This is a genomic window from Streptomyces sp. NPDC033174, assembly GCF_055577795.1.
The window spans coordinates 1-55,159 of sequence record NZ_JBVIPQ010000003.1; the positions used below are offsets into that span (position 1 = coordinate 1).

56 protein-coding genes and 1 riboswitch (1 of these 57 cut by a window edge) are annotated in these 55,159 nt (G+C 71.0%); of the genes, 35 read left to right on the forward strand and 21 right to left on the reverse strand.

All coding sequences use genetic code 11. The features are described 5' to 3' along the window. The first annotated feature begins 188 nt into the window (after positions 1 to 188). The 10 genes from ACZ5VC_RS10075 to ACZ5VC_RS10120 all read left to right on the forward strand — a co-directional run bounded on the left by ACZ5VC_RS10075 (position 189) and on the right by ACZ5VC_RS10120 (position 10,345). Positions 189 to 797, forward strand: coding sequence for a CDP-alcohol phosphatidyltransferase family protein (locus tag ACZ5VC_RS10075; RefSeq protein WP_469119603.1), 609 nt, complete (start codon positions 189 to 191; stop codon positions 795 to 797). Between the two features lie 113 nt (positions 798 to 910). After that, complete coding sequence (locus ACZ5VC_RS10080; RefSeq protein ID WP_469119604.1) at positions 911 to 3,406, forward strand: sugar phosphate nucleotidyltransferase; 2,496 nt, start codon at positions 911 to 913, stop codon at positions 3,404 to 3,406. Between the two features lie 97 nt (positions 3,407 to 3,503). Further along, positions 3,504 to 4,433 (forward strand): DUF881 domain-containing protein, encoded by a 930-nt coding sequence (locus ACZ5VC_RS10085; RefSeq protein WP_469119605.1) that lies wholly within the window; start codon positions 3,504 to 3,506, stop codon positions 4,431 to 4,433. Continuing rightward, complete coding sequence (locus ACZ5VC_RS10090; protein ID WP_003970459.1) at positions 4,430 to 4,762, forward strand: small basic family protein; 333 nt, start codon at positions 4,430 to 4,432, stop codon at positions 4,760 to 4,762. Before ACZ5VC_RS10085 ends, ACZ5VC_RS10090 begins: the two co-directional genes overlap by 4 nt. Positions 4,763 to 4,767: 5 nt before the next feature. Further along, entirely contained in the window at positions 4,768 to 5,553 is a 786-nt protein-coding gene (locus ACZ5VC_RS10095) for a DUF881 domain-containing protein (protein ID WP_469119606.1), read from the forward strand. A gap of 82 nt (positions 5,554 to 5,635) precedes the next feature. Beyond that, positions 5,636 to 6,577 (forward strand): FHA domain-containing protein, encoded by a 942-nt coding sequence (locus tag ACZ5VC_RS10100; RefSeq protein WP_469120197.1) that lies wholly within the window; start codon positions 5,636 to 5,638, stop codon positions 6,575 to 6,577. A 17-nt stretch (positions 6,578 to 6,594) separates the two neighbouring features. After that, on the forward strand, positions 6,595 to 7,341 hold the full coding sequence (gene ftsR / locus ACZ5VC_RS10105; RefSeq protein WP_469119607.1) for a transcriptional regulator FtsR: 747 nt from the start codon (positions 6,595 to 6,597) through the stop codon (positions 7,339 to 7,341). A gap of 53 nt (positions 7,342 to 7,394) precedes the next feature. Continuing rightward, a complete protein-coding gene (locus ACZ5VC_RS10110; RefSeq protein WP_468707455.1) occupies positions 7,395 to 7,868 on the forward strand; it encodes a bifunctional nuclease family protein in 474 nt (157 codons plus the stop codon). A 189-nt stretch (positions 7,869 to 8,057) separates the two neighbouring features. Then, positions 8,058 to 8,657 (forward strand): MerR family transcriptional regulator, encoded by a 600-nt coding sequence (locus ACZ5VC_RS10115; protein WP_469119608.1) that lies wholly within the window; start codon positions 8,058 to 8,060, stop codon positions 8,655 to 8,657. 140 nt (positions 8,658 to 8,797) lie between these two features. After that, entirely contained in the window at positions 8,798 to 10,345 is a 1,548-nt protein-coding gene (locus ACZ5VC_RS10120) for a DNA polymerase IV (RefSeq protein WP_469119609.1), read from the forward strand. Here the strand turns inward: ACZ5VC_RS10120 and ACZ5VC_RS10125 are convergent. Continuing rightward, entirely contained in the window at positions 10,237 to 10,638 is a 402-nt protein-coding gene (locus tag ACZ5VC_RS10125) for a PRC-barrel domain-containing protein (protein ID WP_469119610.1), read from the reverse strand. The genes ACZ5VC_RS10120 and ACZ5VC_RS10125 overlap by 109 nt on opposite strands. A gap of 112 nt (positions 10,639 to 10,750) precedes the next feature. After that, positions 10,751 to 10,849, forward strand: a riboswitch (glycine riboswitch). Positions 10,850 to 11,030: 181 nt separating this feature from the next. Here ACZ5VC_RS10125 and gcvP point away from each other — a divergent pair. Beyond that, positions 11,031 to 13,916 carry an aminomethyl-transferring glycine dehydrogenase gene (gcvP, locus tag ACZ5VC_RS10130; protein ID WP_469119611.1) on the forward strand — a complete coding sequence of 962 codons (2,886 nt, stop codon included), beginning with the start codon at positions 11,031 to 11,033 and terminating at the stop codon, positions 13,914 to 13,916. Positions 13,917 to 13,998: 82 nt separating this feature from the next. On the opposite strand, the gene ACZ5VC_RS10135 is transcribed toward gcvP, so the two are convergent. Continuing rightward, on the reverse strand, positions 13,999 to 14,205 hold the full coding sequence (locus tag ACZ5VC_RS10135) for a DUF5999 family protein (protein WP_468707460.1): 207 nt from the start codon (positions 14,203 to 14,205) through the stop codon (positions 13,999 to 14,001). A gap of 351 nt (positions 14,206 to 14,556) precedes the next feature. Further along, positions 14,557 to 15,153 carry a hypothetical protein gene (locus ACZ5VC_RS10140; protein WP_469119612.1) on the reverse strand — a complete coding sequence of 199 codons (597 nt, stop codon included), beginning with the start codon at positions 15,151 to 15,153 and terminating at the stop codon, positions 14,557 to 14,559. Positions 15,154 to 15,633: 480 nt separating this feature from the next. Between ACZ5VC_RS10140 and ACZ5VC_RS10145 the strand changes: the two genes are divergently transcribed. Beyond that, a complete protein-coding gene (locus ACZ5VC_RS10145) occupies positions 15,634 to 17,154 on the forward strand; it encodes a glutamate-cysteine ligase family protein (protein WP_469119613.1) in 1,521 nt (506 codons plus the stop codon). 183 nt (positions 17,155 to 17,337) lie between these two features. After that, positions 17,338 to 18,153, forward strand: coding sequence for a CPBP family intramembrane glutamic endopeptidase (locus tag ACZ5VC_RS10150; RefSeq protein ID WP_469119614.1), 816 nt, complete (start codon positions 17,338 to 17,340; stop codon positions 18,151 to 18,153). A gap of 132 nt (positions 18,154 to 18,285) precedes the next feature. Here the strand turns inward: ACZ5VC_RS10150 and ACZ5VC_RS10155 are convergent, their stop codons facing one another. Beyond that, positions 18,286 to 19,095 carry a PhzF family phenazine biosynthesis protein gene (locus ACZ5VC_RS10155; RefSeq protein ID WP_469119615.1) on the reverse strand — a complete coding sequence of 270 codons (810 nt, stop codon included), beginning with the start codon at positions 19,093 to 19,095 and terminating at the stop codon, positions 18,286 to 18,288. 139 nt (positions 19,096 to 19,234) lie between these two features. On the opposite strand from ACZ5VC_RS10155, the gene ACZ5VC_RS10160 reads away from it, so the two are divergent. Then, positions 19,235 to 19,858: a PadR family transcriptional regulator gene (locus ACZ5VC_RS10160; RefSeq protein ID WP_469119616.1), complete on the forward strand. Its 624-nt coding sequence runs from the start codon at positions 19,235 to 19,237 to the stop codon at positions 19,856 to 19,858. 126 nt (positions 19,859 to 19,984) lie between these two features. Here the strand turns inward: ACZ5VC_RS10160 and ACZ5VC_RS10165 are convergent, their stop codons facing one another. Continuing rightward, on the reverse strand, positions 19,985 to 20,413 hold the full coding sequence (locus ACZ5VC_RS10165) for a type II toxin-antitoxin system Rv0910 family toxin (protein ID WP_469119617.1): 429 nt from the start codon (positions 20,411 to 20,413) through the stop codon (positions 19,985 to 19,987). Between the two features lie 282 nt (positions 20,414 to 20,695). On the opposite strand from ACZ5VC_RS10165, the gene ACZ5VC_RS10170 reads away from it, so the two are divergent. The 3 genes from ACZ5VC_RS10170 (at position 20,696) to ACZ5VC_RS10180 (ending at position 23,403) form a co-directional block, all read left to right on the forward strand. Then, entirely contained in the window at positions 20,696 to 21,250 is a 555-nt protein-coding gene (locus ACZ5VC_RS10170; protein ID WP_469119618.1) for a Clp protease N-terminal domain-containing protein, read from the forward strand. A gap of 41 nt (positions 21,251 to 21,291) precedes the next feature. Further along, a complete protein-coding gene (locus ACZ5VC_RS10175; protein WP_469119619.1) occupies positions 21,292 to 22,284 on the forward strand; it encodes an EamA family transporter in 993 nt (330 codons plus the stop codon). 183 nt (positions 22,285 to 22,467) lie between these two features. Then, positions 22,468 to 23,403, forward strand: coding sequence for a DMT family transporter (locus ACZ5VC_RS10180; RefSeq protein WP_469120198.1), 936 nt, complete (start codon positions 22,468 to 22,470; stop codon positions 23,401 to 23,403). Positions 23,404 to 23,663: 260 nt separating this feature from the next. Here ACZ5VC_RS10180 and ACZ5VC_RS10185 read toward each other — a convergent pair whose 3' ends face one another. After that, on the reverse strand, positions 23,664 to 24,413 hold the full coding sequence (locus ACZ5VC_RS10185) for a pyridoxamine 5'-phosphate oxidase family protein (RefSeq protein WP_469119620.1): 750 nt from the start codon (positions 24,411 to 24,413) through the stop codon (positions 23,664 to 23,666). Positions 24,414 to 24,449: 36 nt separating this feature from the next. On the opposite strand from ACZ5VC_RS10185, the gene ACZ5VC_RS10190 reads away from it, so the two are divergent. Next, positions 24,450 to 25,781, forward strand: coding sequence for an aminotransferase class I/II-fold pyridoxal phosphate-dependent enzyme (locus ACZ5VC_RS10190; RefSeq protein WP_469119621.1), 1,332 nt, complete (start codon positions 24,450 to 24,452; stop codon positions 25,779 to 25,781). On the opposite strand, the gene ACZ5VC_RS10195 is transcribed toward ACZ5VC_RS10190, so the two are convergent. Continuing rightward, the gene (locus tag ACZ5VC_RS10195; protein WP_469119622.1) at positions 25,772 to 26,740 is read right to left on the reverse strand and encodes a DMT family transporter; all 969 of its coding nucleotides are present in this window, start codon (positions 26,738 to 26,740) and stop codon (positions 25,772 to 25,774) included. The two genes, ACZ5VC_RS10190 and ACZ5VC_RS10195, sit on opposite strands and share 10 nt — an antisense overlap. A 74-nt stretch (positions 26,741 to 26,814) precedes the next feature. Here ACZ5VC_RS10195 and ACZ5VC_RS10200 point away from each other — a divergent pair, with 74 nt between their 5' ends. Next, positions 26,815 to 27,759, forward strand: a complete 945-nt coding sequence (locus tag ACZ5VC_RS10200; RefSeq protein WP_469119623.1) for a LysR family transcriptional regulator — start codon at positions 26,815 to 26,817, stop codon at positions 27,757 to 27,759. A 348-nt stretch (positions 27,760 to 28,107) separates the two neighbouring features. Here the strand turns inward: ACZ5VC_RS10200 and ACZ5VC_RS10205 are convergent, their stop codons facing one another. Continuing rightward, on the reverse strand, positions 28,108 to 28,575 hold the full coding sequence (locus ACZ5VC_RS10205; protein ID WP_469119624.1) for a pyridoxamine 5'-phosphate oxidase family protein: 468 nt from the start codon (positions 28,573 to 28,575) through the stop codon (positions 28,108 to 28,110). A 135-nt stretch (positions 28,576 to 28,710) separates the two neighbouring features. Here ACZ5VC_RS10205 and ACZ5VC_RS10210 point away from each other — a divergent pair, with 135 nt between their 5' ends. After that, positions 28,711 to 29,361, forward strand: a complete 651-nt coding sequence (locus ACZ5VC_RS10210) for a cysteine hydrolase family protein (protein WP_469119625.1) — start codon at positions 28,711 to 28,713, stop codon at positions 29,359 to 29,361. On the opposite strand, the gene ACZ5VC_RS10215 is transcribed toward ACZ5VC_RS10210, so the two are convergent. After that, on the reverse strand, positions 29,348 to 29,830 hold the full coding sequence (locus ACZ5VC_RS10215; protein WP_469119626.1) for a Rieske (2Fe-2S) protein: 483 nt from the start codon (positions 29,828 to 29,830) through the stop codon (positions 29,348 to 29,350). The genes ACZ5VC_RS10210 and ACZ5VC_RS10215 overlap by 14 nt on opposite strands. Before the next feature lie 104 nt (positions 29,831 to 29,934). Between ACZ5VC_RS10215 and ACZ5VC_RS10220 the strand changes: the two genes are divergently transcribed. From ACZ5VC_RS10220 to ACZ5VC_RS10250, 7 genes are all read left to right on the forward strand, one after another. Then, positions 29,935 to 30,786, forward strand: coding sequence for a HipA family kinase (locus ACZ5VC_RS10220; protein WP_469119627.1), 852 nt, complete (start codon positions 29,935 to 29,937; stop codon positions 30,784 to 30,786). Next, entirely contained in the window at positions 30,783 to 31,166 is a 384-nt protein-coding gene (locus tag ACZ5VC_RS10225; protein ID WP_469119628.1) for a DUF3037 domain-containing protein, read from the forward strand. The genes ACZ5VC_RS10220 and ACZ5VC_RS10225 overlap by 4 nt, the downstream gene beginning before the upstream one ends. Before the next feature lie 166 nt (positions 31,167 to 31,332). Next, positions 31,333 to 32,094 carry a 3-oxoacyl-ACP reductase FabG gene (gene fabG / locus ACZ5VC_RS10230; protein ID WP_469119629.1) on the forward strand — a complete coding sequence of 254 codons (762 nt, stop codon included), beginning with the start codon at positions 31,333 to 31,335 and terminating at the stop codon, positions 32,092 to 32,094. A 17-nt stretch (positions 32,095 to 32,111) separates the two neighbouring features. Next, positions 32,112 to 32,879, forward strand: coding sequence for an SDR family oxidoreductase (locus ACZ5VC_RS10235; protein WP_469119630.1), 768 nt, complete (start codon positions 32,112 to 32,114; stop codon positions 32,877 to 32,879). Positions 32,880 to 32,998: 119 nt separating this feature from the next. After that, on the forward strand, positions 32,999 to 34,576 hold the full coding sequence (locus ACZ5VC_RS10240) for an ABC transporter substrate-binding protein (protein WP_469119631.1): 1,578 nt from the start codon (positions 32,999 to 33,001) through the stop codon (positions 34,574 to 34,576). 66 nt (positions 34,577 to 34,642) lie between these two features. Further along, complete coding sequence (locus ACZ5VC_RS10245) at positions 34,643 to 35,335, forward strand: uracil-DNA glycosylase (RefSeq protein ID WP_468707491.1); 693 nt, start codon at positions 34,643 to 34,645, stop codon at positions 35,333 to 35,335. A gap of 251 nt (positions 35,336 to 35,586) precedes the next feature. Continuing rightward, on the forward strand, positions 35,587 to 36,063 hold the full coding sequence (locus tag ACZ5VC_RS10250; protein ID WP_469119632.1) for a hypothetical protein: 477 nt from the start codon (positions 35,587 to 35,589) through the stop codon (positions 36,061 to 36,063). A gap of 58 nt (positions 36,064 to 36,121) precedes the next feature. Here the strand turns inward: ACZ5VC_RS10250 and ACZ5VC_RS10255 are convergent, their stop codons facing one another. The 3 genes from ACZ5VC_RS10255 to ACZ5VC_RS10265 form a co-directional block, all read right to left on the reverse strand. Continuing rightward, complete coding sequence (locus tag ACZ5VC_RS10255; RefSeq protein ID WP_469119633.1) at positions 36,122 to 36,592, reverse strand: hypothetical protein; 471 nt, start codon at positions 36,590 to 36,592, stop codon at positions 36,122 to 36,124. Positions 36,593 to 36,823: 231 nt separating this feature from the next. Next, positions 36,824 to 38,251, reverse strand: a complete 1,428-nt coding sequence (gene rox, locus ACZ5VC_RS10260) for a rifampin monooxygenase (protein ID WP_469119634.1) — start codon at positions 38,249 to 38,251, stop codon at positions 36,824 to 36,826. A 154-nt stretch (positions 38,252 to 38,405) separates the two neighbouring features. Further along, positions 38,406 to 39,014: a TetR/AcrR family transcriptional regulator gene (locus ACZ5VC_RS10265; protein ID WP_469119635.1), complete on the reverse strand. Its 609-nt coding sequence runs from the start codon at positions 39,012 to 39,014 to the stop codon at positions 38,406 to 38,408. A 78-nt stretch (positions 39,015 to 39,092) separates the two neighbouring features. Here ACZ5VC_RS10265 and ACZ5VC_RS10270 point away from each other — a divergent pair, with 78 nt between their 5' ends. Together ACZ5VC_RS10270 and ACZ5VC_RS10275 are read left to right on the forward strand one after the other, a co-directional pair. Next, positions 39,093 to 40,301: an FAD-dependent monooxygenase gene (locus ACZ5VC_RS10270; RefSeq protein ID WP_469119636.1), complete on the forward strand. Its 1,209-nt coding sequence runs from the start codon at positions 39,093 to 39,095 to the stop codon at positions 40,299 to 40,301. Between the two features lie 79 nt (positions 40,302 to 40,380). Next, positions 40,381 to 41,286 carry a Gfo/Idh/MocA family protein gene (locus tag ACZ5VC_RS10275; protein WP_469119637.1) on the forward strand — a complete coding sequence of 302 codons (906 nt, stop codon included), beginning with the start codon at positions 40,381 to 40,383 and terminating at the stop codon, positions 41,284 to 41,286. Here ACZ5VC_RS10275 and lnt read toward each other — a convergent pair. From lnt to ACZ5VC_RS10305, 6 genes are all read right to left on the reverse strand, one after another. Next, on the reverse strand, positions 41,210 to 42,808 hold the full coding sequence (gene lnt, locus ACZ5VC_RS10280) for an apolipoprotein N-acyltransferase (RefSeq protein ID WP_469119638.1): 1,599 nt from the start codon (positions 42,806 to 42,808) through the stop codon (positions 41,210 to 41,212). The genes ACZ5VC_RS10275 and lnt overlap by 77 nt on opposite strands. Positions 42,809 to 43,160: 352 nt before the next feature. After that, entirely contained in the window at positions 43,161 to 43,619 is a 459-nt protein-coding gene (locus tag ACZ5VC_RS10285; RefSeq protein WP_469119639.1) for a nuclear transport factor 2 family protein, read from the reverse strand. 4 nt (positions 43,620 to 43,623) lie between these two features. Continuing rightward, positions 43,624 to 44,115 carry a nuclear transport factor 2 family protein gene (locus tag ACZ5VC_RS10290; RefSeq protein WP_469119640.1) on the reverse strand — a complete coding sequence of 164 codons (492 nt, stop codon included), beginning with the start codon at positions 44,113 to 44,115 and terminating at the stop codon, positions 43,624 to 43,626. Between the two features lie 103 nt (positions 44,116 to 44,218). Next, on the reverse strand, positions 44,219 to 44,434 hold the full coding sequence (locus ACZ5VC_RS10295) for a hypothetical protein (protein WP_468707500.1): 216 nt from the start codon (positions 44,432 to 44,434) through the stop codon (positions 44,219 to 44,221). A gap of 354 nt (positions 44,435 to 44,788) precedes the next feature. Continuing rightward, on the reverse strand, positions 44,789 to 45,679 hold the full coding sequence (locus tag ACZ5VC_RS10300; protein ID WP_469119641.1) for an undecaprenyl-diphosphate phosphatase: 891 nt from the start codon (positions 45,677 to 45,679) through the stop codon (positions 44,789 to 44,791). 137 nt (positions 45,680 to 45,816) lie between these two features. Next, positions 45,817 to 46,284 (reverse strand): winged helix-turn-helix transcriptional regulator, encoded by a 468-nt coding sequence (locus ACZ5VC_RS10305; RefSeq protein WP_469119642.1) that lies wholly within the window; start codon positions 46,282 to 46,284, stop codon positions 45,817 to 45,819. A gap of 117 nt (positions 46,285 to 46,401) precedes the next feature. Between ACZ5VC_RS10305 and ACZ5VC_RS10310 the strand changes: the two genes are divergently transcribed. After that, complete coding sequence (locus tag ACZ5VC_RS10310) at positions 46,402 to 47,571, forward strand: thiolase family protein (protein ID WP_469119643.1); 1,170 nt, start codon at positions 46,402 to 46,404, stop codon at positions 47,569 to 47,571. Positions 47,572 to 47,941: 370 nt separating this feature from the next. On the opposite strand, the gene ACZ5VC_RS10315 is transcribed toward ACZ5VC_RS10310, so the two are convergent. Then, positions 47,942 to 48,742, reverse strand: a complete 801-nt coding sequence (locus ACZ5VC_RS10315) for a TVP38/TMEM64 family protein (protein ID WP_469119644.1) — start codon at positions 48,740 to 48,742, stop codon at positions 47,942 to 47,944. 197 nt (positions 48,743 to 48,939) lie between these two features. Between ACZ5VC_RS10315 and ACZ5VC_RS10320 the strand changes: the two genes are divergently transcribed. The 4 genes from ACZ5VC_RS10320 (at position 48,940) to ACZ5VC_RS10335 (ending at position 52,532) form a co-directional block, all read left to right on the forward strand. Then, positions 48,940 to 49,146: a hypothetical protein gene (locus ACZ5VC_RS10320; RefSeq protein WP_469119645.1), complete on the forward strand. Its 207-nt coding sequence runs from the start codon at positions 48,940 to 48,942 to the stop codon at positions 49,144 to 49,146. A 90-nt stretch (positions 49,147 to 49,236) separates the two neighbouring features. Further along, on the forward strand, positions 49,237 to 50,406 hold the full coding sequence (gene tuf / locus ACZ5VC_RS10325) for an elongation factor Tu (protein ID WP_469119646.1): 1,170 nt from the start codon (positions 49,237 to 49,239) through the stop codon (positions 50,404 to 50,406). 90 nt (positions 50,407 to 50,496) lie between these two features. Then, the gene (locus ACZ5VC_RS10330; protein ID WP_469119647.1) at positions 50,497 to 51,345 is read left to right on the forward strand and encodes a patatin-like phospholipase family protein; all 849 of its coding nucleotides are present in this window, start codon (positions 50,497 to 50,499) and stop codon (positions 51,343 to 51,345) included. A gap of 341 nt (positions 51,346 to 51,686) precedes the next feature. Continuing rightward, positions 51,687 to 52,532 carry a spermidine synthase gene (locus ACZ5VC_RS10335; RefSeq protein WP_469119648.1) on the forward strand — a complete coding sequence of 282 codons (846 nt, stop codon included), beginning with the start codon at positions 51,687 to 51,689 and terminating at the stop codon, positions 52,530 to 52,532. On the opposite strand, the gene ACZ5VC_RS10340 is transcribed toward ACZ5VC_RS10335, so the two are convergent. Next, positions 52,494 to 53,801: an MFS transporter gene (locus tag ACZ5VC_RS10340; RefSeq protein ID WP_469119649.1), complete on the reverse strand. Its 1,308-nt coding sequence runs from the start codon at positions 53,799 to 53,801 to the stop codon at positions 52,494 to 52,496. The genes ACZ5VC_RS10335 and ACZ5VC_RS10340 overlap by 39 nt on opposite strands. 89 nt (positions 53,802 to 53,890) lie before the next feature. Next, a complete protein-coding gene (locus ACZ5VC_RS10345) occupies positions 53,891 to 54,970 on the reverse strand; it encodes a DUF8017 domain-containing protein (RefSeq protein ID WP_469119650.1) in 1,080 nt (359 codons plus the stop codon). Positions 54,971 to 55,092: 122 nt separating this feature from the next. Here ACZ5VC_RS10345 and ACZ5VC_RS10350 point away from each other — a divergent pair, with 122 nt between their 5' ends. Further along, a protein-coding gene (locus ACZ5VC_RS10350) for a DUF4442 domain-containing protein (RefSeq protein ID WP_469120199.1) crosses the window boundary here: on the forward strand, positions 55,093 to 55,159 show its 5' end (the start). 371 nt of this gene lie beyond the right edge of the window; the window shows 67 of its 438 coding nt (coding positions 1-67); it begins with the start codon at positions 55,093 to 55,095; its stop codon lies beyond the right edge, outside the window.

Sequence of the window (55,159 nt, forward strand, 5' to 3'; positions counted from 1 at the left end):
TACTGCAGGGGGGACCCTGTGGGAGAGTAGGACGCCGCCGAACAATCATTGTGGGAAAGCCCCGCACCTTATGGTGCGGGGCTTTTCTGCGTTCATCGGTCGCTTCTCTCACCCCTGTGCATCCGCCGGCCGAGGCTGACGGTAAGGTCAGGGGCATCATTGGCACGTTCCCCACAGGAGGCCCCCGGGTGGAGGTCCAGGAGACTCGAGTTCAGACGGACCGGGTCCTCACCATCCCCAACATCCTCAGCATGGCCCGGCTGGTGGGTGTGCCGCTCTTCCTGTGGCTGATTCTCCGCCCCGAGTTCGGCGGTCCCAAGAGTGATGGCTGGGCGCTGCTGGTTCTGATGCTGAGCGGTGTCAGTGACTATCTCGACGGCAAGCTCGCCCGCCGCTGGAACCAGATCAGCAGCCTGGGGCGCCTCCTCGACCCGGCCGCCGACCGGCTCTACATCCTTTCCACCCTCGTCGGACTCACCTGGCGCGAGATCCTTCCGCTCTGGCTCACCGCTGCCCTATTGGCCCGTGAGCTCATGCTGCTGATCATGGTGGGAATCCTTCGCCGGCACGGCTATCCGCCGCCCCAGGTCAACTTCCTGGGTAAAGCTGCCACGTTCAACTTGATGTATGCCTTCCCGCTGCTGCTTCTCAGTGACGACACAGGATGGCTTTCGTCACTTGCGAAAGTTTTCGGGTGGGCGTTCGCTGGATGGGGTACAAGTCTGTATTGGTGGGCAGGGATCCTCTACGTGGTCCAGGTCCGCCGACTCGTCAAGGCGGATACCGCGGCCGATTGAGCCCGTCTGCTCGTGCTGCGCAACGGGGCCAGCACGAGCAGGTTGTATGAGGGCCCACTGCGCAAGGGTGAAGTCGGCCGGACCGTCGTCTCTTCAAGGAGGACGCTTCCGACATGAAGGCCGTTGTAATGGCTGGCGGCGAAGGCACGCGGCTTCGCCCTATGACCTCGAGCATGCCCAAGCCACTTCTTCCGGTGGCGAATCGGCCGATCATGGAGCATGTGCTACGGCTGCTCAAGCGGCACGGTCTCAGCGAGACCGTGGTCACGGTGCAGTTTCTCGCTTCTCTCGTCAAGAACTACTTCGGTGACGGGGAAGAGCTCGGCATGCAGCTCACCTACGCCGACGAGGAGAAACCGCTCGGCACCGCGGGGAGCGTGAAGAATGCCGAGGAGGCGCTGAAGGATGATGCGTTCCTCGTCATCTCGGGCGACGCCCTCACCGACTTCGACCTGACCGATCTGATCGCCTTCCACAAGGAAAAGGGCGCCCTCGTCACGGTCTGCTTGACGCGGGTGCCGAATCCATTGGAATTTGGCATCACGATTGTCGACGAAGAGGGGAAGGTCGAGCGCTTCCTCGAGAAGCCCACCTGGGGCCAGGTGTTCTCGGACACCGTCAATACCGGTATTTACGTGATGGAGCCCGAGGTATTCCGGTATGTAGAAGCGGACGTTCCGGTCGACTGGTCCGGCGATGTCTTTCCGCAGCTCATGAAGGAAGGCAAGCCGATCTACGGCTATGTCGCCGAGGGCTACTGGGAGGACGTGGGCACGCACGAGAGCTATGTGAAGGCCCAGGCCGACGTGCTCGAAGGGAAGGTCGACGTCGATCTCGACGGCTTTGAGATCTCTCCCGGAGTCTGGGTGGCCGAAGGGGCCGAGGTGCATCCCGACGCGGTCCTTCGCGGTCCGCTCTACATCGGTGATTACGCCAAGGTTGAAGCAGGCGCCGAGATCCGCGAGCACACCATCGTGGGATCGAACGTCGTCGTGAAGAGCGGGGCGTTTCTCCACCGGGCCGTCGTGCACGACAACGTCTACATCGGTGAGCACAGCAACCTGCGGGGCTGTGTCATCGGCAAGAACACGGACATCATGCGCGCGGCCCGCATCGAGGACGGCGCCGTCATCGGTGATGAGTGCCTGATCGGTGAAGAATCGATCGTTCAGGGCAATGTTCGCGTCTACCCGTTCAAGACGATCGAGGCCGGCGCCTTCGTCAACACCTCGGTGATCTGGGAGTCGCGCGGACACGCGAATCTGTTCGGCGCCCGAGGTGTCTCGGGAATCCTCAACGTGGAGATCACGCCCGAGCTGGCCGTCCGGCTGGCGGGTGCCTATGCGACCACACTCAAGAAGGGCGCCACGGTCACCACGGCCCGCGACCACTCCCGGGGCGCGCGTGCGCTGAAGCGCGCGGTGATCTCGGCTCTGCAGGCCAGCGCCATCGACGTACGGGACCTCGAGAATGTGCCGCTGCCTGTCGCACGGCAGCAGACGGCCCGTGGCAGCGCCGGCGGAATCATGGTCAGAACCTCGCCCGGTGTGCCCGACTCGGTCGACATCATGTTCTTCGACGAGCGGGGAGCGGACCTCTCGCAGGCCGGCCAGCGGAAGCTGGACCGCGTCTATGCGCGTCAGGAGTACCGGCGCGCGTTCCCCGGCGAGATCGGCGACCTGCACTTCCCGTCCAGCGTCTTCGACTCGTACACGGGGTCGCTGCTGCGGAACGTGGACACCTCGGGCGTCGCGGATGCCGGGCTGAAGGTCGTCGTGGACGCCTCCAACGGCAGTGCCGGGCTCGTTCTGCCCAGCCTCCTGGGTCGGCTCCAGGTCGACTCGCTGACGATCAACCCGGGTCTCGACGAGTCCCGGCCGACGGAGACGCCCGAGACCCGCCGCGCGGGCCTGGTGCGGCTCGGTGAGATCGTCGCGTCGGCGCGGGCGGCGTTCGGGGTGCGGTTCGACCCGGTCGGTGAGCGCATCTCCCTCGTCGACGAGCGTGGAAAGATCATCGAGGACGACCGGTCGTTGCTGGTCCTGCTGGATCTGGTGGCGGCGGAGCGGCGCAGTGGGCGGGTGGCCCTGCCGGTGACGACCACCAGGATCGCCGAGCAGGTCGCGGCCTATCACGGTACGCAGGTGGAGTGGACGACCACGTCGCCGGACGACCTGACCCGGGTCGGCCGTGAGGAGACGACGATCTTCGGCGGCGACGGCCGCGGCGGGTTCATCGTCCCGGAGTTCAGCAGTGTCTTCGACGGGGCCGCCGCGTTCGTACGGCTCATCGGGCTTGTGGCGCGGACCCAGCTCACCCTCAGCCAGATCGACGCGCGGATCCCGCGTGCCCATGTGCTGCGCAGGGATCTGGCCACGCCGTGGGCCGTCAAGGGCCTGGTGATGCGCCGCGTCGTGGAGGCCGCGGGTGAGCGTCATGTGGACACCACCGACGGTGTCCGGGTCGTGGAGGCCGACGGGCGCTGGGTGATGGTTCTGCCCGACCCGTCGGAGGCCGTCACCCATCTGTGGGCGGAGGGCCCCGACGACGCCTCGGCGCAGGCCCTGCTCGACGAGTGGTCGGCCGTGGTCGACAGCGCAGGTCACTGACGTGTGACCGAGGGGCCGGGAGGCGTCCATGGACGCCTCCCGGCGCACCGGTGGGGCCATTCGGCGGCAGCCCTCGCGACGTGCGACGATGTGCGGCATGTCGCAGCAGCCCCCCGTTCGGAGCACCGGCTCCCCGCCTCCGCGTCCCGATGCGTCCATGTCGCTGCTGACCAATGTGATGGACCATGCCCTGGACGACGGCTACGCGGAGGCCACGGCGCGCCGGGAGGCGGAGGGCGGCGGGCTGCCCCGTACGCTGCGCGCCAAGCTCGGCCTCGCGGCCGGTCTGCTCCTGGCGGCCGTGGTGGTCACTGTCGGCGCCGCGCAGGCGCGGATCTCCGCTCCGGTGGTCGCCAAGGAGCGCCAGGAGCTGATCGGCCGTATCGATGCGGAGACCTCGACGGCCGACAAGCTGGAGAAGGACGTCGACAAGCTCCGCGGCGAGGTGGGGGAGCGCCAGCGCAAGGCGCTCCAGCAGCACGGTGGGGACCAGGCCGAGCTGGTCGCGCTGCTCTCCGGCGCCACCGAGGTGCGGGGGCCGGGTGTCAAGCTCGTCGTCGACGACGCCAAGGACACCGACGAGGGCGGCGGCGGGCCGCGGGAGAGCAGTGGCTTCGCGGACACGGGCCGGGTGCGCGACCGTGACATGCAGCGGGTCGTCAACGGACTGTGGCAGTCGGGCGCCGAGGCGGTCGCGATCAACGGGCAGCGGCTGACGTCGCTGTCCGCGATCCGTGCGGCGGGCGACGCCATACTGGTCGACAACAAGCCGCTGGTGCCGCCCTACACCGTGCTCGCGGTGGGGAACGGCCAGAAGCTGAGCACGGCGTTCCAGGACAGTGCCGATGGCCAGTATCTGCACGCGCTGCAGGAGAACTTCGGCATCCGTACCAGCATCTCCGCTCAGGACGAGGTGCGTCTGCCGGCGGCGCCGAGCTTGATCGTACGAATCGCAGAGCCGAGGAAGACCGGGGCCGCGACGGCTTCCGGGCGGCCCACGGCCGACACAGGGAAGGGCACATCTTGATCGCCGTACTGGGCCTCGTCGTGGGAGTCGTGGTCGGACTGTTGGTCCGGCCCGAGGTGCCGGCGGTGGTCGAGCCCTATCTGCCGATCGCCGTCGTGGCCGCCCTGGACGCGGTGTTCGGAGGTCTGCGCGCCATGCTGGACGGGATCTTCGTCGACAAGGTCTTCGTGGTCTCCTTCCTGTCGAACGTGGTCGTGGCCGCGCTGATCGTGTTCCTCGGCGACAAGCTGGGCGTGGGGGCGCAGTTGTCCACCGGTGTCGTGGTCGTCCTCGGCATCCGGATCTTCTCCAACGCCGCCGCGATCCGGCGGCATGTGTTCCGGGCGTGAGGCCGATGAGCAACGACGAGACACCGCAGAACGAGGACCGGACCGAGCCGGAGACCGTACCGGAGCAGGCGTTGACCGGACGTCAGCGCCTGGCCGCCGGGCTGTGGCCCCCTCGCGTCTCCCGCGCCCAACTGATCGTGGCCGTGCTGCTGTTCGTCCTCGGCCTGGGTCTTGCCATCCAGGTCCGCTCGACCAGCGACAACAGCGCGCTGCGCGGCGCCCGCCAGGAGGACCTGGTGCGGATCCTGGACGAGCTGGACGACCGTACGCAGCGGCTGGAGGACGAGAAGGCGCGCCTGGAGGACCAGCGCGCGGAGCTCGACAGCAGCTCCAACCAGGCGGAGGAGGCCCGCAAGCAGACGCGGGAGAAGGAGCGGCAGCTCGGGATCCTGGCCGGCACGGTGGCCGCCGAGGGGCCCGGCATCACCCTCACCATCACGGACGGTTCCGGCGCGGTCGAGTCGGACATGCTCCTCGACACGATCCAGGAGCTGCGCGCCGCCGGCGCCGAGGCGATCCAGATCAATGATGTCAGGGTCGTGGCGAACACGTACTTCTCCGGTGGTGACGGTGCCATAGAGGTGGACGGCAACCAGGTGAAGGCTCCGTACGTCTTCAAGGTCATCGGCAAGCCGGAGGACTTGGAGCCCGCGCTCAACATCCCTGGCGGTGTGGTCCAGACGCTGGAGAAGGAGCAGGCCACCGCCACCGTCGCCCGTTCGCAGAAGATCGTTGTGGACGCCTTGCGACCGGCGGAGCGGCCTGACTACGCTCGGTCGTCATCGCAGTGAGGCAGGGGTGCATGGGGGTCGCGCGACAAGGGCATGACGTTGCGGGGGGTCGCCGCATCACAAGCGTGCCGCGTGGTGGAAACTGTCGGGAGGATACGGACGTTGTGAAGGTGTCCGGGTCGGCAGGTGTGTTCATTCAGGGTTCGTCCTGCCCCACGGGCGGGTCTGTTTCGGTCAAGGGGAATCGCCCGTGAAGTTGTTTGCGAAGTTGTTCGGCAAGAGCGCACGCGAGGACGGCGGCAACAGCACCGCCAGGCACCGCGCGCCGCGTCATGCCCAGAGCGAGGAGCAGGGCGGCGAACGCCCGCTGTTCCGTGATGAGGTCGCCCCGGGCGGTGACGTTCACGGCGGCCAGGGCGCGTCGTCTGTTGACCCTGCCGGTCCCGGACGCATAGGTTTCGGTGAGCCAACCTCAAGCTCGGGTGGAGGGTTTGCGCCCGATCCGTACGCAGCCCAGGCCTCCGCGGGGCAGCCGCGGCAGGAGGATTCGTCCATGCCGGTATGTACGAGGTGCGGGCACCGCAACGCCGAGGCGAGCCGGTTCTGCTCCAACTGCGGCGCGCCGCTGCGGAGTGGAGCGCCCGCCGAGCGCCCGTCCGAGACGACGTCGACCATCTCGATCTCCGGACTCGAGGCGTACGACGCGGAGGCCACCGGTCAGACCGCGGTGCCGTCGCTCTCGCCCGAGGCCCAGGCCGCGGTCGACGCTCTGCCGCTCGGCTCGGCGCTCCTGGTGGTGCGCCGCGGACCGAACTCGGGCAGCCGCTTCCTGCTGGACAGCGAGCTGACCACGGCCGGCCGGCACCCGCAGAGCGACATCTTCCTCGACGACGTGACCGTCTCGCGGCGGCATGTGGAGTTCCGCCGGGCGCAGGACGGCAGTTTCACCGTGTCCGATGTCGGCAGCCTCAACGGCACGTACGTCAACCGTGAGCGGATCGACTCGGTCGCTCTGTCGAATGGTGACGAGGTCCAGATCGGCAAGTACCGGCTGGTCTTCTACGCGAGCCAGCGGGGCGTGTGACCCCTCAGGGAAGGTCCATGCTGCGAACACCGTCGGGCGGTGCCGGCCGTGGCACCGCCTCCGGGGGCGACCGGCTGGTCAGCATCGGTTCGGTGCTGAACCAGCTGCGTGACGAGTTTCCCGAGGTCACGATCTCCAAGATCCGGTTCCTGGAGGCCGAGGGGCTCGTGGAGCCGCGGCGGACGCCGTCCGGGTACCGCAAGTTCAGCCCCGAGGACGTGGAGCGGCTGGCCCAGATCCTGCGTATGCAGCGGGATCACTATCTGCCGCTCAAGGTCATCCGGGAGCACCTCGACGCGCTCGCGCGGGGCGAGCAGGTGCAGCTGCCCGCCCAGGGGACGCAGCGCGATCTCACGGACGGGGCCTGGGATCCGGAGGCGGAACGGCCGACCGCCGCGCGGGTGGGCCGGGACGAGCTGCTCGCGGCCGCCGAGGTCAGTGAGGCGGAGCTGGCCGACTGGGAGTCCTACGGTCTGATCGGCCCCGCGTCGGACGACGGGGGCTATGACGCCGAGGCCGTGACGGTCGCCAGACTTGTCGCGGAACTGGGGAGATTCGGTCTCGAACCTCGCCATCTTCGCGCCGTGAAAGCGGCCGCCGATCGCGAGGCCGGTCTGGTCGAGCAGGTCGTCGCGCCACTGCGCCGGCACCGTAATCCGCAGACCAGGGCCCATGCGGAGGCCACGGCGAAGGAGCTCGCGGGGCTCTCTGTACGCCTTCACGCGGCACTGGTACAGACCGCGCTCGGGGTCCGCTTTCAGTGATCTTGCGGATGCCCGACTACCCAAACCGGTCGGGCACGTCCTAGGGTTGCTGTGTGAACGAGCTCGACGTTGTGGGTGTCCGGGTGGAAATGCCCTCCAACCAACCGATCGTGCTCCTGCGTGAAGTGGGAGGCGATCGGTACCTCCCCATCTGGATCGGACCGGGTGAGGCGACGGCCATTGCCTTCGCCCAGCAGGGCATGGCTCCTGCCAGGCCCCTGACCCATGATCTCTTCAAGGACGTGCTCGAAGCCGTCGGGCAGGAGCTCACCCAGGTCCGGATCACGGATCTGCGGGAAGGGGTCTTCTACGCGGAGCTGGTCTTCGCCAGTGGAGTCGAGGTGAGCGCTCGGCCGTCCGACGCCATAGCGCTCGCCCTGCGGACCGGTACGCCGATCTTCGGCAGTGACGGTGTGCTGGACGATGCCGGCATCGCGATTCCGGATGAGCAGGAGGACGAAGTGGAGAAGTTCCGCGAGTTCCTCGACCAGATCTCGCCGGAGGACTTCGGATCCAGTAGCCAGTGACCGGCCTTTCGACCTGTCTCGCTTCTCCGGGTGCCGTCCGGGCATTCGAGTAGCCGTTCCCGGAAGAGAGTCACGGGAAACCACTCTCAGGGTGATTATCACTCGGCGTGCCGAGTGTGGCGATCGTTGACGCACCCCGAGTGACTGCCTACCGTCGTGTGGGCAGGTCAAGGACGGAGGGTCGGCGTCATGAGCAGCGGCGACGGTACGGCAGGGGGTTCCCTCGGACGGAGTCCGGGGGAGAGCGGGCCGTATCCGCTCCACGGCAGTGCGGCGGCGGCCGAGCCGACGACCGACACCATCGGGTATCGAGGACCGACCGCGTGCGCGGCGGCGGGCATCACGTACCGCCAGTTGGACTACTGGGCGCGCACCGGGCTGGTCGAGCCCAGCGTGCGGCCCGCCTACGGCTCCGGCACCCAGCGGCTCTACAGCTTTCGTGACGTCGTCGTGCTGAAGATCGTCAAGCGCTTCCTGGACACCGGGGTGGCGCTGCAGAACATCCGGGCGGCCGTACAGCATCTGCGGGCGCGGGGCTTCCGGGACCTCGAGCGCATGACGTTGATGAGCGACGGCGCGACGGTGTACGAGTGCTCGTCGCCGGACGAGGTCGTCGATCTGTTGCAGGGCGGCCAGGGCGTCTTCGGGATCGCCGTGGGTGTGGTGTGGCGGGATGTCGAGGCCGCGCTGTCGCAGCTTCACGGGGAGCGGGTCGACACCGGCGAGACGCTGGTCGGGCACAACCCGGCGGACGAACTGGCGCGGCGCCGCCGCGACAAGGCCGTCTGACTCGCCGCCCTTCCGGAGTCCCTGATCCGGCCGTCCCTGCCGCCGTCTCGTCCTTCCGGCCGCAAGTCCGCTACGACGCGGCCGGGCCGTCGTACAGAAGTGCGGGTCGATTGTCAGTGCCGTAGGGCAGCATCGGTGGTGTGAGAGCCGCGCCGACGATCCTGCATCTCGACATGGACGCCTTCTTCGCCGCCGCGGAGCAGGCGGCGAAGCCGAGCCTGCGCGGAAAGCCGGTGGTCGTCGGAGGTCTCGGCCCGCGCGGAGTCGTGGCCACCGCCTCATACGAGGCCAGGCGCTTCGGGGTGCATTCGGCGATGCCCATGGCCCAGGCCAGACGGCTCGCGCCGAACGCCGCCTATCTGGTGCCCCGCTTCTCGCTCTACCGCTCGGTCAGCGACCAGGTCATGGAGCTGCTCGGACGGCTCTCGCCGCTCGTCGAGCCGCTGAGTCTGGACGAGGCCTTCGTGGACCTCGAAGCGGGGGGCGCGGCATATGACTCGGCCACGGCGCGGGAGGCCGGTGAGCGGCTGCGCAGGGACATTCTCGGCACCACCGGGCTGACTGGGTCGGTGGGGCTCGCCGGGTCGAAGATGCTCGCCAAGATCGCCTCCGAGGAGGCCAAGCCCGACGGGCTGGTCCTGATAGAGCCGGGGACCGAGCGGGAGCTGCTCGGCCCGAAGTCCGTACGGATCCTGCCGGGCGTCGGGCCGGCGACCGGCGAGCACCTGCGCCGGGCCGGCATGACGACGGTGGCGGACCTCGCCGAGGCGGGGGAGGACGAGCTCGTACGGCTCCTGGGCCGGGCGCACGGTGCTTCGCTCGCCCGGATGGCCCTGGGGTACGACGACAGACCCGTGGTGGCCGAGCGCGACACCAAGTCCGTCTCGGTCGAGGACACCTTCGACGTCGATCTGCACGACCGGGTCCGTATCCGCGTGGAGGTGGAGCGGCTCGCCGACCGGTGTGTGCAGCGGCTGCGGGCGTCGGGGCACTCGGGGCGGACCATCGTGCTCAAGGTGCGGCGGTACGACTTCTCGACGCTGACCAGGTCGGAGACGCTGCGCGGGCCGACGGACGCGGCGGCGGTGGTGCGGGAGGCGGCCGCGCGGCTGCTCGAGGCGGTGGACACGACCGGCGGCGTCCGGCTGCTGGGCGTGGGCGTGACCGGCCTCGCCGACTACACCCAGGAGGACCTCTTCGCGCAGGCCGCCGACGACGAGCTCGCGGCGGTCGAGGACGCCGACGTGAAGGGAGAGCACGACCCCGAGGCGGCGGCGGAGCGGCCGGAGAGCGCCGCCGAGCCGCCGGAGCGGCGCTGGCCCGCCGGTCGGGACGTGCGCCATGTCCGGTACGGGCCGGGATGGGTGCAGGGCAGCGGGGTCGGCCGGGTCACGGTCCGGTTCGAAGAGCCCTGGTCGAAACCAGGGCGGGTACGGACCTTCCTCGTCGACGACCCCGAACTGGAGCCGTCGGATCCGCTGCCGCTGGTGTGGAGGGAGCCGGAGACCCCGGCGGAGGAGAGCGCGGCAGAGCCCTCACCGGGGCCAGGGGACGGGGCCGGTGAGGGTGCGGCGGACGGTCAGGTCTCCGAGGGCTCGTCCCGGCCGGCCAGCCGGCCGAAGTCACGGTCCGGCGGTGGCGGGGACGGACTCGCTTCGTCCGGCACGACGGGGAGGTCTATCCCGTAGTGCCGGTAGAGCTGGAGCTCCTGCTCGGGGGAGAGATGTCGGCCGACGCCGAAGTCCGGCGCGTCCTTGATCAGGGAGCGTTCGTACGGGATGTGAAGCGCGCCGCCGACCAGTTCGCTGGGCTCCAGGGGGACGAAGGCGTCTCTGCTGAACAGCCCGGTGCGCACGGCCGCCCACTCGGGAACACCCGTGGCATCGTCCAGATACACCTCGTCGATGGTTCCGATCTTGGTCCCGTCACGGTCGAACGCTTTGCGGCCGATCAGGCTGCGCGGATCGATGTCGGTCTGCACGGTCCCTCCAACGGGTCGCGGCTGCTCTCAAACACTACGAAAGTGCACAACGGGGATGTCGGCCACTCGAGGGATGTCCGGGGAACCTCGCTGGTAGGCTGGCTCTGGCTGCTGACCCCGTGCGGGAGAGTCCACCGAAGAAACCTTTCGGGGGCGCCGAAGGAGCAAATCCTCCCCGGAATCTCTCAGGCCCCTGTACCGCACGGACGAGGTCACTCTGGAAAGCAGGGCGGACGTCCGACGGCATCCGCTCTCACCGACGGTGAAAGTCGGCGTGCCGTTTTTCGGTGTGCCGGTGAAACTCTCAGGTTGAGATGACAGAGGGGGAGGCCGTCCGGGCATCCGCGCCGTGGTGCCCCTCGCAGGTCGTGACGACCAGGAGGCCTCCGTACATGACCGCCAACCGCATTCCGCTCTCCGTACTCGAACAGGGCATTCCGTTCGAGCAGCGGCACATCGGACCCGACGCCGAGGCGCGCGCGAAGATGCTCGCGCAGGTCGGCTACGGCTCGCTCGACGAACTCACCGACGCCGCGGTACCGGACGTGATCAAGAGCGCCGAGGCGCTCGGACTCCCCTCCGCCCGCACCGAGGCCGAGGTGCTCGCCGAACTGCGCTCGCTCGCCGACCGCAACCAGGTGCTCGCGCCGATGATCGGCCTCGGCTACTACGGCACCTTCACGCCGCCGGTCATCCTGCGCAACGTCATGGAGAACCCGGCCTGGTACACGGCGTACACGCCGTACCAGCCGGAGATCTCGCAGGGCCGCCTCGAGGCGCTGCTGAACTTCCAGACCATGGTCGCCGACCTCACCGGCCTGCCCACCTCCGGCGCGTCCCTGCTCGACGAGGGCACCGCCGCCGCCGAGGCCATGTCGCTGGCCCGCCGGGTCGGCAAGGTCAAGGACGGCGTCTTCCTGATCGACGCCGACGCGCTGCCGCAGACCATCGCCGTGATCGAGACCCGCGCCGAGCCGACCGGTGTCGAGGTCGTCGTCGCCGATCTGTCCGACGGCATTCCCGAGGAGATCGCCGAGCGCGGTGTCTTCGGCGTGCTGCTCCAGTACCCGGGCGCCTCCGGCGCGGTCCGGGACCTCAAGCCGGTCATCGAGCGGGCGCACGAGCTCGGCGCGATCGTCACCGTCTCCGCCGATCTGCTGGCGCTCACCCTGCTCACCTCGCCCGGTGAGCTCGGCGCGGACATCGCCGTCGGCACCACGCAGCGGTTCGGTGTCCCGATGGGCTTCGGCGGCCCGCACGCCGGTTACATGGCCGTCCGCGAGAAGTTCGCCCGCAGCCTGCCCGGCCGCCTCGTCGGTGTATCCGTCGACGCCGACGGCAACAAGGCCTACCGCCTGGCGCTGCAGACGCGCGAGCAGCACATCCGCCGGGAGAAGGCGACCAGCAACATCTGCACCGCGCAGGTGCTGCTCGCCGTCATGGCAGGGATGTACGCCGTCTACCACGGCCCCGACGGCCTCAAGGGCATCGCCCGGCGCACCCACCGCTACGCCGCGATCCTCGCCGAGGGGCTGCGCGCCGGTGGTGTCGAGGTCGTGCACGGCTCGTACTTCGACACCCTGACCGTCCGCGTGCCCGGCAAGGCCGCGCAGGCCGTGGCCGCCGCCCGCGAGGGCGGGGTCAACGTGCACCTCGTCGACGCCGACCACGTCTCCGTCTCCTGCGACGAGACCACGGGCCGCGACCAGCTCACCGCCGTGTGGGCCGCCTTCGGTGTCGACGCCGACATCGAGGCGCTCGACGCCACGGCCGCCGACGCGCTCCCCGAGGGCCTGCTGCGTTCGGACGCGTACCTCACGCACCCGGTGTTCCACGCCCACCGCTCCGAGACGGCGATGCTGCGCTACCTGCGCAAGCTCGCCGACCGCGACTACGCGCTGGACCGCGGCATGATCCCGCTCGGCTCCTGCACGATGAAGCTCAACGCCACCACCGAGATGGAGCCGGTCACCTGGCCGGAGTTCGGGGCGATGCACCCGTTCGCGCCGGCCGACCAGGCCGCGGGCTACCTCACGCTCATCACCGAGCTCGAGGAGCGCCTCGCCGAGGTCACCGGCTACGACAAGGTCTCCATCCAGCCCAACGCCGGTTCGCAGGGCGAGCTGGCCGGTCTGCTGGCCGTTCGCGCCTACCACCGCGCCAACGGCGACACCCGGCGCACGGTCTGTCTCATCCCGTCCTCGGCGCACGGCACCAACGCCGCCTCCGCCGTGATGGCCGGGATGAAGGTCGTGGTCGTCAAGACCGCCGACGACGGCGAGATCGACATCGACGACCTGCGCGCCAAGATCGAGCAGTACCGTGACGAGCTGTCCGTGCTGATGATCACGTACCCGTCCACGCACGGCGTGTTCGAGGAGCACGTCGCCGACATCTGCGCCCAGGTGCACGACGCCGGCGGCCAGGTCTACGTCGACGGCGCCAACCTCAACGCGCTGGTCGGCCTCGCCAAGCCGGGCCGGTTCGGCGGCGACGTCTCGCACCTGAACCTGCACAAGACGTTCTGCATCCCGCACGGCGGCGGTGGCCCCGGTGTCGGTCCGGTCGGCGTCCGCTCGCACCTCGCCCCGTACCTGCCGAACCACCCGCTTCAGCCGGCCGCCGGCCCGGCGACGGGCGTCGGCCCGATCTCGGCCGCGCCGTGGGGCTCCGCGGGCATCCTGCCGATCTCCTGGGCGTACGTACGGCTCATGGGCGGCGAGGGTCTCAAGCGCGCCACCCAGGTGGCGGTGCTGGCGGCCAACTACATCGCCAAGCGCCTGGAGCCGCACTTCCCGGTGCTCTACACCGGTCCCGCCGGTCTGGTCGCGCACGAGTGCATCGTCGACATCCGGCCGCTGGCGAAGGCGTCCGGCGTCAGCGTCGACGACATCGCCAAGCGCCTGATCGACTACGGCTTCCACGCACCCACGATGTCGTTCCCGGTCGCCGGCACGCTGATGATCGAGCCGACCGAGAGCGAGGACCTCACCGAGATCGACCGGTTCTGCGACACGATGATCGCGATCCGCGCCGAGATCGAGAAGGTCGCGTCGGGCGAGTGGCCCGCCGAGGACAACCCGCTGCGCAACGCCCCGCACACCGCGGCCGCGCTGGGCGGCGAGTGGGAGCACCCGTACAGCCGTGAGGACGCGGTCTTCCCGGCCGGTGTCTCGGCCGCCGACAAGTACTGGCCGCCGGTGCGCCGTATCGACGGGGCGTTCGGCGACCGCAACCTGGTCTGCTCGTGCCCGCCCCTGGACGAGTACGACAACTGACGTCGGCGACGGCTGACATGAGTCAGGGCCGGTTCGGAGCGCGCTCCGGGCCGGCCCTTTGTCGTGCGTCGTGCCCGCCGCCTCAGGCGGCCGTCACCACCTGCTCGGTGTCCAGCGGCCGGTGCGGCGCGATGATCTGGCCGTCCGGCAGCAGCTCACCGGTGTCCTCGAAGAGCAGGACACCATTGCACAGCAGGCTCCAGCCCTGCTCCGGGTGGTGCGCCGTCAGACGGGCGGCCTCCCGGTCGGCGGAGTCGGCTGTCGGGCAGGATGGCTTGTGCTGGCACATGGGTGGGTTCTTTCGCTGCGGTGTGGTGAATGTCCTGCGGCTCGATGCGGTGTTCATGGCCGCCCCCCGTTGGTCGGTTCGGTCCGGTCCCAGTGTTGTCCTGCGGGCGTCGATCCGCAGGGATTTCGCGGCAGCTCTTCCTACTGGTTAGGGACGTATCACCCGCCCGGACGGTTCAGCTCAACTGCACGGTCTCTTCGGATGGTTCGGGGTGGTCATTGTGGGCTAGTCCGTATGGGGCAGGCCGGTGGTGCCCGTACGAATGCCGTACGTGAACGCCGTACGTGAACAGAGCGATGCCCCGCGGTGGTGACGGCCGCGGGGCATCGCTCCGTGCTCTTCAACGAGGGGTCAGGCCGGTGAACCCAGGAGCGGGACCGGCGGCGCGAGGCGCAGCGTGAGGACGGGCAGCAGGTCGGCGACCCGGTGGGGTCTGTGGGCGGCGATGCCGGGCGGCGCGGGCGCCAGCGGAATCAGGAGGTCCGACGGCGCGGGGGACCCTTCCGACCCGTCGGCGTCCGTGTCCCCGTGCAGCCACAGGGTCAGCATGTACAGCTCGGGCACGGACAGCAGGCGTGGTTGATAGGGAGTGCTTATGGACTCGGCCTGGCGCAGTGCGCGTTCGGTGGCGGTGATGTAGGGCCCTTCGAAGAAGTGCGAGAAGGACCAGCCGTCCGGAGTGAGCATCGTGTCCGCGGCGGCGATGGCACGGTCGCCGCCACGGATCAGAAACCGCCAGCCGGCGAGCCGGGTGCGCGGTGTCGGGGTGGGCGGGACGACCTGATCCAGTACATCCAGTACATGGACGGGCAGGGGCAGTTCGGCAGTGAGCTGTCCCTGGAAGGAACGGAGAGCCGGGGTACGGGCCTCGCGGACGGCGGCGGGGGAACCGAGGGCCACGAGGACACTGCGCAGGGCCGGCGCGGGGGCCGGAGGGATGTTGAGCATGGTGGGTCGCCTCTCACTCAGGAGACACGGTGAAGCGGGGGCAGTGCGGACGACGCTGTCAGCTGCGGGGCCAGAGGGGGCCATTAGGCCGTGGCCGGGCGCCGGCTCTCTGCCTCGTCCGCGGAGTTTATACCGCGCGTGTTCACCCGGTGTTTCTGCTAGACGGCCCAGCTATTTCGGCCAAGGCGAAATTCGGTCTTTATTATGCGGCATTTCGACGGATTTAACATCACGGCACGTCTCTGGCCTGCGACGTGAGCGCCGCTACGACGGCCGAATCTCGTCGGCGTTTCGGTCGTGCTGCCGGCAGTGGTAACTGCACAGTGCTCCATGCCGGCGGAATGTGCCGCACGGGCTTCCTTCTCAGCCTACCGTTCAGCCTGTGCGCGCGGGGGCGTTATGGATCAGCCCGGCTGGGCATTATCGTCCGTGACACGAGCGGCCGAGCCGCGGGCTGCCCACTCGAGGAGGGACCCTTCGATGGGGGAGAAGGTCGTGGCAGGCGGGTTCGACCTGTCCGATCGACAGAGGTACCGGCGCAAGCTCCAGCAGTGCCTGGCGGGACTGGGGAGGCTCCTGGCGGAGAAGAGGTTCGACCGGCCAAGAAACATGATGGGCCTGGAGATCGAGTTGAATCTGGCGGGTGCCGACGGCATGCCCCGGATGATGAATGCCGAGGTGCTGGAGCGGATTGCGAGCAAGGATTTCCAGACGGAACTCGGAATGTTCAACCTGGAAGTGAACATCGCGCCGCACCGGCTCGGCGGGCGGGTTTTCGATCAGCTCGCCGAGGAGCTGCGCACCGGTCTGGGATATGCCCACCGCAAAGCCCAGGAGGTGGATGCCGGCATCGTCATGATCGGAATTCTGCCCACGCTCGCGCAGCACGATCTGGTGACCGCGAACCTCTCGGACGTCGACCGCTACATGCTCCTCAACGACCAGATCGTGGCCGCTCGGGGTGAGGACTTCGCGCTCGACATCCAGGGCGTCGAGCGGCTGACCTGCACCGCGGCGTCGATCGCGCCCGAATCGGCGTGCACCTCCGTGCAGTTGCACCTCCAGGTGACTCCCGCCCGGTTCGCCGCCGTGTGGAACGCGGCGCAGGCCGTCGCGGCCGTCCAGGTGGCCGTCGGCGCCAACTCGCCGTTCCTGTTCGGCCGGGAACTGTGGCGCGAGTCGAGACCGCCGCTGTTCCAGCAGGCCACGGACACCAGGCCGCCCGAGCTCCAGGCCCAGGGTGTCCGGCCGCGCACCTGGTTCGGCGAGCGCTGGGTGGACTCGGCGTACGACCTGTTCGAGGAGAACCTGCGCTTCTTCCCCCCGCTGCTGCCCATCTGCGACGAGGAGGACCCGCTGCGGGTGCTCGACGACGGCGGCGTCCCGCGCCTCCAGGAACTCGTCCTGCACAACGGCACGGTGTACCGCTGGAACCGGCCCGTGTACGACCTCACCGACGGCGTCCCGCATCTGCGGGTCGAGAACCGGGTGCTGCCCGCCGGCCCCACCGTCACCGATGTCATCGCCAACGCGGCCTTCTACTACGGTCTGGTCCGCGCCCTCGCCGAAGAACCCCGACCCGTGTGGAAGCGGCTGCCGTTCGAGGAGGCGGAGGCCAACTTCGACACCGCCTGCCGGTACGGCATCGACGCCGAACTGCGCTGGCCACGCCCCGGTCGCACCGGCGGGATCGCCACCGTGCCCGCCGTGAAGCTCGTACGGGACGAACTGCTGCCGCTCGCGGCGGCCGGGCTCGACGCGTGGGGGATCGAACCGGCCGACCGGGACTTCTATCTCGGGATCATCGAGGAGCGGTGCCGCCGAGGCGTGAACGGCGCCTCGTGGCAGGTGGACGCCTACCACCGCGCCCTGGAGGCCGGCCTCATGCGCGACGATGCGCTGACCGCGACCACCCGGCGCTACGGGGAGCTGATGCGACGGGGCGATCCGGTCCACACCTGGCCGGCGGGGTTCGCCGAACCCGGCGAAGCGGCGGCGTGAGGAGTTCCGGCGATCGGCTCCGGCGGCAGCCCTCTCCCTCAGCCACGGCGTGACTCCCGCGCCCCGCCGCACCCCGCCCGGCCGCCGTCGGGCAAGCTGTGACGTCCCGGCACCGTGGCAGCACGGTGGTGCACGGTGGTGGCAGGGAACGTGGAGGCAGGTGTGCAGGCGGAGGCGGGACGCGTGGCTGAATCTCTTCCCCAGGACGGCATGTCCCGGAGGATCCTTCGCTCCGAGACGGTGCTGGTACTGGCGCTGTCGCTCGGCGCGAGTGGTGTGTCGTCACTCATCAGCTTTGTCGGATCACTGACCAAGCCGGGCGGTCTGAAGGATCAGGCGGCGAACCTCAACGCTTCGTACGCCCCCGGACGGCCGTGGCTCGACCTCGCCTGGCAGCTCTTCTCCGTCGCGACGGCCCTGGTCCCGGTCCTGCTCGTGGCGCACCTGCTGATGAGAGAACGCTGGGACGAGGGCCTGGCGGCGGGCCCCGGGGAGGGCCGGGGGCTGCGGCTGATCGGTTTCGACCGCACCCGGCCGTGGTCCGACCTCGGACGCGGGGCGCTGGTGGCCGCCGGTATCGGCAGCGCCGGCCTCGCCTTCTACCTGGTCGCGCGAACCGCCGGGTTCAACCTGACCGTGGTGCCCGAATCGCTGCCCGACGTGTGGTGGAAGTACCCGGTGCTCCTGGCCTCGGCGGTGCAGAACTCCGTACTGGAGGAGGTCATCGTCGTCGGCTATCTGCTGCGCCGGCTCGGGCAGTTGGGTTGGACGCCGATGGCCGCCCTGGTGGCGAGTTCGGTCCTGCGCGGCTCGTACCACCTCTACCAGGGCATCGGCGGCTTCCTCGGCAACATGGTCATGGGCGTGGTCTTCGTGTGGCTCTACCGGCGCTGGGGCCGGGTGGGGCCGCTCGTGGCGGCGCACGCGCTGCTCGACATCGTGGCGTTCGTCGGATACGGGCTGCTGGCCGGGAAGGTCGACTGGCTGCCCACGATGTGACCGAGGTGGACGCGCGGCGAGGGGCGTACGGCAGGTGCCGTACGCCCCTTTTCTCGTCGGCCGGTTACGACACGCCGCCCCGTCCGGAGCACCGCCCGGTCCGAGACTCCGGCCGGTCCGGCACGCCGGCCGTCAGACGAGCAGATCGCCCTCGATCACCGTCACCGCGTTGCCGGTCAGCAGGGTGCGCTCGGCGCGCAGAGAGGTGCGTACGAGGCCGGTACGGGCGCCGCCCTGGAACCCCGTGAGGTCGTCGCGCCCCAGGCGCCGCGACCAGAACGGCGCCAGCGCGGTGTGCGCGCTGCCCGTCACCGGGTCCTCGTCGATGCCGACGCCGGGGAAGAAGCCGCGCGAAACGAAGTCGTAGCCCCGGGATGGATCCTCGGCGACGGCTGTGACGATGATGCCCCGCTCCGACAGCTCCACGAGCGCCCGGTGGTCGGGGACCAGGGTGCGCACGGCCTCCTCGTCGGTGAGCTCGACCACCAGGTCGCCGATGTGCGCCGCTGTGTCGTGGACCGAGACGACCTCCGCTCCCAGCGCCTTCGCGAGACCCTCGGGGGCCGGTACGGGGGTGAGCGACGAGGTCGGGAAGTCCAGGGTGATCGTGCCGTCCGGCGCGGCGCTCGCGCGCAGGACGCCGCAGCGCGCGGCGAACCGGATCGTGCCGCTCGCGCGACCGGTCGTGTGCAGGACATGGGCGGTGGCGAGGGTGGCGTGACCGCACATGTCGACCTCGGTCGCCGGGGTGAACCAGCGCAGCGCCCAGTCGGCGTCGCCGCCGGCGGGGAGCGGGTGGGCGAAGGCGGTCTCGGAGAGGTTCACCTCCGCCGCGACGTTCCGCAGCCACTTGTCGTCGGGGAAGGCGTCCAGGAGCAGCACGCCCGCCGGGTTTCCGGAGAAGGGGTGATCGGTGAAGGCGTCGACGATTCGAATCCGCATGGACGTGAACGTAGAGCCCCGGCAGAGCCGCAGGCCAAGGCCAATCGCACACCGCTGGACCGATAGGGCGTTGCCATCCGAACAGTCCCGATATATCGTTGACGCATCGCGACAGATCAACGATGGGAGGAGCGTAGCGATGCGTTCACATGGACATGAGCCTGAGCACGGACATGGGCACTGCGGGCCGGGTCATCACGGTCGGGGCGACTTCGAGGGGCGGCGTGCCGCCTTCGGGCCGTTCGGGCCGGGCTTCGGCGGCGGCGGTCCCTGGCGAGGGGGCCCCTTCGACGGCGGACGCGGTCGCGGAGGCGGCCGGGGCAGGGCGCGGCGCGGCGATGTGCGCGCCTCGATCCTGGCGCTGCTGAAGGACCGCCCCATGCACGGCTACGAGATGATCCGGGAGATCGGTGAGCGCAGCGGTGGAGCGTGGAAGCCCAGCCCGGGCTCGGTCTACCCGACGCTCCAACTGCTGGAGGACGAGGGGCTGATCACCAGCGAGAGCGAGGGCGGCAAGAAGCTGTTCACGCTCACCGAGGCCGGCAGCGCCGAGGCCGAGGCGGGGACCGACGTCCCGTGGGAAGAGGCCGGGCGCGGGGTCGACTGGGAAGCTCTGAGCGAGATCCGTCAGGCCGGCTTCGGTCTGATGGAGGCGTTCGGGCAGGTCTGGAAGACCGGCAGTGCCGAGCAGCGGCGGAAGGCCGTCGGGGTCATCAACGAAGCCCGTAAGAAGCTGTACCTGATCCTGGCCGACGAGCACTGACGCCCGAACCGGCCGGAGTACCGACGAAGGCCCCGCGGCCGCATGCCGCGGGGCCTTTCCGTGTGCCGTCACGGCCCGCCGCGAACGGCGAAGTGCCTGCCCCTGCCCGCGCCCGGTGCTCGCGCGTCAGGTCACCAGCCCGTCCAGCTTCCGCAGTGACTCGTTCAGTGCGGCGGTCGCCGAGTCCTTGAGCTTCCCCGCCATCAGGGAGACCGCCGCGCCCGTGAACTCGCCGTCGATCCGGACCACGGTGGCGCCCCCGTCGGGCGTGAGCGAATAGCGGGTGCCGACGTTGACGCCCATGGGTCCCTTGCCCCGGATGGCGAGGACCCGCTCGGCCTCCAGCTCCTCCACCGTCCAGGTCACCTCGGCCGGGAAGCCCATCAGCTTCATGTTCTCGTCGAAGGTGGCACCCGCTTCGAGCGTGGCCGGGCCGCCCCTGGGGAAGCTCGTGTGGGTGGCGTTCCACTGGCCGTACGAAGCGAAGTCCGTCAGCTGCGCCCAGACCTTCTCGGCCGGTGCCTCGATCCGTGCCTCCGCGGTGACTTCGGCCATGCGACCACCCCTTCACGCGTTCCGTCGGGCTCTGGTGTCGACGGAACGTAGCCGCGCGGCCTCCAACATTCAATACTGATGAACTGTCAGATGTGCGCCGCCCTCACGCAGTTCCCTCGGCCGCGAGCACGTGCAAGGGGCGGTGTGCGCCCTGACGGGGAGACCGGCCGAAATCTCATCCGTAAGGAGGAGGAACCGGGTGCCCGTGCCCAACCGTCGTGGGACGCGCACATGGTTCCCCATGGGGATGTCAACGCCCCTGGGGGCTGATGGGATGGGAGGGTGCACACTCCTGTCCCACGGGTTCCCGAGCAGCCCGAAACGAACCGCGCGGAGAACGAGGTGAGGCTCACCGTCGAGCTGAGCAGGCTCACCGTCGAGCTGACCTCGGTCGTCGCGGGTGCCCGCAGACGGGCGCTGCGGGACGGGGACCGCCAGATCGACACCGCCCATCTGCTGCACTCGCTGATCGAGACCGACCCGATGGTCGCCGCCGCGTTCGAGGGGCCGGGCCGGCTCGCCCGCGTGCTCGGCTATCTCGTCCAGCGCAGCATCGGCTACGGCCTGCGCTGGCGCGGGTCCGTCGAGGACTCGGGGGGTGTGCCCGTCCACGTGCGGGAGCGCGATGTCGCCGGCTGGTCGCCCGCGGCCGTCGCCGCGATGGCGGGAGCGCTGCAGCGCTCCGCACTGCGCGGCGAACCCCGTGCGACCGGCCTCGATCTGCTGGCCGCGCTGGCCGGCGATCCGGACTGCCGCGCCGTCGAGGTGCTCCGGCGCGCGGGCATCGATCCGGGCAGCCTCAGCGGCCGGATCGGGGACCTGTCTCAACAGGTGTAACGGGTCTTACACACCTGACGCGGTGCTGCCATGATGGCCCGATGCACGCGTCTCAGGGGAGAAGCGCCGGCCTGGGACTCGCCCTGGCGTCGGCCTTCGCATTCGGTGGATCAGGTGTGGCGGCCAAGCCGCTGATCGAAGCGGGGCTCGACCCGCTGCACGTGGTGTGGCTCAGGGTGGCCGGCGCCGCCCTCGTCATGCTGCCCGTCGCCTGGCGACACCGCGACCTGCTGCTCCGCAAGCCCGCCCTGCTCGCCGGCTTCGGCCTCCTCGCCGTCGCGGGCGTCCAGGCCTGCTACTTCGCCGCGATATCCCGTATTCCCGTCGGGGTCGCCCTGCTCATCGAGTACTTGGCCCCCGCCCTGGTCCTCGGCTGGGTCCGCTTCGTCCAGCGCAGGCCGGTGACCCGCGCGGCGGCGCTCGGTGTCGTCCTGGCCGTCGGTGGCCTGGCCTGTGTCGTCCAGGTGTGGTCGGGACTGAGCTTCGACGCCCTCGGGCTGCTGCTCGCGCTCGCCGCCGCCTGTTGCCAGGTCGGCTACTTCGTCCTGTCCGACCAGGGCAGTGACGAGGCCGAGCCCGCCGACCCGCTGGGTGTCATCGCGTACGGACTGCTCATCGGCGCCCTCGTCCTGACCGTCGTCGCACGGCCCTGGGGCATGGACTGGTCGATCCTCGCGGGCAGCGCCGATCTCGGCGGGACGCGGGCCCCGGCCTGGCTGCTCCTCGGCTGGATCGTGCTCGTCGCGACCGTCGTCGCCTATGTCACCGGGGTCGTCTCCGTCCGCAGGCTCTCCCCGCAGGTGGCCGGGGTGGTCGCGTGTCTGGAGGCCGTGATCGCGACCGTACTGGCCTGGGTGCTGCTCAAGGAACACCTGGCGGCGCCGCAGATCATCGGCGGCGTGGTCGTGCTCGTCGGTGCCTTCATCGCGCAGTCGTCGACGCCCAGGGCGCCGTCCGGGCCGGTCGCAGGCTCGGAGCCCGTCGACGGTGACGGCGCCGGGGTGGCGACCGACCGGGCGACCCACGTAAGGTGACGATCATGCATTCGACCGTTCTCCCGCCTCCCGCCGCGTAACGCGGGCGGCGCCTCCTGACGAAGACCGGGCTCGGGCAGTCCCCGAGCGGTTCGTCGCTGCCCGCGTGCGGAGCCGAGCGACCACCATCCCGTCTTCACACGGAGAAGCAACGTGTCGAATTCCTCCTCCGCGTCCGCGGCCATGCCTGTCGGGCGGAGTCTCTTCTATCTGATCGTCGCCGGGATCGCCTGGGGCACCGCGGGCGCCGCGGCGTCCCTGGTCTTCCGGATCAGTGATCTCGGTCCCCTCGCCCTCTCCTTCTGGCGCTGCGTCGGTGGGCTCGTCCTGCTGCTCGGGGCGCTGGCGCTGAGGCCCGCACGGACGGCGGCGCGGGTCGCCGAGCCGCGCGGGCGGCGGCTCGCGCGCATTCTCGGTACGGGTATCGGCCTCACCGTCTTCCAGAGCGCGTACTTCGCCGCCGTCCAGACCACGGGTCTGGCCGTCGGCACCGTCGTGACGCTGGGCGCCGGGCCGGTCCTCATCGCCGTCGGCGCCCGGCTCACCATGGGTGAGCGGCTCGGACGCGGTGGTGTCGTCGCCATCGGGGGCGCCCTCGCGGGACTCGCGGTGCTGGTACTGGGCGGAGAGAGCGGCGACGTACGCCCGGCCGGTGTGGCGTTCGCGGTGCTGTCGGCGGCCGGGTACGCGGCGATCACCCTGCTCACCCGGTGGCTGGGGCGCGACGGCGGGGGTGGCGACGCGCTGTCCACCACCACTTGGGCGTTCGCCATCGGAGCGGTCGGGCTGCTGCCGATGGCCGGGGCCGAGGGTCTCGTCCCGCGCACCGCCGACGCCGTCCAGGTGGTCGGCCTGCTGTTCTACGTGGCCGCGGTGCCGACTGCGCTCGCCTACGCGCTGTACTTCGCCGGTGCCGCCGTGGTCCGTGCCGCGACCGTATCGGTGATCATGCTGCTCGAACCGGTGAGCGCGGCGGTCATCGCGGTTGCCCTCCTGGGTGAGCGGCTGACGTCGGCCACGGTGGTGGGCACCCTGCTGCTCCTGGTCGCCGTCGCCGCGCTGGCTCTGGCGGAGGCGCGGATCGCCGCGGTACGGCGCAGGGCGGAAGCGCTCGCCTGACGTCTTGGCGCGACCCCCGGCGGGGGGCGGGGACGCGGGCCGCGCGGCCCACGCCCCCGGGGCGTACGTCCGGCCCAGAGCTCAGGCGGCGGACGGCCTCAGGGCGCGGACAGTATCAGGGCAGGGCCGGCCGGCACGGTCGGCTCCGGAGCACGGGCGGTTGGCACGGCTGGCACGGTCGGCTCCGGAGCACGGGCGGTTGGCACGGCTGGCACGGTTGCCTCAGAGCACGGGCGGTTGGCACGGCTGGCACGGTTGCCTCAGAGCACGGACAGATAGTCGGGCAGCGCGATGCCCCGGTCCAGGTCGTCGGCCGGGATCGGCGTGCCGTGCCGGGGCGCGACCGGGATCACGCCCGCCCAGTAGGGCAGGGAGAGGTCCTCGGGGTCGTCGTTGGGGCCGCCCGTGCGGACCTTGGCGGACACCTCGTCGAGGTCCAGACGCAGCACGGCGGTGGCGGCCAGCTCCTTGGCGTCGGCCGGCCGGGAGTCGAAGGAGCGGCCGGGCACGACATGGTCCACGAGGGCATCGAGCGCCGTGCGGCGCTCGTCGGGGTCGGTGACCTGGTACGCCGTGCCGTGGACCACGACCGACCGGTAGTTGATCGAGTGGTGGAACGCGGACCGGGCCAGGACCAGCCCGTCGACATGGGTGACGGTCAGACAGACCGCGAGCCCGGGCTCGGCGTCCCCGTGGGCGGCGCCCGCCATGCGCAGAGGGCGCGAGCCCGTCGAGCCGTGCACATAGAGCCGCTCACCCACCCGTCCGTAGAGCGTCGGAAGGACGACCGGCGCGCCCTCGCGGACGAACCCGAGGTGGCAGACGTACGACTCGTCGAGGATCGAGTGGACCAGTTCGCGGTCGTACGAGGCCCGGTCGCGGCCCCGGGTGGGGAAGGTGCGCCCGGTCTTGGCGTAGGTGCCCCCGCCGGCGTGCCGCTGGGGGACCGCGGAATCGGCGGTGCTGGGCTCGGCGCCCTCCACGGCGCTGTGCTGTGAGGTCTCCGGCATTGACGTTCTCCATTGCACTAGTGCATAATTATGTTTGTGCTAGGAGAGTATCGGATCGTTGGGCGCCGCGCATCGGAGATTGCCGCGAGCGTCGAGCAAGGGGTCGGGACCGGGGCGCTCGCCCCTGGTCAACACCTGCCGCCCATGAGGGAGTTGGCCGCCGAACTGGGAGTGAATCCCAATACGGTGGCGGCGGCCTACCGCACGCTGCGCGAGCGAGGAGTCATCGAGACGGCGGGCAGGCGGGGGAGCCGCGTCCGGTCGTTGCCCGCCACGACCTCGCGCTCATCCCTTCAGATCGACGCCCCGGCAGGCGTGCGCGATCTGGCCAACGGCAGTCCCGATCCCGTGCTGCTTCCTCCGCTCGGCGAGGCGCTCACCGCGGCGATCCGCCCCGACGACGGGCGCTCCGGGCTCTACGGCCAGGAGCCGGTGGACGCCGGCTTCGCGCGGCTCGCGCGCGCCGCGTTCGACGTGGACGGGGTGCCCGACGGGCCCGTCGCCGTCGCTTCCGGGTCGCTGGACGCGATCGAGCGCGTGCTCGTCGCGCATCTGCGACCGGGCGACGCAGTGGCCATCGAGGATCCGGGGTGGGGGAGCCTCCTCGATCTCGTCCCGGCCCTGGGTCTGAAGCCGGTACCGGTCACGGTCGACGACGACGGGCCGCTGGCGGACGGCGCGGAACGGGCGCTGCGGGCCGGTGCCCGGGCGCTCGTCGTCACCGACCGCGCGCAGAACCCCACCGGGGCCGCCGTGTCCGCGGCGCGCGCCGCCGAGCTGCGCGCGGTGCTCGCCCGCCACCCCCGGACGCTGCTGATCGAGGACGATCATGGGCACGGCATCGTCGACCTGCCGGTGCACCCGCTGGCGGGGGTGACCGACCACTGGGCTTTCGTGCGCTCGGCCGCGAAGGCGTACGGGCCGGATCTGCGGGTCGCCGCGCTGACCGGGGACGCGGTCACCGTGGACCGCGTGCTCGGCCGTCAGCGGCTCGGGCCGGGGTGGGTCAGCCGGGTCCTGCAGCGGACCGTGGCGCATCTCTGGGAGACGGGAGCGGTCGATTCGCGGGCGGTGGCGCGGTCGTACGCGGAGCGGCGGGACGCCCTCGTGCGGGCGCTGGCCGACCGGGGGGTCGAGGCGCACGGGCGCAGTGGGTTGAACGTGTGGGTGCCGGTCGCCGATGAGACCGGCGCGGTCGCCCGGCTGTTGCACGCGGGGTGGGCGGTCGCGCCGGGAGCCAGGTTCCGGATGGCCGCCGGGCCCGGCATCCGGCTGACCGTCTCCGCCCTGACTCCGGACGAAATCGCTCCGGCCGCAGACGCGGTGGCGGCGGCGCTCGGACCGGCCCCCGCCCGCAGCTACGGCTGAGACGGGGCTCGCCGGCGCGCGGAGGGCCGGCTCTGCGTCAGAGCCGCGCCGGCGAGCACGATCAACGCGCCCAGCGGGGTGTTCCATGCGAGGTGTTCGTCGAGGAGCGCGACACCGGCCGCGGTCGCGATGACGGGGATGAAGTAGGTGACCATCGAGCCGGTCGTGGGGCCGACCTCGGCAACCAGGCCGTACTGGAGCAGGACCGCGTAACCGGTGCCGAGGGCGCCGAGCGCCAGCACCGCGAGCAGGGGCACCGCCGGGAAGGAGGCCGGCAGGTCGGTGAACAGCGGGGTGACGGCGGCCAGTTGGAGGGTCGCCAGGCCCAGTTGCGCGCCGGTCAGGGACAGATGGGAGGTGCTGTTGCCGCCCAGGGTCCGGCGCACGTAGATCCAGCCGACGGCGTAGCTGAGCGAGGCGAGCAACGCCATCGCGGTGCCGGTGACGTCCAGCCCCGAGAAGCCCTGCCAGGCGCCGAGCACCGTGAGAACCCCGGCGAATCCGATGCCGAGACCGGCCGCGCGGCGGCGGGTGGGGCGGTCCTCGGAGAGCGCGACCATCGACAGGGCCATGCCCCACAGGGGGGTCGTGGCGTTGCAGATGCCGGCGAGGGTCGAGGGGATCGTCAGCTCGGAGTAGGCGAACAGCGAGAACGGCAAGGCGTTGAGGAAGAACGCGGCGACCGTGAGATGGCCCCAGGTGCGGGCTCTGCGCGGCAGCCGCTCACGCTTCACGGCCATGGCGGCGGCGAGCACCGCCGTACCGAACAGAAGGCGGCCGAAGGTGACGTGGAAGGGTGCGTACGCCTGCGTTCCCACCTTGATGAGCAGAAAGCTGAACCCCCAGATGAGGGAGAGCACGGCGAAGCGGACGCGCCAGTCGAGCGCGTGGCGGCGGGGTGGCCGCGGGGCGGCGGACGCCGTGGTCGGGAGGTCCCTGGCCGGGACGACGGTGCTCATACACGCCACCTTGACGGAGCCCATCTCGTAGAACAAGCGACTTTTCGTCGAGGTATTCGATTAGCATTGCTTACATGTTGAATCTGGAGCGCCTGCGTACCCTGGATGCCCTCGCCCGGCACGGCTCGGTGAGCGGCGCGGCCGACGGACTGCATGTGACCACCTCGGCCGTCTCCCAGCAGCTGTCCAAGCTGGAGCGCGAGGTCGGCCAGCAGCTGCTCGCCAAGAACGGACGGGGGGTCCGGCTCACCGACGCCGGACAGCTGCTCGCCGACCACGCCGCGCGGATCCTGTCCCAGGTCGAGCTGGCCCAGGCGGACATCGAGGCGCAGCGCGGACAGGTCGTGGGGGAGGTGCGACTGTCGGCCTTCCCGACGGCGATGCGCGGTCTGTTCCCCCGGGCCGTCCTGGCCCTGCGGCAGAGCCACCCCGAACTGCGCGTACGCACCCTGGAGTTGGAGCCCGAGCAGGGCATCCAGCGGGTCATCCGGGGCGATGTCGACCTCGCCGTCGTCCTGGACTGGAGCAACAAGCGGCTGCCGGTGCCCGGCGGGCTGGCGATGGCGCAGCTCCTCGACGACGCGGCCGATGTCGCGATGCCGGCCGACCACCCGCTCGCGGGGCGCGACGAGGTCGACCTGGAGGACTTCGCCGAGGACGACTGGGTGTCCTGGCCCGAAGGCGAGTTCTGTCACGACTGGCTGGTGTTCACCCTGCGCTCCCAGGGGATCGAGCCGCGCATCGCCCACCTCGCCGGTGAGCACCACACACAGCTCGCCCTCATCGAGGCCGGGCTCGGCGTCTGCGTCACGCCACGGCTGGGGCGGGGCCCGACGCCGGAAGGCGTCGCGTTCGTGCCCGTACGGCACAAGATGCGGAGGCACATCTACGCGGTGTGGCGGGCGGACGCCGACCGGCGGCCGTCCATCCGGGCGGCCGTTGAAGCGCTGCGGGAGGTGGGGCGCGCGCAGGCGACGCCCCAGATCGCCGGGAGGACGGAACGCGAAGGCGCGGCCTAGGTGTGCAGCTTTCCGGTGCTCTGCAATAACGTTTCCAGCCGATGGCGAGCCGTGCGGCTTCCTGTTCAGCCGGGTGACGGGGAGGAGCTGTGGTCTCGCCGGGGTAGCCGTGGCTACTCGCGGCGCAGGTGGCTGAGCGGTGGCTTGGGCGGAGGGGGCGGCGCCCGGCAGGGTGACCGAGATGCGCGTGACCGAGACCGTACGGGAGCGCCTGATACGCGTTGCCGCCAGCGGCCGCCAGCGGCGGCGCCGCCGCCCTGGCTCACAGCAGAGGGCCGGCCGGAGGCCAGTGGACCGGCGAGGTCACCCACCCGGCAGGATCCGAACGTGAGCCCCTGGAGACCAGTACTAGAGGCCGGCCAGTTTGCGGAAGTCCCAGGACGCGACGGCGTCGGGCGTCAGCCGGAGCCAGGCGTGCCGGCCGTCGTGCGGCATCTCGTCCAGGCCGAAGTTCTTCCGGGCGAAGAGGCGCTCCACCGCGTCCAGTTCGGGGCACGGTTCGCCGGTGCGGGGCGCCTCCCCGACGAAGACGGCCGTGCCGGACAGCTCCACCCCGCGCAGCTCCCCGTACTCCACCCCGTCGTCCACCACCACCGCGAGATGCGGATCGCGGCGCAGCTCGGCCCAGCGGCGGCTGCGGGTGATCGAGTAGAGCCAGAGGGAGGTCCCGTCCCAGGCGAACCACAGGGCGCTGACATGGGGGCGGCCGTCCGCCGAGACGGTCGCCACCCGGCAGGTGCGCTGCTCGGTGAGGAACGCGTCCAGCTCGGCCGGGCTCATCATGATCCGGCGTCCACGGCGCTGTGTGACGGTCATCGGCCGTCCCCTTCCGTATTCCTGATGGAGTGTCAGAAATCATGGGGGCTCTTCCGTCCCCGCGCAATGGGAACTAGCCTCGCGCGCCCAGGAGGTGACCCGAGAGGTGACCCACGAGGTGATGAGGGGGACCGCATGCCGTCGTACGCGCAGCTCGTGGAACAGATCGAACCGGCCGCGACCGTGCTGCTCACCGTCGAATGCCAGCAGGGCGTCGTCGGCAAGCAGAGCGCGCTGCCCGAACTCGCGGCGGCCGCACGCTCGTCGGGCGTGCTCCACCAGGTCGCCCGGCTCGTGGCCGGCGCGCACGAAGCCGGGGTGCAGGTCCTGCACGCGGTGGCCGAGCGGCGGCCCGACGGCCGTGGCTCCAACCGCAACGCGCGCCTCTTCCGGGCCGCCGGACGCCTGCCCGTGCAGCAGCACAGCGGCAGCACCGCCGTACGGATCGCCGAGCCGATCGAGGTCACCGACGAGGATCTGGTCGTACGGCGCCTGCACGGGCTGTCACCGCTCGCCGGAACCGACGTCGATCCGTTGCTGCGCAACCTCGGCTGCCGCACGCTGATCGTGACCGGGGTGTCGGCGAACGTCGCCATCCCCAACGCCGTGTTCGACGCGGTCAACCTCGGCTACACGGCCGTCGTCCCGGCGGACGCCATCGCGGGGGTGCCGGCCGACTACACCCCCGCGATGATCCGCCACACGCTCTCCCTGGTCTCCACGGTCACCACCACCGACGAGATACTCGCCTGCTGGAAGGGGCCGCGACGGGTCACGCGAGCTTGATCGAACTCCCCTCGACCGTGATCGCGGCGGCCGGCAGCGGCGTGGTGGCGGGACCGGCCTTGACGCTGCCGTCCGTCGCGTCGAACTTGCTGCCGTGGCACGGGCACGCGATGACGCCGTCGCTGACGTCCTTCACACCGCAGCCGGCGTGGGTGCACTTGGACGAGAAGGCCTTGAACTGCCCCGCCGTCGGCTGGGTTACCACCACGCCCTTGTCGCCGAAGACCTTGCCGCCGCCGACGGGGATGTCCGCCGTGGCCGCGAGGACCTCGCCCTGGCCCCCGCCGCCGGACGAGCCCGACGAGCCCCCCGCGCCCGCCGAACCCGCGTCCGGCTTGTCCGCGCCGTAACCGGCCTTGTCGTCCGAGCCGCCGCAGGCGGTCAGCGCCGCGGCGAGCCCCGCCCCTCCCGCCGCCGCGACGACGGTACGGCGCGTGACCTTCCGAGCGGTCCCCTGCGATCCGGTCATACCGGGCTCCCCTTCCGATGCGGTGACTGATTCACGCGGGAGTACGGGCGCCGGCGCCCCGACGTTCAACGAACCGGCGCACTACCCCGAAGTAATCTGGGCCAATGCTCTCCGAAGTCACAGCGACCCGCTATGTCACGCCCCTGCGTGAGGGCGGCTCGCTCCCGGGCATCGTCGAGGCCGACGATCTCGGTACCTACGTCATGAAGTTCACCGGCGCGGGGCAGGGCCGCAAGACCCTGGTCGCCGAAGTCATCTGCGGACAGCTGGCCCGCCGGCTCGGGCTGCGCGTGCCCGAACTGGTCACCATCCAGCTCGATCCCGTCATCGGCCTCTCCGAGCCCGACCAGGAGGTGCAGGAGCTGCTCAAGGCGAGCGGCGGGCTGAACCTGGGCATGGACTATCTGCCGGGCTCGCTCGGATTCGACCCGCTCGCATACGAGGTGGACCCGGCGGAGGCGGGCCGGGTCGTCTGGTTCGACGCCCTGATCAACAACGTCGACCGCTCCTGGCGCAATCCGAACATGCTCGTCTGGCACGGCGACGTCTGGCTCATCGACCACGGCGCCACCATGATCTGGCACCACAACTGGCCGGGCGTCGAGGCCTCCACCGCCAAGCCGTACGACGCCTCCGACCATGTCCTCGCGCCCTTCGCGCCGGACGTGGCCACGGCGGCCGCCGAGCTGGCACCCCTGGTCACCCGCGACCTGCTCACCGAGGTGACCGCCGACGTCCCCGACGAGTGGCTCGTCGACGAGCCGGGCTTCGAGGCCACCGACGCGCTGCGGCGCGCCTATGTGGAGGCCCTCCTGCCGCGCGCCGCCACCATCCACGAACGGATCAACCTCGGGCCGCGCGCCGAGCGCACGCCGTCGCGGGCGCCGGGCTGGCTGACCGACCACCTCGCTCCCTGGCCGCACCCCACCAAGAGCAAGAAGGACGGCGACCAGTGAGCGACCGGGACGTCTTCGAGTACGCGCTGCTGCGCGTGGTGCCCCGTGTCGAGCGCGGCGAGTACTTCAACGCCGGGGTGGTGGTCTACTGCCGAGCCAAGACCTTCGTGGCCGCCAGGACACATCTGGACGAGACCAAACTGAAGGCCCTCGACCCGGGAGCCGACGTCATCGGTGTACGGGCGGCCCTGCACGCCGTCGAGGGGGTCTGCCGGGGAGGGGAAGACGCGGGGCAGGCGGCCCGTGATGACGCCGGACGGCGCTTCCGCTGGCTCATCGCGCCCCGCTCCACGGTCGTCCAGCCGGGCCCGGTGCACACCGGACTCACCACCGATCCGGAGGCCGAGGTCGAAAGGCTGCTCGATCTTCTGGTGCGCTGATCGACCAGGGTTGCGACGGGGAGTGAGCGGGCGCACCCGGTGGGCCGTTGACACCGGGTGCCAGGGCTTCTAGCGTCTCGTCTGCGGAAGGTACTAAGCGGTCGCTCATCTGCGGGACGCATGGTGTGGGCCGCATCCAAGGGATCCAAGGGCGAGGAGAACCAGCATGTCCACCACCGAGCAGCGCGTCGCCGTCGTGACCGGCGCGGCACGGGGCATTGGCGCCGCGACCGCCGTACGGCTCGCGGCCGAGGGCCGCGCCGTCGCCGTACTCGACCTCGACGAGGCGGCCTGCAAGGACACCGTCGAGAAGATCACCGCCGCCGGTGGCACCGCCATCGCCGTCGGCTGCGACGTCTCCGACAGCGCCCAGGTGGAGGCCGCCGTCGCGCGCGTCGCCACGGAGCTCGGCGCGCCGACGATCCTCGTGAACAACGCGGGCGTCCTGCGCGACAACCTCCTCTTCAAGATGAGCGAGTCCGACTGGGACACCGTGATCAACGTGCACCTCAAGGGCGCGTTCCTGATGGCCAAGGCCTGTCAGAAGCACATGGTCGACGCGGGCTTCGGCCGGATCGTCTCGCTGTCCTCCAGCTCCGCGCTGGGCAACCGGGGCCAGGCCAACTACTCCGCGGTCAAGGCGGGCCTCCAGGGCTTCACCAAGACCCTCGCCAAGGAGCTCGGCAAGTTCGGCATCACCGCCAACGCCGTCGCCCCCGGCTTCATCGTCACCGAGATGACCGCGCAGACCGCCGCGCGCATGGGCATGGGATTCGAGGAGTTCCAGGCCGCCGCCGCCACCCAGATCCCGGTACAGCGGGTCGGCCGGCCCGAGGACATCGCGAACGCGATCGCCTTCTTCACCGGCGACGACGCCGGCTTCGTCTCGGGCCAGGTCATGTACGTGGCCGGCGGCCCGCTCAACTGAAGCGAAGGGTGAAGAACATGACCGCAAAGGAACTTCCCGAGCTGTCCGGCAAGGTCGCGCTGGTCACCGGCGCCAGCCGGGGCATCGGCTACGGCGTTGCCGAGGCGCTGGTCGCCCGCGGCGACCGGGTGTGCATCACGGGCCGGGGCGAGGAGGCCCTCAAGGAGGCCGTCGAGCGGCTCGGTGCCGACCGGGTCATCGGCGTCGCGGGCAAGGCCCACGACGAGACCCACCAGGCCGTCGCCGTCGAGCGGGCCATGGAGGCCTTCGGCCGCGTCGACTTCCTGATCAACAACGCGGGCACCAACCCGGTCTTCGGCCCCATTGCGGACCTCGACCTCAATGTGGCCCGCAAGGTCTTCGAGACCAATGTGATCTCGGCGCTGGGCTTCGCCCAGCAGACCTGGAAGGCCTGGCAGAGGGAGAACGGCGGTGCGATCGTGAACATCGCGTCGGTCGCCGGGCTCGCCGCCTCGCCGTTCGTCGGCGCGTACGGCATGAGCAAGGCCGCCATGGTCAACCTGACCCTGCAGCTGGCGCACGAGTTCGCCCCGGCCGTACGGGTCAACGCGATCGCCCCGGCCGTGGTGAGGACGAAGTTCGCCGAGGCGCTCTACGCGGACAGGGAGGAAGAGGTCACCGCCGCGTACCCGCTGGGCCGGCTGGGCGTGCCCGAGGACATCGGGGGCGCGGCCGCCTTCCTCACCTCCGCGCAGTCGGACTGGATCACCGGCCAGACGCTCGTCGTCGACGGGGGAATTTTCCTCAATGCCGGAGTCGGCTGACCCGTATTGTCCTGAATGACCAGTGATTGACTCAAGTGCCCCGCCAGGGCTCCGCATTGACCTGGCGGGGCGCTGCGGTATGGTCGGCCGACCCATGGCTGAACGAGGAGCGTGCGCACGTGTTCAACCGGACCAGTCTGCAGGTCGCTGCAGCCCTTGCGTCCATATCCCTGGTGTCCGGATGCAGTGCCTTTTCGGGCGATGACGGGGATGGGGAGAAGCGGATCGTCGTCGGCACGACGAGCGCGCCCAGCACGCTCGATCCGGCTGCCTCTTGGGACGGTTCGTGGGAGTTGTACCGGAATGTCTTCCAGACGCTCCTGAGCTTCCCGACCGGAAGCACCACACCACAGCCCGACGCCGCCGACTGCAAGTTCACCGACTCGGCGAGCCAGGTCTTCGAGTGCACGCTCCGTGAGGGGCTGACGTTCTCCAACGGGCACCCGCTGGACGCCAAGGCGGTACGGCACTCCATCGAGCGCATCCGGAAGATCAACGTCGACGGTGGCCCCAACGGCCTGCTCGGCTCTCTCGGAACGATCGACGTCAGCGGCGACCGCAAGGTCACCTTCCGTCTGACCCAGCCGGACGCGACCTTCCCGTTCATCCTCGCCACCCCCGCGATGTCCCTGGTCGACCCGGCCGAGTATCCCGCGGACAAGCTGCGTGAGGACGGCAAGCTGCTCGGCTCGGGCCCCTTCGTCCTCGAGTCGTACGAAGAGGGCAACAAGGCGGAGCTCGGCAGCAACCCCCAGTACAAGGGCTTCGCGGACCGCAAGAACAGTGGCGTCACCATCCGGTACTTCAAGGAGTCCGAGGCGATGGTGGCGGCGCTGAAGAACAAGGAGATCGACGCGACCAACCGCGGTCTCACCGCGGAGGAGGTCGTCGACCTCCAGGAGAAGAAGCCCGAGAACGAAGGGCTCCAGCTGGTCGAATCGACCGGAGCGGACATTCGCTACCTGGTCTTCAACCCCGCCGACCCCTCGGTGCGCAAGCTCCCGGTCCGCAAGGCGATCGCCCAGATCATCGACCGTGAAGCGCTGGTCGCCAAGGTCTACCAGGGCACGGCCGAGCCGCTGTACTCGATGGTCCCCAAGGGCATCGCCGGGCACACCACCGCCTTCTACGACCGCTACCAGAACCCGAGCGTCGACAAGGCGAAGAAGATCCTCCGCGACGCCGGCATCGACAAGCCGGTGGAGCTGACGTTCTGGTTCACCACCGACCGGTACGGCTCCGCGACCGCCAAGGAGTTCGCCGAGCTCAAGCGGCAGCTCGAGGCGTCGGGCCTCTTCAAGGTGACGATCCAGGGCAAGCCGTGGAAGGAGTTCCAGGCCGGCTACCAGAAGGGCCAGTACCCCGTCTTCGGACGAGGCTGGTTCCCCGACTTCCCGGACCCGGACAACTTCATCGCGCCGTTCGTCGGCAAGAACAACGTGCTGCGCACGCCGTACGACAGCCCCGTGATCACCAAGGAGCTGCTGCCCCAGTCCCGGCGAGAGAGCGACCGCGGCGCCGTCGCCAAGCAGTTCGAGCAGGCCCAGCAGATCCTGGTCGACGACGTCCGGCTGCTGCCGCTGTGGCAGGGCAAGCTGTATGTCGCCGCGAGCGAGGAGATCGCGGGCGGCGAGCGCGCGATGGACCCGCAGACGGTCATGCAGCTGTGGGAGCTCCAGCGGAAGAAGAGCTGGTAGCGGGCATTGTCAGTGGCCCCCGGTAGGTTCTTCGCAAGAAGTGATCGCCTACCGGAGGTTGTTGACGTGACCGACACCGACATGCTGCCCGAGTCCTGGCGCGGCGTCCTCGGCGAGGAGCTGCAGAAGCTGTACTTCAAGCAGCTCACCGAGTTCGTCGAGGAGGAGCGGGCCAAGGGGCCGGTCTATCCGCCGCGCGACGAGGTCTTCGCCGCGCTGGACGCCACGCCGTACGACAAGGTCAAGGTCCTCGTCCTCGGCCAGGACCCCTACCACGGAGAGGGGCAGGGGCACGGCCTCTGCTTCTCGGTGCGGCCCGGTGTGAAGACGCCTCCCTCCCTGCGGAACATCTACAAGGAGATGAAGGAGGAGCTCGGCCACCCGGTTCCCGACAACGGGTATCTGATGCCGTGGGCCGAGCAGGGCGTGCTGCTGCTCAACGCGGTGCTCACCGTGCGGGGCGGCGAGGCCAACTCGCACAAGGGCAAGGGCTGGGAGAAGTTCACCGACGCGGTGATCCGTGCGGTGGCCGAGCGGCCCGACCCGGCGGTCTTCGTGCTCTGGGGCAACTACGCGCAGAAGAAGCTGCCGCTGATCGACGAGGAGCGGCACGTGGTGGTGAAGGGGGCGCATCCCTCGCCGCTCTCCGCGAAGAAGTTCTTCGGGTCCCGCCCGTTCACGCAGATCAACGAGGCGGTCGCGGCGCAGGGCCACGAGCCGATCGACTGGCGCATCCCGGACCTGGGCGTCCAGGGCTAGGGCCTGCGGCGGACGCCCGTGCGCGGTGGCCGGCCGGGTCCGTCTCTGGATCCGTGCGGCGGCCTGCGCGGGTTCGCGGGTTTTCGGGTTCGGGTCCTTGCCCGGAGCCCGCGCCCCGGTCCGCGGCCGAAGTCCGTGTAGGGGGTACGGACCGGGCGTCCGGCTGACAGGCTCGGGGTGGTGCCCGAGCCTCTCGGCCGTCATCGGCCGCGGCCGCTAGCGTCGAAGGTCTCACGAGCACGGAGGCCGCAGTGACCGAGCAGCAGCAGGCGCCGGGGGACGACGACGTGATGACCAGGATCGGGCAGGCGATGATGCTGCTCCACGGTGGCGACCGGGAGGAGGCCCGCAACCGTTTCGGCCAGCTGTGGGAGCAGATCGGCGCCGAGGGGGACCCCCTGCACCGGTGCACGCTCGCGCACTACATGGCCGACGCGCAGGACGACCCGGACGACGAGCTGGCCTGGGACCTCCGGGCTCTGACGGCGGCGGACGCGCTCGACGAGGAGCGGCTGGCCCAGCACGACACGGCAGTCGCGTTGCGGGCGCTGTACCCCTCGCTCCACCTCAATCTGGCCGCCGATTACGTGAAGCTGCGGCGGCCCGACGACGCGCGGATCCATTTGGACCGGGCCCGCGCGGCGTCGAAAGCGCTGGCCGACGACGGCTACGGCCACGGGGTCAGAACGGCCATCGACCGGCTGGACGGACGCCTGAGCGCCGAATGAACCGGCGGTGGGGACGGACGGCCGAGCGGCGACCGGATTCCGGAAGGCTGCCCGGTCCTCACTGCCCGTAGGCGTCCTCGCAGATCCGGGCCTGCGGACTGTGCGGCTGCCACCCTCCGTACTTCTTGCCCAGCTCGCACAGGTCGTGGCTGCCCACCTGGGAGTGGGCCGCCGGGGGCAGCCGCACCGAGGGTGGCAGCTCCGGCAGGTCGCGCTGCCACCCTCGGCCCGGGGCGTCGGGCCGGTGCTGCCGGGCGGTCTTCTCGGCGGGGACCTTCTCCGCCTTCGGCGCGGTTCGGCGGGGCGGCGTGGAGGGTGTGGCCTCGGGGGAGGGCATGACGGCCTCCAGCGCCTCTCTGGCGGGCGACTGGACGATCTGCGGCTCCACGTCCTGCGCGGCGGCCGGGCTGCTCACCTCGGGGACCGGCAGAGCCCCGGGGGCCGGTCCCGCCTCCACCGACACGCAGCCGGAGACGGCCGCGACCGCCACCCCCACCAGGACCTTTGCTGTGGTTCTCGTTCGATGCACCCGCGCCACTCTGCTGTGCGGCGCGCGATCTTCCCACCCCGAGTGCCGAGATTGCCCCGCACGGGTGATGCGATGGCCTGGACACGACGCTCACCTGGCCAGGTTCCGCCGCCCCGCCGCCCACCCTTCCCGGACCCGGCACCCCGGACCCGGCACCCCGGACCCGGCACCCCGGACCCGCCACTCCGCACCCCGGACCCGCCACCCGGTGCCCCGCGGCGAGGAGGCCGCTCAGCCGACGGCAGCCCCGAACCACTTCGGCAGCCGGCCGAGCAGATCCTGCTGATCCTCACCGACCCACGCCACGTGGCCGTCCGGCCGCAGCAGCACCGCGGGCACGTCCAGTTCCTCGCTGATGTCGACGACGTGATCGACCCGGTCCTCCCAGCCCGCCACCGACAGCCTGCCGGTTTGGTCGAGCAGCAGCCCGCGGCCGCCGTGCATCAGCCCGTAGAGGCGCCCCCGCTTCAGCTCCACGTCCCGCAATCGCCGGCCGAGCAGTTCGTGCCCCTCGCCGAAGTCGTAGCGGATCCCGATCCCGGTGATCTTCTCGATCAGGAACCGGTTCACCTCCTCGAAGTCCATCAGTTCCGACAGCAGCCGGCGCACCGACCGGGGACCCGGCTCGGTGGACATCAACTCCATCTGCGCGCGGGTGTTGTCCAGCACGTCCGCGGCCACCGGGTGCCGTTCTGCCTCATAGCTGTCGAGGAGACCCTCGGGCGCCCAGCCGTTGACCTCGGCGGCCAGTTTCCAGCCGAGGTTGAACGCGTCCTGCACGCCGAGGTTGAGGCCCTGCCCGCCGGTCGGTGGGTGGATGTGCGCCGCGTCGCCGGCCAGCAGCACCCGGTCGACACGGTAGCGCTCGGCCTTCCGGGTGGCGTTCCCGAAGCGGGAGAGCCAGCGCGGGGAGTGCGCGCCGAAGTCGGTGCCGGCGTAGGCCCGCAGCTGCTGCCTGAACTCCTCCAGAGTCGGCGCGGTCGTACGGTCCTCGGCCACCCCTTCGGCGGGCGCGACGACGCGGTACATCCCGTCGCCCAGGGGCATGGCGCCGAACCGCAGCTGGGTCTTGCGGACTTCGGCCACCACGGCGCCCAGCTCCTCCGGTGAAGTGGTCAACTTCATCTCGCCCAGCAGCGTCTCGACCGTGGAGGGCTCGCCGGGGAAGCCGACACCGAGCAGCTTGCGCACCGTGCTGCGACCGCCGTCGCAGCCGACGAGGTAGCGCGAGCGAAGCCGCGTGCCGTCGGCCAGCTCGACGCTCACCCCGTGTTCGTCCTGGCTCAGCCCGACCAGTTCGCAGCTGCGCCGGATCTCGGTGCCCAGTTCGGTGGCCCGCTCGGTCAGCAGGCCCTCGGTGATCTGCTGCGGGATGCCGAGGACGTACGAGTGCGCCGTGTCCAGCCGCTCCGGCCACGTATTGCCGAGACCGGCGAAGAAGCCGCCGACCGTGAACTTCTTGCCGAGCGGGAGGAACCGCTCCAGCAGACCGCGCTGGTCCATCACCTCGATACTGCGCGCGTGCAGACCCTGCGCGCGGGACTGCAGGGTCGGCTCCGCCTCCTTCTCCAACACGAGCACGTGCACACCGTGCAGCCGCAGTTCGCCGGCCAGCATCAAGCCGGTCGGTCCACCGCCGGCAACGATCACGTCGATCACGAGAGCCTCATTTCCGCAGGTACTGGCCTTCGGCCGACGATTCTGCGGCACTACCCGGGTCTTGCCACAAGCCCCCCGGTGCGCTATAAGTTGAGAGTGGCAAGGAGCGGGTGACCTCCTTGCCTTTGTTGTTTCCCGGCCCGGAGGAAACTCCCTAGCCGCCGAGCAGCCCGCGCAGCAACTCCTCGAACCCCGTACGCAGTTCCGCGCGCGACGGCACCGCGGAGTGGTACGAGCCAGCGGTGCAGGAGAACATCATCCCCTCGCACCAGGCGATGAGCGCCAGCGCGTGGCGCTGGGGTGTCGGGGAGCCCGCGGCGGCCATGAGCGCGACGACCGGGTCGCGGAAGGCGGCCCCCGCGTTGTCGTAGAAGGACCGCAGCTCGGGGCGTCGGGTCGCCTCCAGGGCCAGCTCGTAGCGGGAGACGAGCAGTTCGCGATGGTCGGCGAGCAGCTGGTGCAAGGCCTGCGCGAGCGCGTCGGCCAGCTGCTCCCGGCCTGCGGCCGGCGCGGGCATCTCGTCCGGCGTGAGCACCCGCGCCTCGCGCTCGGCCTGCCGCCTCACCGCGGTCTCCAGCAGGGCGAGGCGCGTCCGGGCGTGATTGGACGTCGACCCCTGCGGAAGCCCGGCCCGCTCGTCGACGGCGCGATGAGTGAGCCCGCGCATGCCCCGCTCGGCGAGAAGGGCGAGTGCGGCGTCGCCGATCAGGTCGCTGCGGGAGGGGCCGTCGGAAGGCCGGGAAGCGGGGCGCTGTGCTGGCATGTCCCCAACCTACCGCCCTAACTACAGCTGTAGTACGGTGAGGGTGCCACTACAGATGTAGTTTCCCTAGGGGGAGTCATGGACACCGAACAACGCCGTGCCCTCGTCATCGGAGCCGGGATCGGCGGACTCACCGCCGCGATAGGCCTGCACCGGCGAGGCTGGCAGGTCACGGTCCTGGAGAGGGCGCCCGGCCTCACGCCGGTCGGCGCGGGCATCGGCCTCGCCCCCAACTCCCAGCGCGCCCTCGACGTCATCGGACTCGGAGACCAGGTCCGCGCGCTCTCCGCCTGGCAGGGCGACGGCGGCATGCGCACCCCGGCCGGCCGCTGGCTCTCCCGTACGAACGCCCGGGCCGCCGCCGACCGCTTCGGCGGCCCCCTCGTTCTGCTGCACCGGGCGACGCTCGTCGACCTCCTCACCTCCGCCCTCCCCGACGGCGTGATCCGCACGGGCATCACGGCCGCACTCGCCGATGCCGGCGGCGACGAACGGCCCGCCGTCGTCACCACCCCGGACGGCGCCTTCGAGGCCGAACTCGTCGTCGGGGCCGACGGCATCCACTCGGCGACCCGCCGCACGCTCTTCCCGCGCCACCCGGGCCCGTCGTACTCCGGCTTCACCACCTGGCGCCTCGTCGCCCCCGCCCCCGGGCGGCCCTTCGCGCCCCACGAGACCTGGGGGCGGGGGAGCCTGTGGGGCACCCAGCCGCTCAAGGACGGCCGGATCTACGCCTATGCGATGACAGTCGCCCCCGCCGGAGGCCGGGCCGCCGACGAGAGGGTCGAACTGCTGCGCCGGTTCGGCGACTGGCACGACCCGATCCCGGCGATCATCGCCGCCGCCGACCCGGCCGCCGTCCTGCGCCACGACGTCCATCACCTCGACGTGCCCCTGCCCGCCTTCCACCGCGGCCGCGTCGCGCTGCTCGGCGACGCGGCGCACGCCATGGAACCCACCCTCGGACAGGGCGGAAACCAGGCCATCGAGGACGCCGTCGTGCTCGCACACCACGCCGCACCCGGGGCCGCCCCGGCCCGCTCCCTCGCCGCGTACACCGCGGACCGGCTCCCGCGCACCACCGCTCTCGTCCGCAAGGCCGCGCGGGTCGGCCGTCTCGCCACCCTCGCCAGCGCGCCCGCCGTGGCCGTCCGCGACGGCGTGATGGCGGGTGTCTCCCGCATCGGACCCGGCCTGGCGCTGCGTGCCTTCGACGGCATCGCCGACTGGCGCCCGCCCGCCGCGACGTATGCTGCCGGTGTTTCCGACGGGCACGACCTGCGGTGACACCATCGACAACTCCCGCGGGAACCAGCACCGCCGGCTCCCGGGGGACCGGCACATCACCAATCCAGGGAGACACCCCGTGAAGGTCGGCTGCATCGGACTCGGCGACATCGCGCAGAAGGCCTACCTTCCCGTGCTCGGCGCCCTGCCCGGAGTCGAACTGCATCTGCAGACCCGCAGCCCCGCCACTTTGGAGCGGGTCGCCGGGATACACCACGTCCCACCGGCCCGGCGCCACACCGACCTCGACTCCCTCATCGCCGCGGGCATCGACGCCGCGTTCGTGCACGCGCCGACCGCCGTGCACGCCGAGATCGTCAGCGGCCTCCTGGAGGCCGGCGTGCCGACGTACGTGGACAAGCCCCTCGCGTACGAACTGGCCGACTCACGAACCCTGGTGGACCTCGCGGAGAAGCGCGGGGTCGGCCTGGCGGTGGGCTTCAACCGCCGTCTCGCACCCGGGTACGCGCAGTGCCTCGACCATCCTCGCGAACTGATCCTGATGCAGAAGAACCGCATTGGGCTGCCCGAGGACCCGCGCACCCTGGTGCTCGACGACTTCATCCATGTCGTGGACACCCTGCGGTTCCTGCTGCCCGGCCCGGTGGAGCACACCGATGTGCGGGCACGGATCCGTGACGGACTCATGCATCACGTGGTCCTTCAGCTCTCCGGCGACGGGTTCACCGCCATCGGCATGATGAACCGCATGAACGGCTCCACCGAGGAGATCCTCGAAGTCTCCGGCCAGGACAGCAAGCGCCAGGTCCTCAACCTCGCCGAGATCGTGGACCACAAGGGCCAGCCGACCGTGCGCCGGCGCGGTGACTGGGTGCCGGTCGCCCGGCAGCGCGGCATCGAACAGGCCGTCCTGTCCTTCCTCGACGCCGTACGGGCCGGGAAGACGCTCAGCGCACGGGACGCGCTGGAGACTCATGAGCTGTGTGAGCTGGTGGTGCGGCAGGCCCTGGTCCAGGGCGCCTGAGGGACCGTACGCCCTCGGCGGCGCACAGCGCGGCCAGTACGGCCAGGGCGCCGTACACCGGCCAGTTGCCGAGCCGGACGTACGCGGTCGTGCCGGAGGAGAGCGGAACCGTGTAGACGGCCGAGACGCTGCGATCGGTGCCCAGCGGGGCACCGGCCCGCGCGCCGTCCGGCCCGTACACCGCGCTCACGCCGGTGAGCGTGGCATGGACCATCGGCCGGCCGGACTCCGCCGCCCGTAGCGCCGCCAGCGAAGCGTGCTGCGCCGGCGCCCAGCTGTCCTGGAAGGAGGAGGTCGCCGACTGGGCGATCAGGAGGTGGGCGCCGTCCCGGGCGAGCCTGCGGCTCATGTCGGGGAACGCGGACTCGAAGCAGACCAACGGGCCCAGCCGCAGGCCGTTCTCGCCGGGAAGCCGCATCACGACCGGGCCCGAGCCGCGCCTGCGGTCTTCGCCCGCCGCCTTGCCCACCGACGTCACCCAGCCGAGCAGCGAACGGGCCGGGACGTACTCACCGAACGGCACCAGCCGCATCTTGTCGTAGCGGTCGCCGGTCGGGCCGTCGGAGTCGACGAGCACACTGCTCTTGAAGATCCCCGGCCGGTCCGCCCGCCGCGCGTCCACATTGACCAGTACCGGCGCCCCGACCGTCCGGGACAGCGAGGCCAGCCGGTGCGCCAGGTCGGGCCGTCCGGTCAGGTCCGCCCCCACGCTGCTCTCGCCCCAGACGACGAGATCCACGTCCCGACCGGCGAGCCCGCGGGTGAGTTCCTCGCCGCGGGTGAAGCGCCGTTCGGCGCCACCGGGCCCCTCGATCACTCCGGGCTGCACGACGGCGACCCGCACCTCACCCGTCTCCCGTGGGGGCTGCACCCACATCCACACCGAACCAGTGGCGAGGACGCACAGGGTCAGACCCGTGGCGGCAGTGACACGGACGGCCGCGACCCCCACCAGCAGGGTCGCCGCCGTGTTGACCGCCACCACCAGCAGGCTCACCAGCCATACACCGCCGACCGATACGAGCCGCAGCGCCGGGGACACCTGCCACTGGCTGGCCCCCAGGAGCCCCCAGGGGCCGCCCAACCCCTCCCAGGACCGGGCGAGTTCGACCATCAGCCAGCCGGAGGGGACGACGACGAGCGCGGCCGCCGCGCGGGCGGGTGAGGGCAGGCCGCCGGTCATGGAGCGCACCAGCCAGCCCCACGGAGCCCACAGCAGCCCGAGCAGCGCGGCCAGGACCACCAGGAACACATGCAGGCTCGGCATCAGCCAGTGGTGGACGGCCACCATGAACCCGAGCCCGCCGAGCCAGCCCTCGACGGCCGCCCGCCGGCCGGTCGGAGCCGTACGGACGAGCAGCATCCAGGGGACGAGGGCGACGTACGCGAACCACCAGAGGCCCGGTGCGGGGAAGGCCAGAGCGGGCAGCGCGCCGGCCGGGACCGCGAGCAGGGCCCGCCACCGGGGTGACGTCGGCGGCCGGTTCGCCGCCTCCCGCCGTCGGCCGACCGGTATCCGCATACTCCGCCTCCACGGTTCGCCTCTGGGAACATGCCGCCTCCAGTGTGCGCGTGTGGGGCGGACGGGGACAGAGGGCACTCCGGTGAGGGAGCGCGGCGCGGGGCGCTCGGGAGAGACGCGGCGGGCGCGGGCGCTCGCCGCGTGACTGGGGCGGCTGCCTACGGCGGGGGCTCGGCCGGGGCGGGGCTCGCAAGCGACGGGCTCAGCCGGGGCGCGGGCGCTCGCCGTGTGACGGGGCCCGTCTGGGGGCTGTGACGCTCGCCGTGCGACGGGGGCCCAGGCTGCGGGCTTCCGCCAATCCGGCGGGAGGCCGGCCGGGGGCTGGGACGCTTCGTCGTCCGGCGGAGGGGGCTCAGCCGGTGGTGAGGGCTCCCGCCATACGGCGCCATTTCTCGTGCACGGTCACCGTACGCAGCCGCCATCCCGCGTCGGTGCGCAGCAGGGCGAAGGTATAGCGCCCGCCGGAGAGGAAGTCGTCGCCCGACGCGAGCCGCATCGGGTTCACGTAGTCGGCCCGCACCTCGGCACTGTCGCCCGGGTAGCCGCCCATGTCCTGGATCCGCACCCGGCGGTTCACGATGAGGTGCTGTCGCACGGGGAAGAGCCGCATCGTCTCCGCCAGCCAGTCGGCGACATCGGCGGCCCCGCCCTCGATCCCGCCGGAGCCGCGGTAGTCGGCCCGGCCGTCGCGGGTGAACAGGGCGCGATAGGCGCCCCAGTCGGCGTCGTCCACGGCCACCGCGTAACCGGTGATCACCTCGTCGATGGACAGCCGGTCCATCACGGTCGCGAGATCCACGCGCTGCGTCATCGGTTCAGTGTCGGGCAGGGAGCGTCAGCGGCCAAGGGCCCTGCACGGGTTGCCGCGGTGTGGACGGGGCGCAGGCGTGGGCGATCGCTTCCGTGTCCCAGTAGAAAGGGCGGACTTCGGCGATCCGCCCGTCCTTGACCCTGATCGTCTGCAAAATCGGGAACGCGAGCTCGCGGCCGGTGGCACGAGCTCGAGCACGGATCTGGGTGAGTACCACCGCGGTGTCGCCGGTGGCGAGGAACTCCTGCTCCGCCATGTCGAACGACTCCCACACATGGCTCATCGCATGGAAGAACCGTTCCATGCCATCGTGCCCACGCCAGATTCCGCCGTAGGGCAGAGCCTCGGCTTGATGCAGCACGACATCAGGCGCGAAGAAGGGGGCAAGCAGGCTGAACGGAGCCTCGCCCGGGCCGCCGGCCGCCAAGTACTCCGCCTCGGCCGCGTACATGCCGGTGAGGATCGCTACCGAGTCCCTCCGGGATCGAATCGTCATGCCGCAAGTGTGATCAAGCGAGACGGACCACGCTGGCGGCAATCGGACCTCGACCTGTGGCTGTGGCCAGCACTTTCCCAGACGTTCCCGACAGGCCCTAGTTCTAGGCGGCCTCCCAGCGATGTGGCCTACCGCCGCGCCACTCCACCAGGTGCGGGTCGTCCAGCACCATGTCCGCGTCTTCGAGGCCGGCGCGCCGCAGGAACTCGACGAGGTCCCGGTCGTTGTGCGCGAGCCCGACGATCTGTCCGCGTACGGTGACACGCCGCCCGCCGTCGGCGGAGGGGCGGTGGACGACGATCGGTGGTTGCCAGGCCATGGCTCCAGGGTGCCCCGGGCCCCGGAAAAGCGCAGTCCGGCTCCGCACCTGCTCGCATGCCTCGTGCCTCGGGTGGGCACGCGTCCCGTTCACACGGGGTGTGAAGGGAGTGCGTGGATATATGCGACGCACACCCTCGCGGTGGGCTGCCGGCAGCGAGACGCTCGTCGGGTCCGTTCAGGCGGGAAGTCGCTGAATGAGAGGTCGCCGGAAACACCCCCCGAGTCCGGCGGCCCGCCCTGGTCCGGCGTGCAGCCCACCCGCCCGCCTGCGCAGATGAGAGCCCGTCCGTCCGACCGCCGTGTTCCGCCGACGGCGGCGGGGGGACGGGCTCCGCCCGGCGGTCAGGCGTCCTCAGTGGGCGCCGACCGGCACGGTCCCGGATTCGCCCGCGTGGGGACTCAGCACGTCCGCACCGACCAGGGCGAAGAGCACGACACCCAGCAGAACCCGGTAGACGACGAACGGCATGAAGCTTTTGGTGGTGATGAACTTCATGAACCAGGCGATAACGGCATAACCCACGCCGAACGCGATGATCGTGGCGAAGATCGTGGGCCCCCAGGAGACATGCCCCTCGCCCGCGTCCTTCAGCTCGAACACGCCCGAGGCGAGGACGGCCGGGATGGCCAGCAGGAAGGAGTAGCGGGCCGCAGCCTCACGGGTGTAGCCCATCAGCAGACCGCCGCTGATCGTGGCGCCCGACCGGGACACACCCGGGATGAGGGCCATCGCCTGGCACACGCCGAATATCAGGCCGTCCCTGACGCCGAGCTCCTTGAGCGTCTTGCGCTCCCGGATCGCGCGGTGCCGTCCGCCCACCTCGTCGCGGGCCGCCAGCCGGTCGGCCACGCCCAGGACGATGCCCATCACGATCAGTGTCGTGGCGATGAGTCGCAGATCACGGAACGGACCCTCGATCTGGTCCTTGAACGTGACACCCAGGACGCCGATCGGGATCGAGCCCACGATGACCAGCCAGCCCATCTGGGCGTCGTGGTCCGCGCGCAGCTCCTTGCGGGTCAGCGAGCGGAACCAGGCCGAGACGATGCGCGCGATGTCCTTGCGGAAGTAGATCAGTACGGCGGCTTCGGTGCCGATCTGGGTGATCGCGGTGAAGGCCGCGCCGGGGTCGTGCCACCCCGCGAAGGCCGCGGTCAGCCGCAGGTGCGCGCTGGACGAGATGGGCAGGAACTCCGTCAGCCCCTGGACGAGTCCGAGGATGAATGATTCGAACCAACTCATGGGGCTAGGGCCGTCCCGGATGTACTTGTGTGCGGTCAGCGGTCGGAAAACGGCGGTCGTCGAACGGCCGCCGGTCGCTGCGCAGCGTACTCCCCCCGGGTGAACGGACGGTGGTCCGGCCGGGGGCGGCGGGCCCCTCAGTCCTCCTCGGGTCCCATGGTCGTCCACCCGGGCGCCCGCACATGGGCGCTGATGCTGGGCGCGTCCGCGCGCTCGCCGCACGCCTCGCATACGACCCGCGGCGCCAGTGCGGCCCCGCACGCGTGCTCGAGGACCATGGGCGGCTCCGTGCCCAGATGGCGGTCCCCCCAGGCCATGAGCGTCAGCAGGACCGGCTGGAGCTCCTCACCCGCGTCCGTGGCGCGGTACTCGTAGCGCTTGGGACGGTCGCTGTACTGGACCTTCTCCAGGATTCCGGCCTCCACCAGACGCCGCAGCCGGGCGGTGAGCACATCGCGCGGAGCGCCGGTGTTGCGGGCGATGCGGTCGAAGCGGCGCACGCCGAGGGAGATCTCCCGCAGGACGAGCAAGGAGTACTTCTCGCCGACCAGAGCGAGGGCGTCGGCGATGTTGCAGGGGCGCGGAGCCTTGCGGGTGGCGGTCATGGCCCCAGCCTAAGGCAGATTCCTCAATGGGTTTGACTTCCAAACTAACTGCGCTATGTTACTCGCACGTAGTTGATCCAGATTTCCAACTCACTGGGTGAGCGAGGAGCCTCCGCCATGCGCGACGCCGTCATCGTCGAAGCCGTCCGTACTCCCATCGGAAAGGGGAAGCCGACCGGGGCACTGGCCCAGGTGCATCCCGTCGAACTGCTCTCCCACACGCTGAAGTCCTTGATCGAGCGGACCGGGATCGACCCGGCCCTCGTCGACGACGTCATCGGCGGATGCGTCGACCAGGTCGCCGAGCAGGCCATGAACACCACCCGGTACGCATGGCTCGGCGCGGGATTCCCCGAGTCCGTGCCCGCCACCACCGTCGACCGGCAGTGCGGCTCCTCCCAGCAGGCCGTGCACTTCGCGGCGCAGGGAGTGCTGTCCGGGGCGTACGACATCGTCGTCGCCTGCGGAGTCGAGTCGATGAGCCGGGTGCCGATGTGGTCCAACGTGCCGGCCGGCGCCGACCCCTTCGGCCCGGGCGTCGCCGAGCGCTACCCGGAGGGCCTGGTCCCGCAGGGGATCAGCGCCGAACTGATCGCTGCCAAGTGGTCCATCGGGCGCGACGCCATGGACGCGTTCGCGGTCACCTCGCATCAGAGGGCCGCCCGTGCCTGGGAGAACGGGCTCTTCGACCAGGAGGTCGTTCCGTTCGGCGACGTCCGCCGTGACGAGTCCGTACGCCCCGGGACCACCCCCGAGATCCTCGCCGGACTCAGGCCGGCCTTCCAGGACCCGGCCTTCGCCGAGCGCTACCCGCAGATCGACTGGTCGGTGACCCCCGGCAACAGCAGCCCCACCAACGACGGTGCCTCGGCCGTACTGATCATGGCGGCCGAGACGGCCGAACGGCTCGGCCTGCGGCCCCTCGCCCGGCTGCACAGCTTCGCCGTCACCGGGTCCGACCCCGTACTCATGCTGACCGGGGTCATCCCGGCCACGGAGAGGGTGCTCCGGCGCGCCGGGCTCTCCCTCGAGGAGATCGACCTGTTCGAGATCAACGAAGCCTTCGCGAGCGTCGTCCTCGCCTGGCAGCAGGAGACCGGGGCCGACCTGGCCAAGGTCAACGTGCACGGGGGAGCGATCGCGCTCGGGCACCCACTGGGGGCCAGCGGCACGCGACTGACCACGACGCTGGTCCACGCGCTGAGGGCGCGGGGCGGACGCTTCGGGCTCCAGGCGATGTGCGAGGCGGGGGGCCTGGCCAACGCGATGATCGTCGAAGCGCTCTGAGCCGCGAGCGCCCTGGGGCGACAGCGCTGCTCTGAGCCGCAACCGACATGAGGCGACAGAGCTCTGGGGGTGACAGAGCTCTGGGGTGACAGCACCCTCAGCCGAAAGCGCCCCGAGTCGAAGTGCTGAGAGTCGAAGCGCTGTGAGGGGACGGCCGGGGCGGGGCGCTCCGGAACCCGGCGCGGGGGAGCGGGTCGACTCCCGGCTCCACCGGTCGGCGCTCGGTCCATCCGGGGGACGGGAGCGGGGACCCGGGCGGGCGGCGCGGGGGAGCGGATCGACTCCCGGCGCCATCGGTCGGCGCTCGGTCCATCCGGGGGACGGGAGTGGGTCCCGGGCGGGCGGCGTCGGGAAGCCGCTCGTGCTTCGCCTACCGGTGGGCGGACGCGCCCACGACCGCCGGGTGCTCGCGGGCCTCTCCCGTCTCCCCGGCTTCCGCGGCGGTCACCGTGGGGGCGGCAGCCGCGTCGGCGGGCCGCAGGCGGTGGCGCTTGCACCAGGCGACGACCGCTCCGGCCGCCCCGGTCACCACGATGAACCCCATGGCGATGAGGAAGGCCGGCGAGGTCGGCGACGCGGCCTCGCTGCCCGCGATCACATAGGCCGCGGTGTTGGGGACCGATCCGAGTCCCGTCGCGGCGAGAAACGGCACGTACCTCATACGGGAGACGGCGGCGCAGTAGTTGGCCGCGGCGAACGGCACTCCGGGGAAGAGCCGGATCGCCAGCATCGAGCGGAAGCCGTGCCGGCTCAGCTGCCCGTCCGCCGCCGTCAGCCAGCGCCCGCGTAGCAGCGGGCGCAGCGCGTCCTGCCCGAGCACCCGGCCCAGGGCGAACGCGATGCCCGCGCCCAGGACGGTGCCGACGAGGGCCGCCACCAGCCCGGCCTGCGTGCCGAAGAGAGCGCCCGCGCCGAGGTTGAGGATCGGGCGCGGTACGAAGGCGGCGGTGCAGAGCCCGTACGCCAGCGCGAACAGGGCCACCGCGCCCGGGCCGCCCGTCCGGGGCGGCCAGCCCGCGGCCAGCAGCCGCTGTGGCTCGTACAGCACCACCGCCGTCGCCGCGCAGGCGAGGATCACCACGAGCAGCGTCAACCGCGACCACGGAGAGAGCGCGGCCCGGGGGCGGCGGAGTGCGAGACCGTCCTGCGGCCTGGTGAACGGGTCGGGCATCCGGGGAGACTAACCGACAAAGGTGTGTGATCGCCGTAATGTTCACCGCCTGAGCACGCCCGGGCCCGCCTGCCCGCGCGCGAGCCCGGGCGACCCCTGCGGGCTCGCGCGTAGGAGCGCGTGGGAGTGCGTCGCGTCCCCGTCTCGCCAACTCCCCCCGAGCGGAAAACCATTCGACGCCGCCGCCCCGCTCGGCGATGATCGTCGACATGTTCCGGTACGCCTTCCTCGCAGCGCCGTCCGCAGTCGCGGACGCGCCGAAGGCTGCCGCGTTCCCCACGTTCCCCGCGCACGACGTGCTCACCGCGCTCGAGGCGCTCACGCTGCTCGACGTGCTCGATGCGCTCGATGCGCCTGTCGACGTCGCCACCGTGGCGGCGACGTTCGACGGCGCCCGAAGCTGACCCTTCCCGGACAATCCGGCGGACCCCGCAGGGGGAGGGTCGGAAGGGCTCCGGGGTCCCCAACTCAGCTTCGAGCTCAAGGAATGAGCCATGCCCAAGACGGCATACGTGCGCACCAAGCCGCACCTCAACATCGGCACCATGGGCCATGTCGACCACGGCAAGACCACCCTCACCGCCGCGATCACCAAGGTCCTCAGCGAGCGCGGGACCGGCACGTTCGTCCCCTTCGACCGGATCGACCGGGCGCCGGAGGAGGCGCAGCGGGGGATCACCATCAACATCGCACACGTCGAGTACGAGACCGACACCCGGCACTACGCGCATGTCGACATGCCCGGGCACGCCGACTACGTCAAGAACATGGTCACCGGCGCCGCGCAGCTCGACGGTGCGATCCTCGTCGTCTCCGCGCTCGACGGGATCATGCCGCAGACGGCGGAGCACGTCCTGCTCGCCCGGCAGGTCGGCGTCGACCACATCGTCGTCGCCCTCAACAAGGCCGACGCCGGCGACGACGAGCTCACCGACCTGGTGGAGCTGGAAGTCCGCGAGCTGCTGACCGCGCACGGCTACGGCGGCGACTCCGTCCCCGTCGTCCGGGTCTCCGGGCTCAAGGCGCTGGAGGGCGACCCGCGTTGGAGCGCCGCCATCGAGGCGCTCCTCGACGCCGTGGACACCTATGTGCCCATGCCCGTGCGATACGTGGACGCGCCGTTCCTCATGCCCGTCGAGAACGTGCTGACGATCACCGGGCGCGGCACCGTCGTCACCGGCGCGGTCGAGCGCGGCACGGTCCGCCTCGGTGACCGGGTGGAGGTCCTGGGCGCGGACACCGAGACGGTCGTGACCGGCCTGGAGACCTTCGGCAAGCCTATGGAGTCCGCCGAGGCCGGGGACAACGTCGCACTGCTTCTGCGCGGTGTGCCACGTGACGCCGTACGCCGCGGCCATGTGGTGGCGGCGCCGGGGAGTGTCGTACCCAGCCGGCGCTTCACCGCGCAGGTGTATGTCCTGTCCGGAAGGGAGGGAGGCCGTACGACACCGGTGGCGACGGGCTACCGGCCGCAGTTCTACATCAGGACCGCGGACGTCGTCGGCGACGTCGACCTCGGTGAGGCCGCCGTGGCGCGCCCCGGCGACACGGTCACCATGACCGTCGAGCTGGGGCGTGACGTCCCGCTCGAGCCCGGACTCGGCTTCGCGATCCGCGAGGGCGGCCGCACGGTCGGCGCCGGTACGGTCACCGGGCTGGTCTGACGCCCGTCCGTCCCATGCGCGCCCGAGCCCGTCTCCGAAGGAGAACATCCCGACGGAGGCGGGCACTTGGCGGTTCGGCACACTGCTCGTATGACGGACACCATCGCACTGGTACTGGGAGCGGGCGGACTGACCGGCAACGCCTGGGAGGTCGGCGTCCTGCACGGACTGGCCGAAGCGGGAACGGACTTCTCCGCCGCCGACGTGGTGATCGGCTCGTCGGCCGGGGCGGTCGTCGGCGCGCAGCTCACCTCCGGCAAGGTGAGCACCACCGAGCTGTACGAGCGCCAGTTCGCGCCGTACCAGGGCCCGTCGGCCCGCCGGCTCGGCGTCGGGACGCTTTTGCGCTATGCGACGGCCGTACTCTCCTCCCGTACCCCCGAGGCGTACGGACAGAAGCTCGGGCGGCTCGCGCTCGGCGCGTGGACGGGCGTCGACGAGGCGGCCCGGTGCGACATGATCGCCGCGCTGCTCCCCTCCCGAGAGTGGCCCGACAGCGCCCTGCGCGTCACCGCCGTCGACGCCCTCACCGGCGAACTGACGGCGTTCGACAAGGCCGGCGGGGTGCCGCTCGTGGACGCCGTCACCGCCAGCTGCGCCATTCCCGGTGTGTGGCCCGCCGCCACCGTCGACGGGCGGAAGCGGATCGACGGCGGCGTCCACTCCACGGCCAACGCGCACCTCGCGGCCGGCTACGACCGGGTCGTCGTCATCGCGCCCAACGCGTCCGGGAACAAGGTCATCCTCTCCCCGCGCGACCAGGCCGCCCGGCTGGCGGCCTCCGGCGCCCGGGTGGAGGTCATCACCCCCGACGCCGCCGCGAAGCAGGCGTTCGGCCGCAACTCCCTCGACCCGTCCCGCCGGGCACCGGCCGCGCGCGCCGGCTTCGCCCAAGCCGCGGCGCACGCCTCAGCCGTCGCCGCGCTCTGGGCCGCCTGAGGGGGCGGACTGAGGGCGGGTCCGGGTGAACCATCGAGCGCCCGGCCCGGTCCCGAGCGCCGGGCGGCGCTGAACCCCCCGAGCCCCCGGTCCCGGTGCGCGGTGCCGGCCCGGCTGAACGCCGGGCTGGGTGAGCCCCCGAGCCCTCCAGCCCCGAGCCCCCGGTCCCGGCCCGCGGCCGCCCAGTCCCCGGGAACGGCCCCCGGCAACGGGCAGCCCGAGGGCCGCGCCCGCACGCCGGCCCCGCTGAGCGCCGACCGGCTGCACCCCCGAACCGCAGCCCGGGCCCGCTCGCCCCACCCGGTCCGGGCACGCCCCCCGCGGCAGCGCACAATAGGAGCGTGAACGAGCAGATACCCGTCATCCGGGACGTCGACGGGGGCACCGCCAAGCTCATGCCGGACGTCGACCGGGAGCGGGCCTGGCTTCTCACCGTCGACGGGGCTCCCCAGTCCTATGTCGACCTCGACGACCCGACGCACCTCGAGTTCGAGTACGCCCAGAGGCTCGCGCACGTCGTCGACTGCGCCGCGGGCAAGGGTGAACCGCTCGACGTACTGCACCTGGGCGGTGGGGCGCTCACCCTGCCCCGCTATGTCGCGGCCACCCGGCCGCGCTCCCGGCAGGACGTCGTCGACGCCGACCGGGGACTGCTCGCCCTGGTCGCCGAACATCTGCCGCTCCCGGCGGACACCCATGTCACCGTGCACTGCGCGGACGCCCGCGCCTGGCTGGACACCGCGCCCGCGCGTTCCGTGGACATTCTGATCGCCGACGTGTTCGGCGGATCGCGGGTGCCCGCGCATCTGACCTCGGTGGAGTACGCGCGCGCCGCCGAGCGGGTCCTCCGCCCGGAGGGCGTCTACGCCGCCAACCTCGCGGACGGCGCGCCCTTCGAGTTCCTCCGCTCCCAACTGGCCACCTTCGGGGCGGTCTTCCCCGAGCTGGCGCTGATCGCGGAACCCGCCGTGCTGCGCGGCCGGCGCTTCGGCAACGCCGTCCTGCTCGCCTCGCACACCGCGATCGACACCGCGCTCCTGGCCCGCCGTACCGCGTCCGACGCCTTCCCCGCCCGGGTCGAGTACGGCGCGTCGCTCGCCCGTCTCATCGGAACCGCGAGCGCGGTACGGGACGAGGACGCGGTGCCCTCACCCGAGCCGCCCCACGGCTCCTTCGGCATCGGCTGAGTCCGCCGGCGAGTCCGCCGCCCCGAGCTCCTTCGAGCGGCCCCGGTGCGTCAGATTCCGTACGTCCGGGACCAGCAGCACGAGCGCGGTCACGAGCACGATCAGCCCGGCACAGCCCCACAGCGCCTCGCGCCGCCCGAACAGGCTCTCCGCCGGCCCGGCCAGGGCGGTGGAGAGCGGCAGCATCGCCGTCGACCCGAACCAGTCGTAGGCAGAGACGCGGGACAGCTTCTCCTCGGGGATCTCCTGGTGCAGCGCGATCATCCAGGCCACGCCGAACACCTCGATCGAGACGCCGCTGACGAACATCGCCGCCGACAGACCCACCACGTCCAGGGGCACGGCCAGCGCGGCCGAGGGCAGGGCCAGGGGGAAGACACACAGGGTGCCCACGAGCAGGATGCGCCGCGGCTTCCAGCGCATCATCAGCAGCGCGCCGCAGAGCGTGCCCACGCCGAACGCGGCCAGCGCCAGCCCCCAGGGCCGCGCGCCGCCCAAGTGGTCCTTCGCGACGAGAGGCCCGTACACCGAGTCGGCCGCGCCGACCACCGCCACGACGACCGAGAACTGCGCCACGATCGACCACAGCCAGGGGCGCCCGACGAACTCCCGCCAGCCGTCGCGCAGATCCGAGAGGAGGCCGCCGCCGGCCGGGCGCGCGGCGATATGGCTGACGTCGAGGAAGGCGCGCAGCGCGCCCGCGACGGCGAAGGCGGCCGCGTCGATGGCCAGCACCCAGCCGGGACCCACCACAGCGATCAGCGCACCGCCGAGCGCCGCGCCGCCGATGCCCGCGCCGTGCATGGACATCCGGAAGAGGGCGAAGGCCCGGCCTGCCTGTTCCCCGCCGACGCTGCTCATCAACATGCCCTCGGCCGCCGGGCCGAAGAACGCCTGACCGGTGCCGCAGAGCGCGGTGAGCAGCATCATCTGCCACAGCTGCGGATCGCCGGCGAGCACGAGGGCGGCGAAGGCGGCCTGGGAGACGCAGTTGAGGGCGTTGGCGGCGACCATCACCCGGTGACGGGGTATCCGGTCGGCGAGGGCGCCGCCTATCAGCAGGAAGAGAACCAGTGGCAGCGTGCGCGCGGCGGCCACCATACCGACGTCCCCGCCGTCCCCGCCGGACTCCAGAACCGCGAACGCCGCTGCGATGAGCGCGCCGTGGGTGCCCAGATTGGTGACGAACGCGGCGGCGGTCAGCAGGGTGTAGTTGCGGTTCGCCCACTCCGGGCGAAGGCGGCGGCGGGCGGCGGCGGGTGAAGTCACCAAGGGACTATCCCTGCCGCCGCCGCAGAAGCCAAACCGATTTCGCGGTACCGGTTCCGCGGGACCGGTACCGTCCGGTCCCGCGCGTCCTACGAGGTCGAGGCCGGGGCGAGCCGGACCGTCGACAGGATCTGGCGGATCACCGTGTCCGAGAGCTCGTCCTTGACCCCCTTGTTGGCGAAGAGGATCCAGGACGAGAAGTCACCCTTGGCGTTCTTGAAGCTGAACGCGATGGACTTGCCGTCGGTGTCGCACCGGTCCTTCTTGGTCAGACCGGTGGCCGTGGCCGTGGCCACATGGCCGGTGAGTCCGGACTTGCTGGTGTACGCCTCGGCCGGGCTGATCTTGATCAGCTGCTTGAGCTTCTTCTCGGGCTCTTCCTGGGCGTACGCGGCGAAGACCCAGGCGCCCGCCTCGTTGCGCGCGTTCTCCGCGGTGTCGGTGGCACCCTGAGCGCCCCGGGTGCCCGTGTCGGCGAGGCTGCTGTCCTCCTTGCGGCCGTCCATGTTGCTGTCGACGCTGCACCACTTGGACTTGTAGGTGGCCGGCGCCGACATCATGATGTACGCCGATCCGTCGTTCTTCTTCTTGTCGTCGAACCCGGACGCCACGCCGGTGCCGGCCACCTCCCAGGTCGCCGGAACGTCGAACTGGGTGCCGTACTTCGGGTTGTAGACGACCTTCCATCCGGGGATCGTCGGCTTGGCCTCGGTGTCGCCGCGAGGGTTGTCGATCGTCGACGGTGAAGGGCTCGCGGACTTCGACACGCTCGCGGACGGCTTGGCGTCGTCACCGCCCGCCTGGGTGCTCTTGCCGTCGTCCTTCAGCACCAGGAAGCCGGTGACTCCGGCGGCCACGACCACGGCGGTCACCGCCGCGATCGCCACGATCGTCGTCTTCTTCTTGTCCTGGCCGCCGCCGGGCTGCGGGGGGCCCGGCATGCCGTACTGCGGCACCGTCGGATGCTGGTACGTGCCGGGCTGCTGTCCCGGAGCGGGGTACGGCGGCGGTGTGCCGGGCTGCCCCGGTGCGGCGTACGGCGGCGGTGTGCCGGGCTGTTGGTAGCCGGGCTGCTGATACGGATTCGGCTGCTGGTAACCCGGCTGCTGGTACGGGTTCTGGTCCTGCGGGTTCTGCTCGCCCCCGGGCGGCTGCTGTCCTGGCCACATGGCCAGTAACCATAGAGGTGCCGCGTGACCGTTGCCACGCCCGGTCCCCCTCGACGCGCTGCCGAAGGGATGGCCAAGCCCTCCTACTCATGGGTAACATCGCGGCCATGAGCGCAGACCAGATGTCCGTCGGCGAGATGCTCGCCGCCACCGTCCCGATGGCCAGGACCCTCAACCTGGAGTTCCTGG

Excerpts from the sequence above, each read along its gene's own strand:
- ACZ5VC_RS10215 (WP_469119626.1), bottom strand. The coding sequence starts at position 29,830 with ATGACCGGATCGCAGGGGACCGCTCGGAAGGTCACGCGCCGTACCGTC.
- ACZ5VC_RS10140 (WP_469119612.1), bottom strand. The coding sequence starts at position 15,153 with ATGCTCAACATCCCTCCGGCCCCCGCGCCGGCCCTGCGCAGTGTCCTC.
- ACZ5VC_RS10310 (WP_469119643.1), top strand. The coding sequence starts at position 46,402 with ATGCGCGACGCCGTCATCGTCGAAGCCGTCCGTACTCCCATCGGAAAG.
- ACZ5VC_RS10160 (WP_469119616.1), top strand. The coding sequence starts at position 19,235 with ATGCGTTCACATGGACATGAGCCTGAGCACGGACATGGGCACTGCGGG.
- ACZ5VC_RS10095 (WP_469119606.1), top strand. The coding sequence starts at position 4,768 with ATGAGCAACGACGAGACACCGCAGAACGAGGACCGGACCGAGCCGGAG.
- ACZ5VC_RS10185 (WP_469119620.1), bottom strand. The coding sequence starts at position 24,413 with ATGCCGGAGACCTCACAGCACAGCGCCGTGGAGGGCGCCGAGCCCAGC.
- ACZ5VC_RS10320 (WP_469119645.1), top strand. The coding sequence starts at position 48,940 with ATGATCGTCGACATGTTCCGGTACGCCTTCCTCGCAGCGCCGTCCGCA.
- ACZ5VC_RS10115 (WP_469119608.1), top strand. The coding sequence starts at position 8,058 with ATGAGCAGCGGCGACGGTACGGCAGGGGGTTCCCTCGGACGGAGTCCG.
- ACZ5VC_RS10345 (WP_469119650.1), bottom strand. The coding sequence starts at position 54,970 with ATGTGGCCAGGACAGCAGCCGCCCGGGGGCGAGCAGAACCCGCAGGAC.
- ACZ5VC_RS10270 (WP_469119636.1), top strand. The coding sequence starts at position 39,093 with ATGGACACCGAACAACGCCGTGCCCTCGTCATCGGAGCCGGGATCGGC.
- ACZ5VC_RS10315 (WP_469119644.1), bottom strand. The coding sequence starts at position 48,742 with ATGCCCGACCCGTTCACCAGGCCGCAGGACGGTCTCGCACTCCGCCGC.
- ACZ5VC_RS10145 (WP_469119613.1), top strand. The coding sequence starts at position 15,634 with ATGGGGGAGAAGGTCGTGGCAGGCGGGTTCGACCTGTCCGATCGACAG.
- ACZ5VC_RS10285 (WP_469119639.1), bottom strand. The coding sequence starts at position 43,619 with ATGACGCAGCGCGTGGATCTCGCGACCGTGATGGACCGGCTGTCCATC.
- ACZ5VC_RS10085 (WP_469119605.1), top strand. The coding sequence starts at position 3,504 with ATGTCGCAGCAGCCCCCCGTTCGGAGCACCGGCTCCCCGCCTCCGCGT.
- ACZ5VC_RS10175 (WP_469119619.1), top strand. The coding sequence starts at position 21,292 with ATGCACGCGTCTCAGGGGAGAAGCGCCGGCCTGGGACTCGCCCTGGCG.
- ftsR (WP_469119607.1), top strand. The coding sequence starts at position 6,595 with ATGCTGCGAACACCGTCGGGCGGTGCCGGCCGTGGCACCGCCTCCGGG.
- ACZ5VC_RS10210 (WP_469119625.1), top strand. The coding sequence starts at position 28,711 with ATGCCGTCGTACGCGCAGCTCGTGGAACAGATCGAACCGGCCGCGACC.
- ACZ5VC_RS10205 (WP_469119624.1), bottom strand. The coding sequence starts at position 28,575 with ATGACCGTCACACAGCGCCGTGGACGCCGGATCATGATGAGCCCGGCC.
- ACZ5VC_RS10235 (WP_469119630.1), top strand. The coding sequence starts at position 32,112 with ATGACCGCAAAGGAACTTCCCGAGCTGTCCGGCAAGGTCGCGCTGGTC.
- fabG (WP_469119629.1), top strand. The coding sequence starts at position 31,333 with ATGTCCACCACCGAGCAGCGCGTCGCCGTCGTGACCGGCGCGGCACGG.
- ACZ5VC_RS10330 (WP_469119647.1), top strand. The coding sequence starts at position 50,497 with ATGACGGACACCATCGCACTGGTACTGGGAGCGGGCGGACTGACCGGC.
- ACZ5VC_RS10295 (WP_468707500.1), bottom strand. The coding sequence starts at position 44,434 with ATGGCCTGGCAACCACCGATCGTCGTCCACCGCCCCTCCGCCGACGGC.
- ACZ5VC_RS10200 (WP_469119623.1), top strand. The coding sequence starts at position 26,815 with ATGTTGAATCTGGAGCGCCTGCGTACCCTGGATGCCCTCGCCCGGCAC.
- ACZ5VC_RS10265 (WP_469119635.1), bottom strand. The coding sequence starts at position 39,014 with ATGCCAGCACAGCGCCCCGCTTCCCGGCCTTCCGACGGCCCCTCCCGC.
- tuf (WP_469119646.1), top strand. The coding sequence starts at position 49,237 with ATGCCCAAGACGGCATACGTGCGCACCAAGCCGCACCTCAACATCGGC.
- ACZ5VC_RS10080 (WP_469119604.1), top strand. The coding sequence starts at position 911 with ATGAAGGCCGTTGTAATGGCTGGCGGCGAAGGCACGCGGCTTCGCCCT.
- ACZ5VC_RS10290 (WP_469119640.1), bottom strand. The coding sequence starts at position 44,115 with ATGACGATTCGATCCCGGAGGGACTCGGTAGCGATCCTCACCGGCATG.
- ACZ5VC_RS10220 (WP_469119627.1), top strand. The coding sequence starts at position 29,935 with ATGCTCTCCGAAGTCACAGCGACCCGCTATGTCACGCCCCTGCGTGAG.
- ACZ5VC_RS10155 (WP_469119615.1), bottom strand. The coding sequence starts at position 19,095 with ATGCGGATTCGAATCGTCGACGCCTTCACCGATCACCCCTTCTCCGGA.
- ACZ5VC_RS10135 (WP_468707460.1), bottom strand. The coding sequence starts at position 14,205 with ATGTGCCAGCACAAGCCATCCTGCCCGACAGCCGACTCCGCCGACCGG.
- ACZ5VC_RS10180 (WP_469120198.1), top strand. The coding sequence starts at position 22,468 with ATGCCTGTCGGGCGGAGTCTCTTCTATCTGATCGTCGCCGGGATCGCC.
- ACZ5VC_RS10300 (WP_469119641.1), bottom strand. The coding sequence starts at position 45,679 with ATGAGTTGGTTCGAATCATTCATCCTCGGACTCGTCCAGGGGCTGACG.
- ACZ5VC_RS10305 (WP_469119642.1), bottom strand. The coding sequence starts at position 46,284 with ATGACCGCCACCCGCAAGGCTCCGCGCCCCTGCAACATCGCCGACGCC.
- gcvP (WP_469119611.1), top strand. The coding sequence starts at position 11,031 with ATGACCGCCAACCGCATTCCGCTCTCCGTACTCGAACAGGGCATTCCG.
- lnt (WP_469119638.1), bottom strand. The coding sequence starts at position 42,808 with ATGCGGATACCGGTCGGCCGACGGCGGGAGGCGGCGAACCGGCCGCCG.
- ACZ5VC_RS10195 (WP_469119622.1), bottom strand. The coding sequence starts at position 26,740 with ATGAGCACCGTCGTCCCGGCCAGGGACCTCCCGACCACGGCGTCCGCC.
- ACZ5VC_RS10165 (WP_469119617.1), bottom strand. The coding sequence starts at position 20,413 with ATGGCCGAAGTCACCGCGGAGGCACGGATCGAGGCACCGGCCGAGAAG.